The 43,311-nt window shown below is 54.9% G+C and carries 26 protein-coding genes; 12 read left to right on the top strand and 14 right to left on the bottom strand.

The annotated features are described in order from the left end of the window. Window positions 1-284: helix-turn-helix domain-containing protein (locus VFO10_RS28595; RefSeq protein WP_325145441.1), on the bottom strand; the 284-nt coding region annotated here is incomplete at its 3' end. Between the two features lie 605 nt (window positions 285-889). On the opposite strand from VFO10_RS28595, the gene VFO10_RS28590 reads away from it, so the two are divergent. The 5 genes from VFO10_RS28590 (at window position 890) to VFO10_RS28570 (ending at window position 13,303) form a co-directional block, all read left to right on the top strand. Beyond that, a complete protein-coding gene (locus VFO10_RS28590) occupies window positions 890-2,152 on the top strand; it encodes an adenylosuccinate synthase (protein WP_325145440.1) in 1,263 nt (420 codons plus the stop codon). A gap of 123 nt (window positions 2,153-2,275) precedes the next feature. Continuing rightward, entirely contained in the window at window positions 2,276-3,061 is a 786-nt protein-coding gene (locus VFO10_RS28585) for a dienelactone hydrolase family protein (protein WP_325145439.1), read from the top strand. 21 nt (window positions 3,062-3,082) lie between these two features. Beyond that, a complete protein-coding gene (locus tag VFO10_RS28580) occupies window positions 3,083-7,588 on the top strand; it encodes a DEAD/DEAH box helicase (RefSeq protein ID WP_325145438.1) in 4,506 nt (1,501 codons plus the stop codon). A gap of 305 nt (window positions 7,589-7,893) precedes the next feature. Beyond that, entirely contained in the window at window positions 7,894-10,380 is a 2,487-nt protein-coding gene (locus VFO10_RS28575) for a zinc-dependent metalloprotease (protein ID WP_325145437.1), read from the top strand. A 106-nt stretch (window positions 10,381-10,486) separates the two neighbouring features. Next, window positions 10,487-13,303: a 7TM diverse intracellular signaling domain-containing protein gene (locus VFO10_RS28570; protein WP_325145436.1), complete on the top strand. Its 2,817-nt coding sequence runs from the start codon at window positions 10,487-10,489 to the stop codon at window positions 13,301-13,303. A gap of 67 nt (window positions 13,304-13,370) precedes the next feature. Here the strand turns inward: VFO10_RS28570 and VFO10_RS28565 are convergent, their stop codons facing one another. Continuing rightward, window positions 13,371-16,037, bottom strand: coding sequence for a TonB-dependent receptor plug domain-containing protein (locus VFO10_RS28565; protein WP_325145435.1), 2,667 nt, complete (start codon window positions 16,035-16,037; stop codon window positions 13,371-13,373). Window positions 16,038-16,510: 473 nt separating this feature from the next. Here VFO10_RS28565 and VFO10_RS28560 point away from each other — a divergent pair, with 473 nt between their 5' ends. Continuing rightward, on the top strand, window positions 16,511-17,842 hold the full coding sequence (locus VFO10_RS28560; RefSeq protein WP_325145434.1) for a peptide MFS transporter: 1,332 nt from the start codon (window positions 16,511-16,513) through the stop codon (window positions 17,840-17,842). 139 nt (window positions 17,843-17,981) lie between these two features. Next, window positions 17,982-19,997 (top strand): hypothetical protein, encoded by a 2,016-nt coding sequence (locus tag VFO10_RS28555; RefSeq protein ID WP_325145433.1) that lies wholly within the window; start codon window positions 17,982-17,984, stop codon window positions 19,995-19,997. On the opposite strand, the gene VFO10_RS28550 is transcribed toward VFO10_RS28555, so the two are convergent. From VFO10_RS28550 to VFO10_RS28525, 6 genes are read right to left on the bottom strand one after another with little or no spacing between them, the layout of a single operon-like run. Further along, on the bottom strand, window positions 19,998-20,192 hold the full coding sequence (locus VFO10_RS28550; RefSeq protein WP_325145432.1) for a hypothetical protein: 195 nt from the start codon (window positions 20,190-20,192) through the stop codon (window positions 19,998-20,000). After that, the gene (locus tag VFO10_RS28545) at window positions 20,186-21,658 is read right to left on the bottom strand and encodes an O-antigen ligase family protein (protein ID WP_325145431.1); all 1,473 of its coding nucleotides are present in this window, start codon (window positions 21,656-21,658) and stop codon (window positions 20,186-20,188) included. The genes VFO10_RS28550 and VFO10_RS28545 overlap by 7 nt, the downstream gene beginning before the upstream one ends. 9 nt (window positions 21,659-21,667) lie before the next feature. Further along, window positions 21,668-23,122: a hypothetical protein gene (locus VFO10_RS28540; RefSeq protein ID WP_325145430.1), complete on the bottom strand. Its 1,455-nt coding sequence runs from the start codon at window positions 23,120-23,122 to the stop codon at window positions 21,668-21,670. Then, window positions 23,103-23,708: a polysaccharide biosynthesis/export family protein gene (locus VFO10_RS28535; protein ID WP_325145429.1), complete on the bottom strand. Its 606-nt coding sequence runs from the start codon at window positions 23,706-23,708 to the stop codon at window positions 23,103-23,105. The genes VFO10_RS28540 and VFO10_RS28535 overlap by 20 nt, the downstream gene beginning before the upstream one ends. After that, on the bottom strand, window positions 23,705-25,264 hold the full coding sequence (locus VFO10_RS28530; RefSeq protein ID WP_325145428.1) for a hypothetical protein: 1,560 nt from the start codon (window positions 25,262-25,264) through the stop codon (window positions 23,705-23,707). The genes VFO10_RS28535 and VFO10_RS28530 overlap by 4 nt, the downstream gene beginning before the upstream one ends. Before the next feature lie 10 nt (window positions 25,265-25,274). Beyond that, complete coding sequence (locus VFO10_RS28525; RefSeq protein WP_325145427.1) at window positions 25,275-26,075, bottom strand: polysaccharide deacetylase family protein; 801 nt, start codon at window positions 26,073-26,075, stop codon at window positions 25,275-25,277. 196 nt (window positions 26,076-26,271) lie between these two features. Here VFO10_RS28525 and VFO10_RS28520 point away from each other — a divergent pair, with 196 nt between their 5' ends. Further along, complete coding sequence (locus VFO10_RS28520; RefSeq protein WP_325145426.1) at window positions 26,272-27,162, top strand: hypothetical protein; 891 nt, start codon at window positions 26,272-26,274, stop codon at window positions 27,160-27,162. 9 nt (window positions 27,163-27,171) lie between these two features. Here VFO10_RS28520 and VFO10_RS28515 read toward each other — a convergent pair whose 3' ends face one another. Beyond that, a complete protein-coding gene (locus VFO10_RS28515) occupies window positions 27,172-30,363 on the bottom strand; it encodes a putative LPS assembly protein LptD (protein ID WP_325145425.1) in 3,192 nt (1,063 codons plus the stop codon). After that, window positions 30,335-31,696: a bifunctional folylpolyglutamate synthase/dihydrofolate synthase gene (locus tag VFO10_RS28510; RefSeq protein WP_325145424.1), complete on the bottom strand. Its 1,362-nt coding sequence runs from the start codon at window positions 31,694-31,696 to the stop codon at window positions 30,335-30,337. Before VFO10_RS28510 ends, VFO10_RS28515 begins: the two co-directional genes overlap by 29 nt. A gap of 275 nt (window positions 31,697-31,971) precedes the next feature. On the opposite strand from VFO10_RS28510, the gene VFO10_RS28505 reads away from it, so the two are divergent. Then, a complete protein-coding gene (locus VFO10_RS28505) occupies window positions 31,972-32,340 on the top strand; it encodes a hypothetical protein (protein ID WP_325145423.1) in 369 nt (122 codons plus the stop codon). An 88-nt stretch (window positions 32,341-32,428) separates the two neighbouring features. Here VFO10_RS28505 and secD read toward each other — a convergent pair whose 3' ends face one another. After that, on the bottom strand, window positions 32,429-35,176 hold the full coding sequence (secD, locus tag VFO10_RS28500) for a protein translocase subunit SecD (RefSeq protein ID WP_325145422.1): 2,748 nt from the start codon (window positions 35,174-35,176) through the stop codon (window positions 32,429-32,431). A gap of 339 nt (window positions 35,177-35,515) precedes the next feature. Between secD and VFO10_RS28495 the strand changes: the two genes are divergently transcribed. Together VFO10_RS28495 and VFO10_RS28490 are read left to right on the top strand one after the other, a co-directional pair. After that, entirely contained in the window at window positions 35,516-36,550 is a 1,035-nt protein-coding gene (locus VFO10_RS28495) for a hypothetical protein (protein ID WP_325145421.1), read from the top strand. Between the two features lie 174 nt (window positions 36,551-36,724). Further along, entirely contained in the window at window positions 36,725-37,495 is a 771-nt protein-coding gene (locus VFO10_RS28490) for a ferredoxin--NADP reductase (protein ID WP_325145419.1), read from the top strand. A 100-nt stretch (window positions 37,496-37,595) separates the two neighbouring features. Here the strand turns inward: VFO10_RS28490 and VFO10_RS28485 are convergent, their stop codons facing one another. The 3 genes from VFO10_RS28485 to VFO10_RS28475 form a co-directional block, all read right to left on the bottom strand. Further along, on the bottom strand, window positions 37,596-39,347 hold the full coding sequence (locus VFO10_RS28485; RefSeq protein ID WP_325145418.1) for a mechanosensitive ion channel family protein: 1,752 nt from the start codon (window positions 39,345-39,347) through the stop codon (window positions 37,596-37,598). Between the two features lie 18 nt (window positions 39,348-39,365). Further along, complete coding sequence (locus VFO10_RS28480; protein WP_325145417.1) at window positions 39,366-41,189, bottom strand: ABC transporter ATP-binding protein; 1,824 nt, start codon at window positions 41,187-41,189, stop codon at window positions 39,366-39,368. Window positions 41,190-41,332: 143 nt separating this feature from the next. Beyond that, window positions 41,333-42,367: an MBL fold metallo-hydrolase gene (locus VFO10_RS28475; RefSeq protein WP_325145416.1), complete on the bottom strand. Its 1,035-nt coding sequence runs from the start codon at window positions 42,365-42,367 to the stop codon at window positions 41,333-41,335. 147 nt (window positions 42,368-42,514) lie between these two features. Between VFO10_RS28475 and VFO10_RS28470 the strand changes: the two genes are divergently transcribed. After that, window positions 42,515-43,311: 7TMR-DISM family protein (locus VFO10_RS28470; RefSeq protein WP_325145415.1), on the top strand; the 797-nt coding region annotated here is incomplete at its 3' end.

The following is a 43,311-nucleotide window of genomic DNA, read 5'->3' as shown; positions in this document are numbered from 1 at the left end:
ATAAACCGTACTGCCTTGACTATCACGTACCCCTTCTTCTCCAGAGAGCGAAGCTTTTTCCTGACAGTTGATTCGCTGATCTTTGTCGACCGTGAAATCGTGGCGATTGATGGGAAAGCAGGATGATCGAGAAAGCCTTTGTCAAAAGGAAGAAGCGATCCGATGTAGGTCAGGATACTGTGTTCATAGTGACCGATGTCATGGAGATGATCGAACGCCCTCAGATAACGTCCGCCAGAAAATACGGGATGATCCGAAGGAAAAAGCTGCTGCAAATTTGACATGAATTCCCTCAATCCTTGAGGGAGACCGGCAGGTGTTGAAAAGCAGGCAAAGCCGTACTAAGCTCCGAAGTGGAGCAACGGGGTCTGCTTTGTCGATATTGCCAGGCTCCGGTGTTCTCGGAGGCTGAAGGGCTCAATCTTCAGTCTCCACCAAAAAGCCAACTGCCTGCTACGATATTTCCTTCGCAAAAAATTTCAAACTTGAATCTGATCATCAAAAGAAAAAGTTTTCAGAGGAAACACGAATACGTTGATAGCAAAAGCTTTCACGCATTCAAAAATCTGCGATCAAAAAAATTGTGGAATGCGACCAACTGCGACCAGAGAAGGAAAATAATGGTGGATAACGAGAGACGTCGGAGCATGAAGCAAAGGGATGGCAAGGATTTAAAATGATTAGGATTTATAAAGATTCCAGCGCATTAAGCTCTTACTTGTCGACTCAGGCTCCTTTTCGACTGAAGGTGCGAGGACTGATTCCATAGCGTATTGAACCCCCATGCTATACCACGGTCCGCACCCCAGTTCCAGTGGACAGCCAGGCATTCATCAGCTAAAAAGCCGATGCAAAGCAGAAGAACGCCAACAGCAGGAAGGGCTATCCCATGGGTAACGTGACCATCCTCGTCGGAGCGCAGTGGGGCGACGAAGGCAAGGGCAAGTGGATCGACATCATGGCCGACAGCGCGGATATCGTTACGCGCTATCAAGGCGGCAACAACGCGGGACATACCCTTTACGTAAACGGCCAGAAAGTAGTTCTCCATCAGATTCCAAGCGGCATCTTTCACCCCGGCAAAATCAGCGCACTGAGCACCGGAGTGGTGGTGAACCCGCATCAACTCGTGGAAGAGATGCGGAAAGTCAGTCCTTTTGTGAAGCTGACTCCCGAGCGGCTGTGGCTTTCGGCCCGTGCCCATGTCATTTCTCCTTGGCACATTCATCTCGATGGCAAGAAGGAATCGGAGTCGTCCCAGCCGATCGGCACCACCAAGCGCGGCATTGGCCCGACCTATGCGGAAAAAGCCAATCGGACTGGTCTCCGTCTCGGTGATTACGCGAATCCCACCCGTCGTGAGCGCTGGTATCAGAGCATGCGGCAGAGCGTGCAGGGTTTTGGCACCCATCAGGAAGTGTACCGCGAAGAGTGGGCTCTTTTTGATCAGGCCGCCGAGGTTCTGGCTCCCTTCATCGGGGATGCGGAAGTCCGCGTGCGCGCGGCGATTGAGGCCGGTCGCAAGGTGCTGCTGGAAGGTGCGCAGGGCGTTCTGCTCGACATCAATCATGGAACCTACCCTTATGTCACCAGCAGCGAAACCGCAGCCGGTGGAGCCTTCGCAAGTCTTGGCTTCTCGCCGAAACGCATCGATAAAATCTATGGCGTGGCCAAAGCTTACGTGACGCGCGTGGGTGAAGGCGCATTCCCAACCGAACTCAAATGTGAAACCGGAAACTTGATCGCGACACGCGGCAAGGAATTCGGTGCCACGACGGGTCGTCCGCGTCGCTGCGGTTGGCTGGATGCTGTGGCCTTGCGTTACAGCGCCCAGATCAGTGGTTACGATGGAATCATTTTGAATAAGATGGACATCCTCACCGATCTGCCTGAAGTGAAAGTCTGTGTGGCTTATGAGCATCCGCAACTCGGCCGCATCGAAGATTTCCCCTGGGATCATGAAGTGCTGGCCGCCTGTACACCTGTTTATAAAACTTTTGCCGGTTGGAAAGAGGCGATGCCAACGACCGGACGCATGGCCGATCTGCCTGCCAATGCAAAAAAATATGTGGAAGGTGTTGAGGAAATCCTCGGCTATCCCATCAGCATGGTCGGCACCGGCGTGAATCGTCAGGACGCCCTTTTCCGCTAAGATCACAAAGCTTCTTCCGGGACAGCGTTCGCTGTCCCACATTGCCTCTTGCCTGCCCGCAAAAATTCTGCGAACGTCTTCCCATACAATTTTCCAGGTTCCTATGGGAAAGGATAAAACATTATGAAACGGATCTCGCAATTGTTTGTATCAGCTGTGTTCCTCGCCAGCAGCACTTTGGGTTTGGCTGCCGTGAAAACCAAGACGGTGGAATACAAAAAAGGCAAAGACACCTTCGAAGGCTTGCTCGTGTATCCCGACAACGTCAAAGGCAAAGTGCCCGGCATCCTTATGATTCACAACTGGATGGGCGTGACCGACGAGACCAGGAAACAAGCCACGCGCATGGCGGAGCTTGGTTATGCGGTCTTTGCTGCTGATATCTATGGCAAGGGCGTGCGTCCGACCACTGCCGAAGAAGCTGGAAAACTCGCTACGATGTACCGCGGCGGCGATCGCAAACTTTTCCGTGAACGCCTGCAGCTCGGTCTGGAAACACTGCGCGGACAAAAGGAAGTGGATACCAATAAAGTTCTCGCTGTTGGGTATTGCTTTGGCGGGACCGGTGTCATCGAACTCGCCCGTGCCGGCGCCGACGTCAAAGGCGTGGTCAGTTTTCACGGTGGACTCGATAGCCCCACGCCTGCGGATGGGAAAAATATCAAAGCCAAGGTCCTCGCTCTTCACGGTGCCGATGATCCTTACGTGAAAGCCGAAGATCTGGCCGCTTTTGAAAATGAAATGCGCGAGAACAAGATCGACTGGGAACTCGTGAAGTACGGCAATGCCGTTCACAGCTTCACCGAAGTGGGTGCGGGCAATGATAACAGCAAAGGCGCCGCTTACAATGCTGCCGCCGATGCCCGCTCGTTTGAAGCATTCAAAGATTTCGCGAAGGCTTCGCTGTAATTTTTTTGGGACGGGTGGACTATGGATCGTCGATTGCCTTTGACTGTGGATATTCCCCTCGTTCCTGACCTGGCTCCCGCCCTGCTCGGTTTTCATCCGATCCTGCAGCGCTGGTTTCAGCGCAAGTTCAAAGAACCCACCCCCGCCCAGCAGCAAGGCTGGCCGCTGCTTCATGAACACCGCAATACTCTGATTGCCGCGCCCACTGGCGGTGGTAAAACCATGGCCGCGTTTTTTGTGGCGATTGATGATCTCTTTCGACAGGCGGTGGATGGTCGCTTGGAGAAAGGCATTCAGGTTCTTTATCTGTCTCCGCTTCGGGCGCTTTCCAATGATGTGAAGAAAAATCTGGAGCAGCCGCTGCAGGAGATTATGGACGAGGCTCGGGCCGCGGGATTACATCCGGATCCGATTCGAATTGGTTTGCGCACCGGGGATACCACGGCGACGGAAAGAGCGCGGATTCTGCGGGATCCGCCGCATATTCTGGTGACCACTCCCGAGTCGCTTTTTCTGATGCTCACCTCGGCCAAGGCGCGGCCTATTCTGCGCTCGATTAAATCCGTGATCATTGATGAAATTCATGCGCTGGCCCGGGACAAAAGGGGTTCACATCTGAGCCTCAGTCTGGAGCAGCTGGGGGCGCTCTGCAAAAAGCCGCCGGTTCGCATCGGACTTTCGGCGACCCAGAAACCTTTGGAGACCATTGCCCAGTTTTTGGTGGGCGGGAATGAAAAGCCGCGCCCCTGTGAAATTATCGACGTTTCGAAGCAGCGTGATGCGGATTTGGATATTGTCGTTCCCGATCTTCCCTTAAGCGCTGTCTGCAGTCATGAGATGTGGGAGGAGCTTTACGGAAAGCTGGCCGCCATGATTGGGGAGCACCGCAGCACGCTGATCTTTGTGAATACGCGGCGCATGGCTGAGCGCATTACCTTTCAATTGAGCGAGATGCTCGGCGAAGACGCGGTGGCGGCGCATCATGGGAGCTTATCCAAGGACAAGCGCCTGATGGCCGAGGATCGGCTGAAAAATGGGGAAATCAAGGCGATTGTTGCGACCGCTTCTTTGGAACTCGGGATTGATGTCGGAACCATTGACCTTGTTTGTCAGATTGGTTCGCCGCGGAGTATTGCCGCTTTCGTGCAGAGGGTTGGACGTTCCGGTCATGCCCTCGGTTTGAAACCGAAGGCGCGTTTGATTGCGTTGACGCGTGATGAGCTGATTGAATGTATGGCGCTCGTGAGGGCTTACCGGGAAGGGACGATGGATAGCATCGAAATTCCTGAGGTGCCTTTCGATATCCTTGCGCAGCATATTGTGAGTCTTGTGTCCTCGGAAAATCGTGTGCCGGATGATGTCTTTCATCTGTGTCGCGAGGCTTATCCCTTCCGCCAGCTGACGCGCGGTGATTTTGATAAGACGCTTGATTGGCTTTCCGAAGGCCTCGGCACGGCCACGCGTCGCGGGGCTTATCTGCATTGGGATAAGGTGAATCATGAGCTGCGTCCGCGGCGCAGTGCGCGCCTGGCGGTGGTGATGTCGGGCGGTGCGATTCCCGAGCAGAATGCCTACCGTGTGATCAATGGTGAAGACCAGGCTTTTGTGGGGACCGTCGATGAAGAGTTCGCTGTGGAAAGTCAGAAGGGGGATGTCTTTCTTCTTGGCAATCATTCCTGGCAAATTCAAGGCCTGAAGGGTGACACTCTTCTGGTCAAGGATCTGCATGGGGCTCCGCCGACCATTCCTTTTTGGAAGGGGGAAGCCGGTGGGCGGACTTTTGAACTTTCACAGGAACTGAGTCGGGTTCGGAAGGAAGCGGATGCGATTTTAAGCGCTCAAGAGATGCCCGATTGGCAAGAGCCGGATCCCACCAAGGATAAAAAGATGTGGGCGGTTTATCGACAGCCGCTTGCGGACTATCTGCAGAAAACATTTTTGATTGATGCTGCTCTTGCGACCCAGGCTGCGGATTTTCTTGCGGCGCAGAAGATTGCGCTGGGGATTCTGCCGACGCAGGACCTTGTGGTTTATGAGCGTTTCTTTGATGATACGGGCGGTATGCAGCTGATCGTGCACGCGCCCTTCGGCAGTCGGATCAATCGGGCCTGGGGTTTGGCCTTCCGGAAGAGGTTCTGCCGCGGATTTGATTTTGAGCTGCAGGCCAGCGCGACAGATAATGGGATCCTTTTATCCGTGGGCCCGAATCAGAGTTTTCCGCTGGAAGCCATGTTCAAGATGCTGAATCCGCACAATGGGCGTTCGATTTTGATTCAGGCCCTGCTTGATGTGCCGATGTTTGAGATTCGCTGGCGTTGGAATGCGACGCGGGCGCTGGCCGTCTTGCGGATGAAGAGTGGGAAACGTGTACCGCCGCATCTGCAGCGCTATCAGTCGAATGATCTTCTGACGGCTGTTTTTCCGCAGCAAACGCAGTGTTTTGAGCATAGGACGGGGGATTTGGAAATCCCGGATCATCCTCTGGTTCGGCAGACGGTGCAGGACTGTTTGCAGGAGGCCATGGACTGCGATCGTTTTGAAAAGGTTCTGCAGAATATTGCGGCGGGGGACATTGAACTGCTGGCGCGAGATACGCGGGAACCCTCACCTTTTTGTTATGAATTGATTCATGCGAACCCTTACGCGTTTTTGGATGATGCGCCGCTGGAAGAAAGGCGGATTCGGGCTTTGGCGACACGGCATCGACTGGAGCCGCAGGTCTTTAATGATCTGACGGCTTTGGATGCTGGGGCAGTTTCGCAGGTTGTCAGTGATGCCTGGCCTTTGATTCGGGATCCGGATGAGCTTTATGATGCTTTGAAGCAGCTGGTGCTTTTCCCGCTGGATGAGATTCAGTTTTATCAGACCATGCTGCAGGAATTGCAGAAGAAGAATCGGGCGAAGATTTTGACGCTCGAGTCGAAGAGTTTTGCCTACGCTTATGAATTGGATGCGGATCTTCAGCTTCTTTATCCCCAGCATTTTAAGCTTGGGGACGTGGATATGGAAGCGCAGCAGAAGGCGATGCTGCGGCTTCTGCGGGGGCAGCTTGAATGCCTGGGACCTTTGACGGCTGAGGGCTTGAGCCAGCGGCTGCTGTTGCCGGAGCACGAAATTCTTGCGGCTTTGCTTCAGCTGGAGAGTCTTGGGATTATTCTTTCAGGGACCTTCAGTGAGTCGTCTGCGCGTTCACAGAAGAAAGAATGGTGCGAGCGCCGTCTTTTGCATCGGATGCATCGACTGACGATTGAGGGGCTGCGTGAACAGATCAAGCCTGTGTCGCGGGCAGTCTTTCTTCGGTTTTTGGCGCGGCATCAAAGGGCGTTGCCGGAGCAGCGCTGGTCGCCGCATGATAACCTGATGCCGCTCGTTGAGATGATGCAGGGGCTCGAACTCCCGGCGAGTGTTTGGGAGAATGAAGTCTTTATGAGTCGCGTCCAGGGTTATCGTGGGCGTGAATTGGATGCTCTTTGTCAGAGTGGGCAGGTCGTGTGGGGGCGGATTGCTGTGGCGCCGCCGAAGGGTGAGAAGACGAATAAGAATCGTCTTTTGAGTCGGACCACGCCGCTGAGTTTTCTGACTCGGGCGGGTTTGGGTTGGGTGGTGCCGGAGACCCGGGAACTGCTCGTGGATCGTTTGAGTGATAGCGCGAAGAAGATCTGGGAGTTGATGGAGCAGCGCGGGGCTTTATTTTTCGATGAAATCAGTGCGCTGAGTAAACTTCTGCCGACACAGATTGAAGATGGGCTCAGTGAGCTGATGAGCATGGGTTTTGTTTCCACCGATAGCTTTGCTGCTGTGCGGCCTCTCCTAAATCCTGATCGCAAGGCGCGGCAGCCGGCGTCCGTTCGAGATGCGCGGCAGATTCGTTATGAAACCGATTTTCGGAGTGGTGGGCGCTATGCTCCCTTTGCGATGTATCGGGTGCCCTTGAGTCAGGAGGAGCGCCTGGAGCAGTGGGCATGGCAGCTCTTAAAGCGTTATGGTGTGATTTTCCGGGATCTTCTGCGTAAGGAATCGCTCGCCCCGACCTGGGGTGAGCTTGTGGTTGTCTATAGAACCTTGGAGGCCCGTGGTTTGATTCGCGGGGGACGTTTTGTCGAGAAAGTGGGCGGGGAACAATTTGCGCTCAAAGAATCCATTGATGCTTTGCGGAGCTGCCGTGATGCGCCGCCGGATCCGGATTTCATTATTCTGACGGCCGCTGATCCCCTAAATTGGATGGGTATCCTGAGTGATGATATCAAGGTCGCGTCTCAAGCCCGGCATCGCGTGGCGTTCTGGTCCGGGAGATATGTAGCCTATCGTGAGGCCGGGGAATGCCATATCCTCGATGAAAGCCTGACGGGAGAGCAACGGATGCGGGTGGAACGGGCGTTGCGGTTGAATGGTTTTTATCGGCAGCAGGATCCATTCCTGAAGGAACCAACTGCTCCTGCAAAGCCGAGCGAGAATTTAGTGAGAGAAGAGCGAGGGTCGAAGGCCTTGGTGCGAAATTGGAAAAAGTTTTTGACGGGAGGGGAATAAATAAATCGTATAGAGCCTTCTATTCCATAGGAAGCACGAACAAAGCCCAACGCGATACAGGGCGACACGAAACCACCAAACCTTTACCCCATCATACTTTCAAGCGCCACATGGCGTAAATCCCTCACACAGTCCACAACAGCGGGCGAGTATTTAGCCCATTTCTTTCCGATTCGACAAGTTCCAATTCTTCAAGATGATGAATTCCAAAAAACCTTTTCCGCTGACGCAGAGGTCGGTTAGTACTTCACTCAATCGATGCTTTGAATTTATGAAAGTTACTCCTCTCGGAAAGGAAACACACCGTGAAGTTACACCTGTCATGCGGGTTAATCAGCATAGTGCTGCTGGCGAGCGCCTGTTCCAAAGAACAGCGCAGGACCAAAGCGGATCCTACAATCCAGAACTCTTTTACCGTGGTGGATCCCAAAGGATCCGCAGCCGCGAATCTGGGGCTGACCGATCGCAAACTCATCAGTATTAAAAAATCCGCACTCGACAAGGAATTCCTGCTGCAGGCGTCGATGATGCGTCAGATCCCGATGCCGACGGCCAACGGCCTGAAGAGCCGGATCGTGGCCTTCAAACAGTCGGGTGACGCGCTTTTTATGATGGAAGCGACCCAGGGACACGTCATCACCAAAGACCTGCCCGCGCAGCTCATTCTTGCGAAGCTGCCCATTCTGAGTGAAACCGACACGGATGTCATCGTCGATTTCAGTGAAGGCATGGCGAACACTTTTGTCGCCGGGGATTGGTATGGTTCGGATGATAGTGCGAGCTACATCAAAACCTTTCGTAGCCTCGACGTCAAAAACAGCTTCATTGATAACGCCTCCTTCCACGACAACGCTCTGAGCATTCGCCAGATCGCGCAGGTCCTGGGAACTCAGCTCGATACCATCGAGGTGAAGTATTATCTGGAGCCTTACAATCCCAATCCGGACTTTGCGAAAACACCGGGGCAGCCGCTCGATGTCTTTGGTTTCTTCCAGGTTGCACCCCTGTATCAATCCGATAAGGGCAACGGCGTAGTCGACACTTACGCCAGTAAATGGGATACGAGCAAACCCATCGTTTACGCGATTTCAGCCAACACGCCGCCGGAATACGTGGAGGCCGTGCGCGATGGCATCCTTTATTGGAACCGCGCTCTTCCCAATGCGCCGCTGCAGGCGATTGTGGCTCCAGCTGGTGTCAGCGCCCCGGATTATGATTACAACATGGTGCAGTGGGTACCCTGGGATACTGCAGGGTACGCTTATGCCGATGCTCAGATGGATCCACGCACGGGCGAGATTCGTCATGCTCAGATTTTCATGACGAGCACCTTCGCGGTGTCGGGCGCTTCGCGGGCCAAAGCGCTTTTGAAAGCTTATCCAGGGAAAAAGAAGGCTTTGGAAACAGCTTTCGCGATGGCGGGCATGGTGCAAAGACCGCTTTGCAACCTGGAGCTTCAGGATAATTACCTGAACACTTTGGAAACTCTGCTCACCAGGAACGCCCCGGACACGGAATTCCTGCGTCTGTCCCAGGACTATATCCGTGAAGTGGTCGCGCATGAAGTCGGTCACACCATGGGTCTCCGTCATAACTTTGCCGGCTCCCTGGGCGCCAGCTACAGCCTCGATCAACGTCCCGCCTTGATCGCCGATTACGTGTCGCAGGGTAAAATCCCGAATGATCTGCAGCCCGCCTCATCGGTGATGGAATACCAGGTCTTTGAAGAAGCGGCGATGACCGGACATATCATCGCGAAGACCAATCGCATGCTCGATTATGATCGCAAGGTGATCGAAGCCCTATATAGCGGCGCGGAGTTTGATCCCTCGGATGTGCCTCTTTTCTGCTCGGATTCCCAGACGGATCATCTTGATTGCCAGACCTTCGATCTGGGGCGCAACCCGGTCGAAGCCATTGCCTTCACGGTCGGTCAGCAGAAGGATACGCTGGTTCAGAACCTCTTCAATACCATCGTCCGGGCCAAGCGCGCCGGCAAGGATCCTTCCCTTTTCGTGGAAAGCTGGGCCTCACGCGTTCTGAGCAGCCGCTTCAATCTTCTGATGCTGACGGCCAGTGAAACGCCTCTGATTCAGATTCGCCACAAGTATAAAAATCCGGATGACTATGTGAGCGAGAAAATCCTGGCTGAAGAGCAGGCACTGATGCAGGAAGCTCTCATGAAGCAAGGCGGCTGGGAGAAAATGCTGGCTCTTCCCAGCGAAAAAGAGTTAAAGGAAGTGCCCTTCGCACTGCGGAAGATGATGCGCGATTATCAGGAAGTGGAAGGCGAGCAAAGCATCACCTTCAGTCTTGATGAGCAGCAGCGCTATGAGACCCTCATGCGGGATTTCGTAACACGACTGCAAAAGGAACTGCCGCGGGCTCAGTGGGAACGGCTCGCATCGGTGACCACTCCACTGGCTCACAATCCCTTCACAGATGGCCTTTTGAACTGGGTGGGGACCGAGGCTCATGCCCTCCTTTTGAACACAGAGGGTGTGGTCGCCGGCCAACGTTTCAACCCCGATGGAACGGTCACAGCCCTTCAGCTTCCTGCCTTTGTCGCTGATTCCGCCCTGCGTCAGCAGGTGGCCATTACAGTCGCCAGGTTTCCGGCCGAGGCCAACTGGAAAGTCGCTGCGCTGAAGGAAGGACTGCGGGATGAACTGCGCGAAGTCCTGGATACTTACCTGCCGGAAAGCAGCGCTATCAAGTATAAAGACCTCGATACGGCGGCTCAGGAATGGCGAGCCACCGAGCAGAGTCTGATTCGGACGCTGTCCTTCTAAGCAGGCGTCAGCCCTGGCCCATGCCAGGGCTTCCTTACGGCTAGCAGCCCTCAATTTCTCGGAAAAAACTCCGAAAAACAGAGCATGTTAACCTGAGTGCAGGACGATGCTTTTGATCGTGTGGGTGTTTGATAAAATCTCATCGCTTTCGCGCATGATACCAGGCATCTGGCTACTCCTCTTTTGGATCCTGCCGACGCCTTGCCTCCATGCAGCTGAGCCTTACTCCATCGCACCCGCGATGAAGGGAGCCCCCCTCGGTCGTCACTTCGAAATACTTGCCGATCCAACAGGGCAGCTCGGACTCCAGGATATCCTGGAAAAGGATGCGGCCCAGGCCTTTCGACCTTCGCAGGAAACCGTGCCGAATTTTGGACTCCGGCGAGGTCCCCAATGGGTTAAATTCACCATTCACAATCCTCTGCAGCAAGAACTCACCATACTTCTGGAAAATAAATTCACCCTCGCCGACAGTCTGGAACTTTACTATCAGAATCCCGCAGGCGACTGGTTGAAAAAGGCAGCAGGTGATCAAAGGCCCTTCATCGAGCGGGATATTCACACAAGGCAGGCTGTCTTTCGTTTGACCCTCGCTCCTGGCTCGCATCGCTTCTACGCGCGCACCTTTGCGGACGGCGCGCATCAGCTGCCGCTGCATATCTGGACCCAGGATGAATTCTTTGCTCACAATGCGCGCGAGTATGGTTGGATTGGAATCCTGGTAGGATTCCATCTCGTCATCTGTCTTTATAACCTTTTCCTGTACTTTTCCTTGCGTGACAGGACCTATCTTTACTATGTGCTGTATGTGACCTGCAATCTCTTCTATCAGTCGGCCTCACTTGGCCTGTTCCAGCAGTCCCTCAGCATGTTGGGGTGGGCGGAATCCTTTTCCAATCGCTTCACAAGCATGAACGTCGACATGGTGTCCATCACAGCCCTTCTTTTCAGCTATCATTTTCTGAATATCAAAGAAAAGCTGCCCATCTTCAGACGCATCTATCTCGCCATTGGGGCTTTGGATGCCACGAACCTCGTCGTCACGGGCTTTATTTCCGTATATTTCGGCACCGCGATCTGTCTTGTTACAGCGTCCATGACCACTTCGACTTTGCTGGCATCGGGTTTTCTTATCTCCCGTCAGCGATATATTCCTGCGATGTTCTACATCACGGGCTGGGGCTGCTACCTCCTGGGCGTGACGGGCACGATTCTGAATCTTATCGGCCTGCTTCCCACCAGTAATTTTTCCCGCTGGGGCCAGTTCACCGGCGGCGCGATTGAAATTGCCATCCTTTCTCTCGCGCTGGGAGCCCGCATCAATGCCAAGCGTCGTGAGCATGTGCAGATGATTACGCGCCTCAACCAGGACCTTGAGGGCAAGGTCGAGGAACGTACGGCCGAGATTCAATCGCTGCTCCTGCATATTCCGCAGGGCATACTCTCCATCGGTCGGGATGGTTTGATCACGCCGAATTACTCGGCGCAGCTGCCGTCCATTCTGAATCACGATGCTATTGCCGGCCAGAGTTTCCGTTCGATCATTCTGGATCGCTCGACGCTGTCGGCGGATGAGAAGGATCAAGCCTGGCAAAGCATTCAGGCTGCAGTGGGCGAGCATAGCCTCAGCTTCGATCTGAATATTGATAAGCTGCCCGCGCAGCTGGATTACATCATGAATGATCAGATGAAAGTCCTCCGCCTGACCTGGAACCGCGAGCTGAATGCTCAGGATGAAGTGAAGCATATCCTCGTCACCCTTTTGGATGTCAGTTCCGAAGTCGCCGCCCAGCAGGAAATCGAGCGCCAGAATCGGGAATTTGAGATCATCAAGCAGCTGGTCGATCTGGGCAGCCGGAAGTCGGTGCAGTTCTTCAGTGCCGGCGATCAGTTGATCAACGAGAATGAACGCCTCCTCCGGGCCACCAACCTGGATACGGATACCATTAAAATCCTCTTCGTGAATACGCATACCCTGAAGGGAGCGGCCCGTTCGCTGCAGCTGAAAGAGCTGGCCAATAAATTACATGTGGTGGAAAGCTACTACGCACAGGTTTTAAAATTCCATCAGCCGCTTGATCGAGCGCGTTTGCAGCAGGACTTCACAGAAGCCAAGGCCATCTATCAGCGCTATCACAGAGCCAACCGCGAAACTTTGGGGCGGCTGGATGATTTGAAGAAGGTCACGGTCGACCGTGATTTCATGCAGGATAACGTCAAGCTTCTGAATCAGCTTCTCGACATGGATGCTCTGCCACGGAATATGAAGGCCGTGATTCAGGCCCACCGGGATGAGATTACGGGCATGATCTATACAAAGCTGCCCAGCTTTATCGAGGAACTGAGGCACCACGCGGACAAAATCGCCAAGGATCTTGGTCTTGAGCCGCCCCTTTTCCAGATCGAAGTGGCCAATATCCTCATCAATACCAGCCAGGAACTTTCGCTGAAAAATGCCTTTATCCATCTGCTCCGCAATGCCCTGGATCACGGCATCGAACCGGGAGGCATGCGCAAGCAGAAAGGCAAACCGACCCGCGGCACGCTCCTGATTCGCGCGGAAGAACGGAATGGTCAAATTCAGATAGAATTCCAGGATGATGGTCAGGGACTCGATATCGGGCGTATCCGCGAGATCTGTCGCAAGAATGGAAAGACAGAGGCTGGGCTTAGCGCTGCGGGTGTCGCATCCATGATTCTGGAAAACGGTTTTTCCACCAATGAAAGCGTTTCCATGACCTCGGGACGCGGCGTGGGCCTCGCAGCAGTAAGGCAATTCATGGAAGCCGAAGGCGGCCGCGTGGAAATCGTCCTGGGTCCCCGGATTCCAGGCACGGGTGAGTTCCATGAGTTTTCGATTCGCCTGCATCTGCCGGCGACTGTCGCTGCGAGTTGGCAGCGGATGGTGGTTCAGGCCAGCTGATGAGCAGGGACTAAAAAAAAGGCACAACCCGGGAAGGGTTACGCCTCATTCTTTTTATGAGATCAGCTTAGAGCTGAACGCCCCAACGAGCGTAGTAGTAGCGACCGATCAGGTTATGCGTACGGGCATCGATGTTATCGTTGAACGCAGCATCCGAGACAGGCGGCTCTTTGTCTGTGAGGTTATTGATACCGACAGTGAGCTTGCCGTAACCCAGGAAATCATAACCAGCGCGGACATCATAGGTGCTCCATGCGGCCAGAGTTGGGTAATCGAAGTCAGCGCCTGCATCAAGCTTGGTCACGTGGTTGGCTGTTGCACCGACGTCGAAACCGAAGTTCGACCATGCGACATCCAGGAGACCTTTCCACTTGGGAATCGAACCACGGCCGCCCGAAGCGGTGTCGCTGTATTTGCCGACCACGTTTTCAAACGGAGCGCTCTTGTCAGCCTGGTTCATATACTTGATGTAGTGGCTGCCGAGAAGGCTGAAGGTATACGAGCCGCTGGGAGTTCCACGCAGCGCATAATCAAACGCAAAGTCCACGCCTTCCACTTTACGGGAAGCCAGGTTCAGTGCGACCGCTTCGATCCGGGTGATGTTGTTGTTGGCATCAACCTGGACTTTGTCGGCGAAAAGATCGTTGTTACGGAACTGGTCCACAACGAATTGTGGGTTCGTATCAATGGCGTTTTTGGTTTCGATGTTGAAATAGTCAGCCTTGGCATTGAAGTTCTGGTAGGAGTAAGCGATGCCGTAGGTGAACGATTTCGACTTCTCAGGATCCAGCTCGGGGTTACCACCCTGCAGAGCCAGGAACTGGTTGATGTCCTCATCCGATTGAACGTCGCAGTTGCCTGGGGTTTGGCAAGGGTCGCTCAAAGTCGCGAAGTTTTCCTGCTGACCTTGGAAGAGTTCAACCAGGGACGGAGCACGGAAACCAGTCGAGTAGCTACCACGCAGGGTCAAGCCATCGACAGGACGGATTTTCACACCGACTTTAGGGTTGGTTGTGGTTCCGAAATCGCTGTAATCCGAGTGACGAGCCGCGAGGTTGATCTCGGCCAGCTCAGTCAGAGGAAGGGTCAACTCGATGTAAGCTTCTTTCACATCGCGATCGCCTTCTGTTGACTTCGCGTTAGTGCTACCGATGGTGTTGTACTGCTCGGAGTTTGGATCCGAACGGCTGACGTATTCTTCCGTACGGCCTTCCACACCAAATGCCAGACCGATGGTACCGAGGCTGGTTTCCAGAAGATCACCGGCAAAGTTCACAGTCACAGAATCGAGTTCGGTGGTGGTGAAGTCGGTGGCGTTGATACGGAGCCAGCGGATCATCTCATCGGTAAAGCTGCCGTCAGGACCCAGAATGTTGACAGGCACGCAACCCAGTTTCGACAAGGCCGCGCAGTTGGCCGGATCACCGATACCAAGCTGCAGGTTGGTCTTGTTCACGAGGTTCTTGGTCGTCGAACGGGTATTCGATTCACCATGGTTATAGGCGACGTCCCAGTTCCACTTTTCCGTGATGTTACCCTGAACACCGACGACACTGCGGAAGGTGTTGGAATCCGCATCCGATTTACGAGGACCGAACTGGAGGAAACGCTTTCTTACGTCCGTCAGCTCAACGCCAAACGGGTTGTAAGGGTTATTCGCGGCAACAGTCAGATCACCCGTCTCGTTCGAAAGGAAGAGCGGAGTCGGCGCCGAGTTATAACGGCTCTCAGTGTTGGTGAAATGAGTTTCGATGAAACCCTTCAGACCCTTGGTCAACTCGTAATCACCACCCAGGAAAATGCTCTTGCGGTCCTGAGCCATGATCGCATCGGTGATCGACGAGAAGTTATAGCGGTCGTCTGGAGTGTAGGGACGGAAGTCACCTGTGGTAGGCGTGCTGGGATTCGCCCAGGTGTCATTCGAAATCAGGTTGTCTTCGCCGACGATCACGTGTCCGTTCGGAGTTGCCGAACTTGGACCCAGGGCCTGCTTCGAGACATCGCGATCGCGCGAAGCGACACTGCCTTGACTATAGACGTTCGCTCCGAGGAGGAGGCCACCGCGGTCGTTCGTCGCGCCGTAGGTGATGTCGATGGATTTGGTTTGCAGATCACCACGCGAGGCCTGGCCGACGTAAACGCTGAAATCCAGACCATCCCAGTCTTTACGGGTGATGATGTTGATCACACCGGCGATCGCGTCCGAACCGTAGATAGCGGATGCGCCATCCTGAAGAATTTCAATGCGGTCAATGGCGGCCACGGGGATCGAGTTCAAATCGGGGCTCGAACCGAAGGCGTCAAGCGGCAGACGACGACCGTTCAAAAGTACGAGGGTCGACGACGAGTCCAAACCGCGAAGGGCGATGTTACCGCTACCGTTTCCGCCGCCGTTGGTGGTGGTCGTGGTCACGGAGTTACCGACCGCAGCAGGCAGGGCCTTCACGATATCAGTCACGGTTTGCTTGCCCGTCGCCTGGATTTCTTCTTTGCCCAGGATGGTCAGGGGAGCGGCGACATTCATGTCAACACGCTTGATGCGCGTACCTGTGACGGCAATCACTTCCGTTTTCTTACTGTCGGCTTTCTCGGTCTTTGGCTTGTCAGTGGTCGTACCTGTCGCTTCAGTCGGCTTTGTTTCGGTCCCTTGGGTTTCCGTCTGCGCCTGAGCATGCGCTGTGACCAGCGATGACAAGAGCACAAAGCTGATCGCGCTAGCGATGGATGTCTTCATCGTAACTCCCTACATTGAGAAAAATCCAGATAACTGTCGCCGGCTATGGAATATACGATTACCTTCTATAGGTGAAGATCGTGCAAATTGCATCAAGCACATGGGGGCCGCGCATGCCCCGCCAGACCCTGGCCCCACTCTCAAGCCGCTACAATCACCCCCTTAAAACCCGCATAGATCCATGCAGCCAAGGGGTTTAAGGTTTTGCATGCCTCAAGAATCAAGTAAAAATAAGCTTGTCTATTGAAAAAAAATACACTGATGCATTCCACTCGGGAGCGTTGCCCCGGTCGATGTGCATTGGGTGAAAAGCGGGTGTCAAATCCAGGCGTGAACACCTGCGATTTTTTGGGTCTTCGGTGCATTCCGGCCTTACATTTCCGTATAAAAATATTATGATGCCCCGCACAATTCCCCCGTCGGCAGCCTTCTTCAGGCGACCGGCTGTCAAAATTCAGGAGGATCCTTCGTCCATGAGCCGCGCAGAAACCTTGGGACAGAACATGTCCGGAGAAAGGCAGCCCCCTGCCCTCTATCTTCTATTCTTTGTCGAGATGTGGGAACGCATGAGTTTCTATGGGATGCGGGCGCTGCTCGTGCTCTATATGACGGCTGCCACGACTGCCGGAGGTTTCGGCTGGTCACGGGCTGATGCTCTCAGTATTTATGGCTGGTACACAGGACTCGTGTATCTGACTCCGATTCTCGGCGGCTATATGGCTGACCGTTACCTCGGTTTGCGCAAAGCCATCACCATCGGCGCGACGACCATGATGATTGGTCATATTTCAATGGCTTTTACCGGCGAATTCGCGTTCTTTCTAGGACTCGCCTGCTTGATCGTGGGCAACGGTTTTTTCAAACCCTCCATGGCCACTCTCGTCGGTTCCCTTTATCAGGAAGGCGATCGACGCCGTGATGCTGCGTACACCATCTTCTACGTGGGCGTGAACACAGGCGCCTTCATCGCACCCTTTATTTCCGGGACTTTGGGCGAACGAGTCGGTTTCCACTGGGGCTTCGGCGCCGCGGCCGTGGGCATGTTCCTGGGTCAGGTTCTCTTCATCCTCGTCGGTCCGCGTCTACTCGGAGACATCGGCAAATATCCACGCCGCGCGGCGGCTTCTGCGGCCAATGCTGTCAAGGAAACCCTGAGCGCTGTGGAAAAAGATCGCCTGAAAGTTATTTTCAGTCTGATGATTTTCGTCGTCATTTTCTGGGCCTCTTTCGAACAGGCCGGCGGCCTCATGACTCTTTACACGGATACGAAAGTCGATCGCGTCGTTTTCGGTTTGGAAATTCCCACGACCTGGTTCCAATCCATCAACCCCGTCTTCATCATGACCTTCGGACCGCTGTTCGCAGCGATGTGGAGTTGGCTGGCCCTGCGGGGTCGTGAGCCTTCGGCTCCGGTGAAGTTCGGTATTTCCCTTATGCTGATGAGCGCCGGGTTTCTTTGCATGGTGTTTGCCGCGCAGCAGAGTGAAACGATGGGCAAGGCGAGCGTTCTTTGGATCGTGGCCTCCTACCTTCTGCAGACCTGGGCGGAACTCTGTCTTTCTCCCGTTGGCCTTTCGATGGTGAACCGCCTTGCGCCGGCTCGCTTTGCGACGCTTATCATGGGGATCTGGTATCTTTCGAATGCAGTCGCGAATAAACTCGCGGGCTTCATTGGTGGATTTGCGGAAACTTTGGGAGAAGTCCAGCTCTTCGGAGCGATTTCAGCCACAACCCTCACCGCATCGCTGGTCCTTCTCTTCGTACTCGCCAAACCTCTCCGCCGCTGGATGCACGGCGTCGGCTGATGACCTGCAAACTGAAGCCCATCCGGGCTTCAGCTTCATCCCGAGCACCGGGCAGAAACTGCCGTCTGCACTCCTCCCAGGATGTCCTATACTGGTATGAGATGGATAGTATCTGCAACTTCTGGTGGCAGGGTCTTGCATGCGTCGTTCCCCTGATCAAAATCCGGAAACCACAGCCACGGACGCCATTCGATGGCCGTCAGTCAGCTTTCTGCTCGGAGCGCTCAAAAGGCAGTTTCTGTTCGCGAGCATTCTGACCATTCCGGTCTTCTTTCTCGTGATCCTTGGTTTGAGCCGCTTTCCTCTGGAATATACCTCCAATATCGCAGTGATCTTCGATACTGCGGAAAGCATGAATCCTGGTGAAAACATCGCCGTGGTGGTCAATCGCATCTCCAGCGCCTATGAATCCCGCTTCAGCGACCCCGAATTTTTCAAACGCATCCTGAGGCGTCTGCCGCAGGACACGATCAAGCTGATGCCCAGTGGCGAATCGAAAATTAAAAGCTTCCTTCAGACCTTCCTTCCCGCCAACCTGCAGCCCGCTTCCTGGAGCCTGACTCCGGAAGAGCAGACGGATCTGGCTCGTGTCGAGGAACTCAAGAGCAGTCTGAAACCCAGCGTCGTTGTCGGGCAATTCACCCTGAATCTTGCGGCCACGGCCCAGGACACCAAGGATGCCCAGACTCTGGCTGCGGAAGGCATGGCTCAGTTCATAGTGGACGAACTCACGCAAAGACAGGCTCAGGCACGGGCGAAGATCCAGGAACTTTCGACGTTGGAAGCCGCAGTTTTGAAGGAAAAAGAAGCTCAGAGCGACCTGAGCCAGACGAGCGAGGGCGAGTCCAAAATCTTCACAAGTTCCGAGGAAAAGCGGACCATCAAGGCCAAGGAACAGGTTTTGGTGCGGGAAATACTGCTTAAAATCGCCGACTATCAGCGCGCCCAGTCCACCCAGGAAAGCAAGCTCCTGCTTCTTAATGATGATCTGAATAATCTTCTCTCACGCAAAGGCGTCACCCACCCTGATGTCATTCAAAAGCAGCGGGAAATCGACAAGCTGAAAGCCGAGCCCGTGGATACTCCTATCCAGTCCGAACTCAATCGGCTGAAGTCCCAGCTCTTTGCCATGCAGCGCGACATGAAAGCACGCGGCCTGCCGATCGACAGAAGCGTTCAGATCGCCAGTTTCCCCGATGAAGCGCGCCGGACTCTTGCCGATATCACGACCCGGATCCGGACTTTGGAAAACCTTGTGGAAGATCTTCGCGGCGATATCAAAAAGCCTTTGAGCAGTCGCCGCTTCACCGTGGTTCGCGAACCCGAAGTGCCCTCCAGCCCATCCAATAAAAAACAACTGGGCCTCGCCGCCGGCATTGGTTTTGTCCTCTGTCTTTTGACCTTCCTCATGACGATCCTTATTCGCGAGATGAATCAGCCTTACCTCGTCGCCTCGGAGCAGATGGATCGCCTGTATGGTGTCCACCCGACCGCCGAAGTGAAGCCGGCCTGGCTCCGCCGCCATCCGGCCTTCGATGCCGAGCAGGTCCGCGAACTCAGGCCGCAGCTGGGACAGCTCGTCAGCAAAAGACGTCCCGAACTCGTCCTGCTCGATTCCTATCGGCATATTGGTCAACTCGTCGATCAGATGCAGGAGCATCAGGTGACTGTCGTCTTCGATACGGGAGCCGAGAATCATCCTGATAATCTGGCTTCCAACCTGATCAAGGTCCTGACTGTGGACAGCGGCCGTCGCGCGCTTTTCCTCAGCTTCCGGGGTCGCGACAGTCAAAGCGAAGAAAATACCGCGGACCTTATGGAATTTCTGGCTGGCAATGCGGAATGGAAGGATGTGCGCCTGAAAGGTTCGGCTGATGGCAGTCATGATACGGCCTTCGCCCGTGACCCTTTGGAATCGCTCGGAGCCTTTAAAGAGGATCTCGTCCAAAGGCTTTTCAAAAGTCTGCGGGAAAAATATCAGGTGATTGTGATCGAGGCCTTCCCTCCCGCTTTCAATTCCGAAAACGGCATCCTGCATCAGCTGGCCGACGCCGTGGTGCTTCAGATCCGTCTGGGTGAAACGCGGCATGAGGACCTTCAGCGCCTGCTCCAATTCATGGATCGACGCAAGATTGCAGCTGCCCTGATGAGCTGATCAACGCGGAATAGCATCCGGGATGATCGCATCCGGCAGCATCGCGAAGACCACCCCCCAGCTGATATAGAAAAAGACCAGATAGGCGAAGACCCATCCGAGGCGCGACATGCGAACGAAATCCATGCGTCGCCCGAAGATCACGCCCAGGACCATGACATGCACAACGAACATGAGTGCCAGACGCGTTAGCATGCGCCCACCTCCCTTTTGCGCATTTGATAGAGGCGATAGCAGCCCCCCAGAAAGAGCCCGCCGAGCAGCTGGTTCTTGTTCACGGTCAGCCCGATATCACCGAAAACATAGCTGAAGAACTGCATGAAATAAAAGAGGCAGAAGATCCCGATATAGCGATAGCCCACCATGTGCTCATCGTGGATCAACCGTCCCGACAAGCCGAACATGAAAAGAAAGATCAGGCTCACCCCGGCGATGGTCAGAGGCCCTCCATAGCACCAGGCGGACAGCAGCGCATTATGAGGGATCATCTTGTAACGCGGATATTTGCTGGCGACCGACGGCATGGGATAGAATTCCTCGAATTCCCTTCCGTAACCAATCCCGGTGAGGGGCGCGCGTGAGACCTCACGCAGCATGTTCGCGTTCTCCAGATCGCGATAGCTCGGTCCCTGTTCGCCCGTCTCGGAACCAAAGGACCTGTAGAGCGCACCGACCGAAAAGGGCAGACTCCAGGTCGCCGCCGTGAATGTCCCACCCAAAAGCGCTGTTGTGATGATCAAGCGTCCAAAGCGCTTCATGAAGGACTGAGGCAGGAAGAAGAGCATTACGAAAAGAGCGAAAGGGATCGCCACATAGGATGTCCTGCGATCGTTCAGGATATAGGCGAAGAAGGTCGCCGCGAGCGCGATAAGGCTCGCGACCTTCAGTATTCCTTCCGGGCGACGCCAGGCGTACTGCAGGAGATGGAGCATCGCAACGACCTGATAGGCGGAGAAATAATGTTCATAAATATATTCCATTTCCGCCAAAGAACCGCGATTGGTGATCCAAATCAGAATAGCCTGAAAGGATTTGAACACGATGAGGATGGTGAGCCAGAAGAAAATCTTTCGGAAGAATTGCACATCCCGCATGACCACAAAGCCAATGAAGGTCCAAAGGGGCAAAAGATAGAACACCCGTATCTGAATCAGAGCCGTCTGCAGGATTCCGCCAGTCATGACTCCGTACAGCGTACCGATGAGACCCGTGGTCAAGACCAGAGATGAGATCAAAAGCAGCGGCAGAAGCCCCAGGTTCACCCACGCTTTTTTCTCTTCGCGCTTTGTGATCACAAAGCAAAGGAAACTAAAGCCTATCGTAAAGGCTTCAAAACCCGTGATTCCAAACGAGCGAAAAAGAAGCGTTCCAAGATCCTTGGTGATCGAATCCAAATCGTTCCATGGCCCCTGGGCAATGTCGTCGATAAAAAAGCAGAGGATAAAAAAGGCCAGAAGGATGATCTGATCTGATCGTGAACCCAGTCGGGGCAGAATAACCCAGGCCGCCACCGCCAGAATTGGAAGGGGACTCAAAGGCAGAAGGCTTTCCTGCAGGAACATGAAAATGCTGAGAGACAAGGCTGCAACTAAGACCAGCATCTCCACCCAGAGTGCGTGAGCTTTGGCCTTGGTATTTAAAGTAAATTTGCCGGGATTCATGCGCGCCCCTTAGAAATTCCCGAGTTGCCCCAGGCTGACGAGAAAGGTCAGACGTTCGGCGGTCACATCCGTGATTTCTTCATCCAGATTTTCATAACTGGTATCCAGACGATAAAAGAGGCGACCTCCCAGTGGGCGGAGACCTCCTGTCAGAATTTCCTGCCAGCCGATCCGCAGATCCGCAAAGTTCCGTTTGATGGAGACCGGCGGCGTATCCGTTTCAAAGAGATTCCTGCGCCCACCCAAAACTATCGACAGCTGAGCGCGACGCGTGACGTCAAATGTCTGAGTCAGATTCATTTCAGTGAAGTCCGCCTCGCTCTGCTCGAACTGCTGGCGACTTTGCGTCAGATTGAGGATCAAACTATAGCGTCCTCTCTGATGCGACCACTGCGCTGTGCCGGTCACGGTATCCTGCTGCTGATCGGTGGTCACAAAATTCTGGACAGTGAAAACGCGATAGGATGTGGTCAAATCAATCTGCTTGCTCAGGCTCAGAAGGAAGGAATTCCGCGCATCCCCTCGAAACGCCAGGTCCGCTTCCCCAAACACCTGGCCTTCACTGTTTTCGTTCCCCTTCTCCCGAAGTGCTCGGGCAAAGATCGATGCCCGCCACGACGAAAGCGGAGTATAGGCAAGGCCCAATTCCGGTCCACTCAGCTGGCGATCGTCAGCATTGCTGCCCTGCGAACGCAGATCCTGCCAACCCACGCTTCCATTCAAGCGGCCGACCAGGGGAAAAAGCAGTCGCGCCTGGCTATCCAGAACGCTCTGCTTCGTTCTCAGCTCCAGAACGTTCCCGTTATCCCCAAGATCCAACTCTGTTTTGCGCACGCTGCCCTGAAACTGCGCAATCACCCAGCGTTTCTCCAGGCGCGCGCCCCAGCTATCAATTGTGCTTTCCGTTGGATCCGTATCAGGAAGCCGCAGGCGCGACTCCTGCCGACTCGCATCCAGCGTGAGATCCACAGTCTTGCTCAAAGAAATGGTATCGGCGATGTTGACTCCAGCACCCCAGCGATCGGTGGTGCCGCCACCTCTGCCTGTGTCGAGCCCGTTACTCAGGATGAATTGATCTTCAAGATTCGCAAAGCGGGTGGAGCCATAGAAAACGCTGCCGCCCACAGTCAGCCCCAGGCTGAAACGATGAAGGCCCACCGTGCGTTCCCAAATCGTCTGGCCATCCACGATCACAAAACGATCCAAGCGCTCACCCAAACCCAAAGTCCAGCCGAGGCGCGTCAGCTGATTGCGGGCGGGCACGCTGCGATTCAGCGTCACCGCTCCATTATCCACCAGATAGAAGCCGTGATCCGCCTCTGCGGAACCGGAGCGTTGCCAGCCGAGCCACACGCCATTGGCATGCTGCCAACTGCCTTCAGCGCGGCCTGGTTCCTGGGCTTCAAGGGCCCAAGGGACGAGCGCCAGCGCGAAGATCAACGCTTTATTCCACGTAGATAACATCGCCACTTTCCAATGTGATGTTATCAATGTATTTTTCTCCGGTCAGAATATCTTCGTAACGCAGGGAAAAGCGCCGAACCTTGTTATTGCCGACCTGTCGAATCAGAACGATGCGTCCGGTGGCAAAGGCCGTGGGACCGCCAGCCAGGGTCATGGCCTGAAGGAAGGTCGTTTCACTGGTGAGCGGCACGACACCGATGCGGTTAATTTCGCCGGCAAAATAAACGGAAAAGCTGCGCACGCCCAGGAGTGAGGCCGTCACGCGCGGATTCTTCACCATTCCATCCAGCGCGCTTTCCAAACGCTTCGTGAGTTGCGCCACGGTCATGCCGACGACATTGATGGGCGGGATCAAAGGAAAGGTCAGGATGCCGGCCGGCGAGACGGTGAAGCGTCGGCTCAGTCTTTCCTCGCCATAGACAACGATATCGATCTCGTCACCCGGTCCAATCGTGAAGCCGCCCTGGCGGGTGAAGGTCTTGCCGGCCTGCAGCTGCGAGATGTCCTCGGCCGGGATATGAAAGGTACACGCTGATGTGATGACCATGGCCCACAGCAGAATGAAAGTACGAACCGCCGTTTTCATCGACCCATCTCCTTGCCTTCGGATCCATGACCAGATCCTGTCAGAGCCACACCTATCACCACCAGACTTCCCTCTTCATCCGCTTCATCGAAGGGATTTTTCTCGACGAATTCACGCTCCGCTTCCGCGAAGATATACCATGACCTTTGCACGAAGTACTTCGCGTCCACGCGGATCGCTGCGCCGAGCAGTTTCGTATAGCTTTCCGGATCCTGATAGTAACTGCGGCTGACGGTTAAAAGCCTCATGTCACCCGAAAGATGCCAGTACTGGCCATCGCCATAGGCGGCCCGCAGCCCCAAACCAACCTTGATTTCCCGGGGATACGTAACGATGTCGGCAGCCGGTTTCGGATGATCCACGAATTCCAGGGGTATGAAAAAACCAATCCCCTGATGCGTGTCCTCGGTCACGAGCTGGCCTATGCGCAGCTCGGCCTCATAGGTGGCGAAGGGCGCTTCATGCCCATCGCGTGCCAGTGCCGCTGTGAAGACGGCCCGTTTCCAAAGACTGAGTCCGGCCTTGACCGTGTCCCGCATCAGGCCCTGCTCTTCAATCACCAAGGGTTTTTCCACGAGCGAGACCGCTTCACGGCGCACACCAAAACCGAGGGAGCTTTCCCCGAGGCGAATGAAGTTATCCAGGCGGCCCATGAGATTCTGTTCACCGGCTGAAAAAAAACCGACTTCAGTCAGAAGACTCCAGTTGGTCGTCGGGCGGAAGGTGTAACCAAGATTGACGGAAGCCTCTTTCTGCCGCTCAGGTTCCAGAGGATGACTCAGTTCATGCGCGCCGACGTTCACATGCAGTGGACCGTGATAATCGACTTCCAAAGATCGTCGCCGATAGCCGCGCAGATCCACATAATCCTTGCCTGCCGTGGTGAGCCAGGCATCATGCGCTGGATCGTCGGGACTGCCGGGTTTTCTGTGGCCCATGGATTCCAGAAGAGTCTCGGCGCGCTCCACGGCCTGGCGCATATAAGGGGAAAGATCATAACGCTTCATGGCCGCCACGCGTAAAAGCGCCGCCTCATCATCGCGGCTCCAGATCAAAGCATAGAGTCTTTCGATTTCAGACGACTCGTTATTGTCCTGTAAACTGATCAGCTGCTGATAGACACTGAGGCCGTCCTTATACTGCTCAAAGCGAATCAGGTTACGAGCCAGAACCAGCATGGCGTAAGGGTCATCGGCATAATCGCGCTGACCGATGCGCACGCGATTGGCAAGGCCGCTGTAATCCCCCTGCCAGGCGCGATAGAGCACCTGCACCTTTTCCGAGCCCGATCCCGAAGGAGGAATCGCCCGCCCCAGATCCTTGATCGCCGCTGCATTCTGCTTCATCGCGTAAACGAAGCTGAGCCAATAGATGGAAGCATGCCGGTAATCATCACGCGGACAGGCGAGCATCTGCTTGCCGAGGGTTTCCGCCTGCGGACCGAGGCTCTGGGCTTCCGCCAGAAATTGACCGAAGGCTCCGCCATCACAGGCCGCATGAACCCGCGTGGCGACAAGTCCCAAACATAACATGAGAAGACGGATGCGACTTCGCAAGGCTCACTCCTTATTCGTAATCATCGCAGGAGGATTCACCAGCCACCTGATCCACGGAGCTTCCGGCTTCCGCCAGAGCCGCCCGCAGTTCCGGAACCTGATCCAGACGCGCAAAGGAAAAGCCAAAGGCCGAGAGATCCGGCAAAAGAGTGGCCAGTAGTTCCAGGGTGCGCGCGTCTTCATCATGGAAGGGAATGATGCCTTTCTGAAGACGGACGATTTCGGTGAAGTACTGCTGGGCGCAGGCCGTAACGCTGACATCATTTTCCCAGCAGCTTTTATCATCCATGAAGGTCTCGCTCAGCACCGTATCGGGCTGAATCGGGCCCACGTACTTGCCAAGGCCGTTCTGATTCAAAAGATCCGCCAGCTCTTCATTGAATTCGCCTTCCGGGGCATGCAGAAGAAAGATGTCCCCCGTCACGTCCTCGGTGATGAGAGCATCCGTCTTTCGGATTTCAACGATCGGTTCTTTGGAATGGGTCAGAGGTGTAAACGTATAGCCACCATTGCCGACGAGGTGCCCCTGTTCCCAAAGATGATGAAGATCGGCACTGTGCTCGTGAACAGCGGCTCCCCGCACGAAAAAACTCGCGAAGATGCCACGCTGCTCCAGAAGTTCACCGATATCCTTGGTGTGCTCCGAAGGGCCACGGAGAAAGGTGAGTGAAAGTGTATTGGCAGGCAGGCCGGATCCAGTCCATGGCTCTGCGCGCAGATTTTTCGCCTTCAAATCACAGCTGCTGCCCTTTTTCACGACTCCGCATCCAGCCAAAGCCAGACCGAGAGTGGCAACGGCGAGTCCTTTCATGCGACTGCTCCCTTGGGACTGTCAAATTTTTTGTCAATTGGTCTTGGCTATCAGTGTAGCAGAAGCCTTCCAAGCCATACAAATCATTTGTAAATTGCGGCATTTAGGTCCCAAACGCGGGTCTGGTCAGGACTTTGCATTTTCGAAAGGGCCACGCGTCTGTGGATCCGGCTGTTTTTCTGGGAATGGAGTGGTTATGACGAAGCGGTGGTTTCTTTTCAGCCTTCTGTGTATCACGGCCTGTCTGCCTCAACCGAAGAGCGACGTGCAGAAAGCCAAAGCTGAGCTTTTGATTGAAGGTCGCGTTCTTCATAGCAGCGAGCTTTTGAGCGGCAGTACCGCGATCTTTATTGAGCAGGAGCCTGTGGCGGAAGCCATCAGCGCGGACGATGGCAGTTTTGCCCTGACCTTGGATGAAGATCGGCTCGAAGCTTTGCGCCTGCAGTATGGTCTGCAGGATGCCCTGCTTCACCTCTATTTTATAAGTGAAAACGGCAATCCCGAATCCGCGGTCCTGAATGTTCTGAATATAAAAAACCGCGGGGCCATGAACCTGGGCGATATCCAGCTGCAGACCGAGGTTCCTGTCGAAGGCCGCATCGTGGCGCAAGGCACGCCGGCTGCTGACGCGCGCGTGCGCCTGGGTCGCAAGGAAATTCAGACCGCTGCCGACGGGACCTTCAGCCTGACTCTGCCGGCGCAATCGGCGACGCCGCTTCTGGTCGAGAAACGCGGCTTTGTCCAAACCCGAGGCACCTGGCTGCCGGGCAATCAGCTGCGGGACGTTGAACTCTATAGTGATCTGAACCCGATGGGCAGCATCGAAGCCCAGCCGATTCCGCGAAACACTTCCAACCAACCGATTTCATTGAGCTATTCAGCCAACGGCGCGGCGCGGTGGATTCGTTTTGCCAATAATCCTGATATATTAAACCAGGGTTATATCGCCGATGCTCCCTGGCAGGACCTGCGGCAGCCTTTGCAGATCATGCCTGCGGCTGCGACCATCTATTTTCAATTTGCGGATCGCGATCAGAAAATTCTGGGGCCGGTGTTGAGTTATACGCCAACCCTTCTGATGGAGTGATCGAAGTCTCTAAAGATTCTCGTCATCGACACCGAATTGCCGCTTCAGGCCCGGTGAGATATCCGCGTTCCGTCGATTGCCCAGGAAAATAACCGCCAGCTGCACGATGTAGTTGGCGTTTTCTTCATTCTGATTCAAATCCTTTTCCCGCACAAATCGCAGACCCCAGCAGCCGGACACGCTATCATAGGCGATCTGATAGGATGTTCCATACTGATACTTCTCCGCTTCCACCTGGCGCCGGATCAGGTTCGCACCCAGGCTTATATAAGGGATGATGCCGGAACTCAGACCGACGTTGGTGGTCTTGATCCTCTTGAAAAAGATTTGATTCAGGGCGGTATCGAGTTCCGCATTTTTCTCGACCACATAATTCATGGCCAGGGATGTGGACAAGAAGGTCGGCAGGCCCAGACCAAAACTGAGCGAGGTATTGGCGTTCTTATAGATGTTATAGGTCGAGGTCGTCGACAGGCTCACGCCGCGCCAGTTGATGGCAAGAGATGAGTAAGGGCCGAGCCAGGATTCGGGCAGCTGGAAATAATTCACGACCTGACTGCGGGCCTGGGCTGCGTCTGCTGGATCGCTCGCCTGCAGGGCCTGTTCTTCCAGATCCTTATTGCGCTTGATCTGCTCCTGCCGCAGTTTTTCCTGCTGATAGTCAAAGCTCATGCTGATGTTGAAGCTCACAGGCTCGGACGTATTCACATCCGAAATCCGATAGCGGTTGATGAACCAATCCACTCCACCATCCGGACGGTCACGGAACATCGTGCTCGTGCTGGTGACCGGCTGATCCTTCACACTCATCAGCTCGCGCAGGGCCTGTCTTTGCAAATCGCGAAGCTGCTCGGCATTCTCGTTCGTCTCCGGTGGCAGCTGACCAGGCAGCGTTTCCTGCACCCGATCGAAGACCTGCCAGCGATGGCTGGTGCTCAGGGTCACGCGCTGATGCGGGACCATGCGATCCTCATCGCGCACATCACGCGGCTGCTGTTCATCAGGATGAATGGTGCGACGATCGCTTGTGAAGTAAACCAGGTCCGTTTTGCTGGCGTTCTGCAGTTCTCCGTACTGCCCCTCGCGCACCACGCTCGGCCGCATGGAAAGGCTGAGACCCCAGTTCATGATATGCTTCACATAACTCTGGCCCTCGACGCCCTCCGGCTTTCGTATCCAGCTCGGCAAAGGCCCTATGCCATCGATCGGCAGATTCAAGGCGAAGCCCGTCCGCCAGCTGCGAATGCTGCTGTTTTTCTCGGGCAATCCTTCATGGGAAATAACCCGGACCTCACCTTCGGTAAACTGATCCACGCGGACGATGCTGTCGCTGGTCAAAGGCGTCGTGAGAAGGACGGCCATGCGATTCCATTGGCCATCACCCAAAGTCAGATCCGGCGTGGCCGGCGCAATGTTGTTCGTGATATTGCGCGTGGAATCAAATTCATCGATCACGATGGTCTTGGCCTGGACTTCCGCGTAAATCGGCAGCTTCACCCAGCTGGATGGCAGAAGACGGAAGAGCCGGGTCTGAAGGTTCAGATAAGCTGGAATCTGCTGCCCGGAATAACGTTCGGTGGACCAGGCGTTGTCACCGAGCGAGCCGCCAAGTCCCAGATAAAAATCACGACCATCAAAATCCACCCGTGCCTTGGCGGTGGAAAAAGCATTGGCATTGGCCTGATTGGCAAACGCGGTCACGATATCTTCTGGCAGATAAAGGTCTTCGATATAACGGTGATCGGACGTGACCTTGCCTGCCGACACTATCGAAAGGCGCGGCGCAAGGAAATAACGCCCTTGCCACTCCTCCTTGCCCCTCCAGGTATTGCCGGGCGGAGTCAGGTTATCGACGATCTGCTTTTCACAGGCGAGGCGCTCTTCCGGAGTCGCTGCAGTCGCGCAGAAGGGCTGCTCTTCCAGATGATACTTCAGAAGTCCATTGCGCTCGCTCTGCAGCTGCAGCCACGAGGTGTCGCGAATCATCTCGGTCTGAAAGCGAAAACCCGAGTGCTTGCGCGCTTCATAGCGGCCTTCAAGCCCTACACGCGTCCCCCGTTTCTGGAAGAGGTCCGTGGTAATCGTCGCATCGGCATTCTGCCCAAGATCCAAAAACACCGGCTGGGTATAGACAAAACCGTTTTTCTGCTGCCCGCTTTGAAAGCTTGGCATCAGGAAACCCGATTGGCGCTTGGCTTTCAAAGGCAGCTTCAGATAAGGCAGATAAAGGATGGGAATGCCTTTGATCGTCAGCACCGGATGGTGAAGGTCGACATAACCTTCCTGCTGCGCTTCAATCTCATCCGCCTGGAAGCCCCAGGCCGGCGTCTCATCATCTTCGCAGCGGCAGGGCGTGAAGGATCCGCGATCGACTCGGTAAAGATTGCCATCGCGTCTTTGCAGTTTGTCACCTTCCAGACGGAAATAGAAATTTTGAGGCAGAGGCGCAGAGGTCGCTTCGGCCCGCGACTTCTTCCAGTAGGTGCGGCGGCGCTCCAGGCGGCGGCGGCGCTCGGGGTCGCGATCGGCGAGCATCGGCGGCGAGGATTCGCGGGTGAAACGTTCGCGCTCCAAAAGTCTTGTGTAAGCAGTCACCTGGCCGGGGCTTGGTTCCTTGGCCTCTGACGCTCCAAAGGCTTTTTTCATATCCTCTTTGCTCTTTTCGATCTCCTTCAGCTGCTCCTCGCGCGCGGCGTCGTAGGCCAGCTCACGCGCCGACTGCCCCAGGATGCGGCGGCTCACTTCTTCAACTTTACGTACGTCGTTGGCCGTGAGCACCGCATTGATGATGGTGAAATCACCTGTCTTCCACTGCATCTCGATCCGTGTACCCGTAAACACTTCGTTCTGATGCAAAAGGACGACGTGACCTTCAGCCACCAATGTGGTCGTCGTGTAGTCGACCTGGATCTTATCCGCTGTGATGACATTCCCGCCGCCGATCAGGACCACGTCCCCTTCGAAGAGGTAGCGTTTGCCATCCTTATCCAAGCCGATGGTGCGGGTGTCGTAAAGAAAGGAATAGTCAGGATCGACATCCAAAGGATCCAGGGAAGGCGTCGGCTCGTCCGAGGCTCCGAGTTCAGGCACCGGACGCGTCTGAGCCGAGGCCTGGCTGGGAACAAGGCTGCTGCACACTATTGCTAGAAGCAAGGAACCGAGAGTGAGCCCCTTACCAATCACCAGAGAGACATCGTTCAAGGCTGATTCCATTCTTAGGCGCGCTATCAAAATGCTGAAGGATGCGTCCCACAGCCAGCACAGATCCACAAATGGCCCAAGGAGCGTCGGCCGGGTTCCACCGGACCAAGGCTTCCTGAAAGGCCTCCTGAAAACTCGTATAAAAAGGCAGATCGCGATGCCGGACGTCCAGAAGCTCGGGCTGCCAGGCGCGTTCGTGCTCAATTCCAAACAGGATGACAGGATGCAGGCGCGAACGCAAGACATCCAGGATGCGATTCATTTCCTTATCTTTCAAGATGCAGACCAGAGCCGGCATAGGCGTCTCAAGGCCCCTGCTGGCGAGTCCGGTCAGAAATGCCTGGGCTCCATCGGGATTATGCGACACGTCCAGGATAAGCCGCACAGGACCTCGCGTCGACGGAACCAGCAGCCTTTGACTCCGCCCATAAAGCGTCACAGGCGCCGGAGCCTGACCTTCACAGAGAAGGGGCCAAATCTCATTCAGGGGCTTCCATTTCTCATCACCGAGGGTTTGCTGCAGATAATGATACATCGCAGCGGCCAGGGCCAGATTTCGCCTTAAAAAGAGCGGAGTTTTTTTCAGGAGCTTTTGAAGAGGCAAGGAGCAAAGCGGAAGATTCGGAAGATTCACGGCGATGGTTTCGCTCGGCGCATCATATCCAAAGTCACGGTCCGCTTCGTAAAGCGGGACATTATGTTTTGCGGTTTGCTGCAGAAGATGTTCACGATAACCGGGCACTTCGCAGACTTCACCGCCGCGCCCCCAGAACAGAGGACGTCCGGGACGCATGATCCCGAGTTTTTCATTCATGATGCCGATCAGATCGGAGCCGAGATATTCCTGATGATCTTTGGAAACGCTGACCAAAGCCGAGACAAGGGGATCGCTCACGTTGGTCGCATCCCACCGTCCACCGAGGCCCACTTCGAGCACTTGGAAATCCGCGGCTTTCTTTTGAAAAAGTTGAAAGGCCAGCAGCGTCGCGATTTCAAAAAAAGATAGCTCATCATAGTGATCAGGCGGCAGTTCCTGCTGAAGCTGACGCCAGACATCAGCCAGCTCCCTGTCGTCGCACGGCGTTAAACTCAGCTGGCAGCGTTCGGAGAAGGCCGCGAGATGGGGCGAGCTGTAGAGCCCGATATTGCGTTGGTTGAGTGCGAAGAGGTACCAGAGGAAACCGCTGGTGCTTCCTTTTCCATTGGTGCCACCGATCAAAGCCGCGGGGATTCGCGCCGCAGGCCTTTTTAAAAATTCGTAACTGCGCTCAATCCGTTGCAGCCCTGGTTTTATATGGGTTGATCGCCTGGCAAAGAGTGTATCGAAATCCACGATTTTATCCTCGGTCACGCTGGCCTAAGAATCCGATTATTTTAACAAAGAACGGCTTTTTCGGGCAGGCCTAAAAGCATTTTTCCCAGAAATTACAAACATTTTCCCGTTGCAGAGCCAGAAAGCATGCCCTAAGATGTCCCTAACCCCATGAAAAAATAATGGTTGATGGCGGAGACAACTGGCCTCAGGGGGAGCTTTGTGTTCGAAAGCTCCACGAATCTGAGCACGGGAGCCTTGCGCGTCGACTGCCCTTCTCAGGAAAGGTGGCTTTAATGCTTTGCAAGCGTTGTCCTCACTTGGTTCGTCATGGTCAGTATAATGCTGAGAACGCTCAGATCGAATTCAAGAATCTCTGTGGCCTCGTCATGAAAAAACACATGGCTCCTGAACCCGTTATCGAGGACCCCAAAGCCAAAGGCCCTAAAAAGGTCGGCGCACGCAAAGTTCCCAAGAAAGGCGAAGAGCCCAACATGGATTGCGTGAATCATCCATTCCCGAACGTCTTCGACTACATCGACTGCAGCGTGTATCAGGAAACATTCAAGTCGACGACTCGCAAGAACGATGTGATCCCCACCAAGGATTTCCAGTATTCGGACGTGCTGTCGGGCAACTCGATCACCGACATGGAACTGCTGTAACGAGCCGCCTTATCATTCATGGTGGAAAAAACAAGGGGGCCTGAGGCCCCCTTTTTGTTGTCTTGATCAGTGGATAGGGAAACTCGGCTTAACTCCGAGCCGCCTCGCCACCACTCACCTTGATCACCTTCTTCTTCTGCCAGTTCTCGAACAGCAGAAGGCCAGTCGTCGCCACAAAGGTCGAACTGATGGTCGCGGCGATGATACCGATGAACATCGCAATCGCGAAGTTCAGGATCTGATCCGTGCCGAAGACCAGGATACCAACCAAAGAGAACATGGTTGCGAACGAAGTGTTGATCGAACGCGAGAGGGTTTCGTTCAAGGAGATGTTCACGTTCTCCAGCAGCGTGCGGCGCGCGTGAGCCTGAATGTTTTCCCTGATCCTATCGTAGATAACGATAACGTCGTTGACCGAATAACCCACGATCGTCAGAACACCGGCGACCGCCGTCAGGTCAAAAGGCCTTTGGAAGAAGAGATAGAAAGCCAGAACCATCGACACGTCGAAGATCATTTTCATGATCGCGCCGGGAACGAAGCGGCTGTCAAAGCGCAGGGCCACGTAAAGCACGATACCCAAAACCGCCCAGAAGACCGAGTACACACCCTGCTTCCGCAGCTCTTTACCGATCGCAGGACCGACGTATTCCACACGCTGAACATCCGGCTGATAATCCGCCAACTTCGTGGTCAGAGTCTGCCGTATGGTTGTCGCTTTCTCCGTATTGGCTGCAGCCGCCGCAGCATCAGCGCCTTCGGTGGCTGTGATGTTACTGCCTTCAAAACGAGCCGACCACTGCCTGCCGTCCGAACCAACTTCCTGCAGCTGGGCATCCTGCACACCTGATGCTTCAAGTGCCGCGCGCACCTCTTCAGCCTTGACGGGCTTACCGAAGAGCACATCGATCTGCGTACCACCAGCGAAGTCAACTGCCCAGTTGAAACCCATGGTCTGACTCGCCACCAGAACAGCCAAAACCACAGCCACACCGAAGCCGGTCACGGCCTTGCCGTATTTCATGAAGTCGAAGAGACGACGCGGAGCCTGCGCCTGCTTCTGCGCGCGGGCCCAACCCAGCCAGTCCTTGATCTGCTGCTCGCTCTTGCCGCGGGACAGGAGGAGTTTGAAGAAGGTATGAGTCACTGTCAAAGCGGTGAAGAGCGACACGATCAGACCAAGGATCAGAGAGATCGCAAAGCCTTTCACAGGGCCCGAAGAACTGGTTTCCAGCATCACGAAAGCAGCGACCAGAGTGGTGACGTTGGCATCGATAATGGTCCAGAATACTTTCGAGAAACCGTTTTCCAGGGCTTTTTGCGGCGGACGTCCATCACGCAATTCGTCGATGATACGTTCGTTGATCAAAACGTTGGCATCCACGGCCATACCGAGGGTCAGGATGAAACCTGCGAAGCCCGGCAGCGTCAGTGAGAAGCCAAAGGCCGCCATCAGCATCAGAAGAAGGATACCGTTCAAAACCAGAGCCGCGCAGGACAGAACGCCTGGGATCCGGTAGTACCACACGATGAAGATCAAAACGAAAACAAGGCCCACGATGACCGAGAACACACCCTGGTTCGCCAGTTCAGGCCCGAGGGTTGCTCCGACCTGACGTTCTTCGAGGATCGTGATGGGAGCCGGCAGTGCACCGGAGCGAAGGATAAGCGCCAACTGGTTGGCTTGCTCCTGCTTCACATTGAAGGCTTCGCCCGAACCCAGCGTGATCTGCGCGCTGCCGCCCGAGATTTTGCCCTGGATCACAGGATCCGATACGATCACATCATCAAGGACGATCGCCATGCGGCGGCCGATGTTGGCGCCTGTGATATCACCGAAGCGCTTGCCGCCGGTCGGCGTGAATTTCATCGACACAACGGGGTCGTTGGTCATCGAGTTGGGATCGTAGCTGACGCTGGCGTCCAGAACGTCTTCACCGGAAAGTTCGGTGGCGGCTTTCAGGACCTGGCCTGTGTAACGAACTTTTTTACCGCCGGCCAGTGGGGTTTCTTCGAACAGAAGTTCACGACCTTCAGGAATCAAAGGCTGAGCCAGGGCGACGATAGCTGCTTTGTCCTCACCGACGATCGCCACCGCACCGCTGTTGCCGCGACGCTCCAGTGTGGTTCCAGGAGGCAGCTTGCCTTCCAGAGCACCGAATCCGCGGAATTCTTCATCCACCAGTTTGAATTTGAGCTGCGCGGTTTTACCAAGCAGTTCTTTCGCTTTATCGGGATCTTTGAAACCGGGCAGCTGCACCATGATCGACTTGTCAGCGCGACGGTTAATGGAAGGCTCCGAAACGCCCCACTTGTCGATACGCGAACGAACGACTTTTTCCGCCTGCTCCAGCGATCCATCGCGAATACGCTTCAGCTCGGTGTCGTTGTATTTCAGATCTATGGTCTGACCTTCACCTGCGACGCGTTCCAGTCCTGTGTACTGAGCGCGGAGGTTCGAGCGGAATTCATCGACGTCGATGCCGTCTTCCAAGGTAATGCGAAGGGTCTGCTTGCCTTTGATCGCATAGGCTTCCTTGACGGTTTTCTTGTCCTGGTTCGCCCAACGCTCCATCTCGGTTCCGATGCGGCCGAGGCGGTTATCGATAGCGGCTTCGGTATCCACACCCAGGACAAGCTGCACGCCGCCTTGAAGGTCAAGACCCAGCTTGATGTGCTTCTTCGGCAGCCAGGATGGAATGGCTTTGTCGAGTTCCGCGGGATCATTCCGCTTGTCCTTGGGTAAGGAGAAGTAAATGAAAGTCGGCGAAATGTAGTAGAGCGCTCCTAGCGTGATCAGCAGGATGGCTATGGCGCGGAATCGCAGGGACTTCATGGGGGCTCCATTCCTTCTATTAAAGCAGACTACACCGCATCATGGGTGATCGTTACAGATACCTTGACTCGTCGCAAGTGTCAGCCGTTTTTTTGGTAGCGATTCAGCGTGGATGCACGCCCCCAACAAACGCAAATACGACGCAGTTACATTCCTGTTTCTGCAGCTGTCACCGGATGCTCACAACTGTGCTGCCTTCAAGTCTGTCAAAATGATATTTTGCTGTCCACGAAAATCCTCGCTCGCTTGCGCGCCAAGGCCTTGAAAGCTTTTCATTCTGTGGCACGGGATTCGCTCCAGTGACTGGGCTTCACATCCATGATTCGGAGGACTCACTTCATGCTACTTGTCCGCAAGCTTTTAGCGACCCTGAGCTTTCTCGTCCTGCTTCCCGGCTGCGCTGTTGTTCTGGATGACACGCCCGAAGACGAACAAAAAGTTGAGTATGAGTATGGCACCTGGGAAACCAATCCTGATTCCGGAACCTATGAGTACGTCAAATGCAGTGCATCCGGTGACACATCACGTCTCTGTGGCTATCGACCTGGCACGCAGGGCGCCCCGGATCGGCCGGATTACAGCTGGCAGAGCAACTGCCGGGGCCGTGACTGCCAGATTCTGAACGTTTTTGCTCACTATTCACTGCAGGAAAATTTGGGGGTCAATCGCACGCTCGTCATCGAAGCCTTTGAAAATGCGCAGTTCAGCGGCTCACCCGCCGCCAACATCCGCATTGCCGGATTTGACGCGAGTCGCCCAAACTCCAGCGATCGCGAGGAAATGTACCTGGCGCCGGGCGAATATTATTTCCGCGCCTATTTCACGACCGACGATACGCAGCCGACGCCTTATCCGATGGATGGAATGATCCTGGTCGGCGATGCGCCTGTGGGTGTGTATGGGGCTCTGTCGGGGGCCAAAAGGGTTGTGGTGAAACCCAATCAGCTGCCTGAAGTGATCAATATCTATATTGACCAGCTCTTCAAAAAACCCGGCAGCGAACCAACGACCAATGCCCGGATTCGTCTGCGCCTGAATGTGTCGCCTGACGATTTCGTCCCGGCCAACCGTGATGTGCGTATTTTCCTGCTCAAAACGCCGGATATCGAATCAAAACCTCTTTATGACCTGAGCTTCAGCAGCAATCTGCTTTTGATTCATGGTCAGGAGTATAGCGCGGAATATGTGACCCCGAGCCTCGCAGTGGCTTCCTACTATGTCTTTGCTTTCCTGGACGAGAACAGCAACGGTTACTATGACTCCACGGAACTAGGGGCTTTTTACCTCGAGAATCAGGAGGTTTCGAGCTTCCCGGTCGAGCGTGATCGCACCCGCAGTCTGCAGCTCACCCTGCAGCCGTACCCGGACCGTTGAAGTTTTGCGAGCTTCCGGCCCTGGAACCTTCGGGTTCCGGGGCTCTTTTTTTTCGTCCCCTACCAAAGCGGAAAGCCATTCCAGGGCCCGTGCGCAGCGCCCTTGCCCCACCCGGCAAAATTGTTTATAGTCCGCTGTCTCAGTCATATATGCCTAGAAAAAGGACACAATCCCATGCAAGAGACTGCTGCCCCCCGTCGCAAGAAAGGCTGGATGAATTTGAAAGTCACCCAGGTCATTGATGAAACCTGGGATACGAAAACCTTTCTGATGGAAGACGCTGACGAGGGCTCCTGTCCCTTCGATTATATTGCCGGTCAGTACTTGACCTTCCGTTTCGATGATATCAGCGAACGACCTGTTGCGCGTTCGTACACGATGAGCAGCTCGCCGAATCAGCAAGGCTTTGCGGCCGTCACGATCAAGCGCGTGGTCGGTGGACTTGTGAGCAATCATTTCTGCGACAAGGTCATCGCGGGTTCTGTGCTCAAGGCCCGCGGCCCTATCGGCCGTTTCACCTGGGATCCTGCACGCTGCAGACAGCAGCTCGTCATGGTCGGAGCCGGCAGCGGCGTCACGCCTTTCGTCAGTATTCTGCGCGCCTATGCGGAAACTCTGGGCCAGGAGGGTTCGCCCGAGAAGATGACTCTTCTCGTCGCCTATCGTTCGAAGGAAGACCTGATCTGCTGGAAAGACCTTGAGGCTTTGCAGAAAGTTCCCGGCATCCGCGTGTTCACAACATTGACCCGCGAAGATGCGCGCGGCGAAGGTTTCCTGCACGGCCGTCCTGATGAAGCGATGATGGAAGGCGTCTGCGAAGGCACCTATGAAGATGCCACCTATATGACCTGCGGACCCGATGCGATGATGAAAATGGTCGTCAGCTTTCTGCAGAAGAAGGGCGTTCCGGATCCGCATATTATGCTGGAGTCGTTTGGCGAGTGATTGTCTCGCTCGAGGCCAACCTCCACTCCTTACGTCACCCCGCGCAGCGGGGTCACCGGCCGCCTCTTGCCGCCTCTTACGTTAACCCCGCGCGGCGGGGTCACCCGCTCGCCAAATCCGTGTCCTTCTTTACGGCCCCAAACTCCAAAAGGTCCGTGCGCGGTTCAATCCATTCCTGCGGATAAAGGGGCAGCGGAAATCCTCCGAGCGCTTCCATCTGCTTGATCTTCTCATCGACCACGGCCCTACGCTCACGCAGCGTCGCCTCATCCGGCATCAGCATCATCGGCGCCCCCTGGAAGCCGAAACCGGCCCCGGCCTCCTCAATCAAAAATATGATCCTTATATTCAAATCCTCAATCACAGCCAGGTACTCATTCCAATCCGTGCTGCGAATATAGGCGAAAAACTCAATCTCGAACCCATAAGGCACGAAGCGCGTGAACCGCACCCGCGCGGGATCGTTCATCACCATGGGATGCCCGATCAGCATCTCCTTCAGCTTGATCAATATAAACCGCAGCTGATTCGCCGACGTATCAAAACGCAGGATCATCGTCGTCGTCCATCGCAGCTTATCCCGCTTCTCGAAGTTCTCCAGCTTCATATGCGAGAACTCAGCATTCGGTATCGACACGATCGTCCGATCCAAAGTCCGGACCCTTGTCGACCTTAAGCCAATATCCTCGACCGTTCCCACGATATCCCCGAAGCGACCGAAATCCCCCACCCGCACCGGCTGATCCAAAGTCACGGACACGCCACCAAAAAGGTTCTCAATCGTCTTCTGACCCGCCAAGGCAATGGCCAAACCACCGACCCCAAGACCTGCGACTATCGCCGTCACATTGAAACCAAGATCACGCAGCAGGAAAATAATCCCGATGACCACGATAATGGTCTTCAGGCCCTTCTGCGTGGGCGGCAGCATCGCCGCTGATCCAGGCCGTCCCTGTCTTTCAAATGACAGACGCATCATCGCGATGCCCACTTCCGTCAAACGCAGAGCCAGAAAGATAAGAGCCAGCGTGAAAATCACCGTCAGACCATACTGGACCGTCTGCCGGATCGCGAGGTTCAGATCCAAAGAATCCATGGCCAGATGAAAAACGCCGAGCCCAGTCAGCATCCGAAGCGGCGGCACGAATCCCCGCATCATCTCCGCTGTCAGATCAATCGTAAATCTCCGGCTGATCAGATTGAACGATTTGATCAGGACCAGCGTCAGAATCCGCGCGATCAAAGCCGCGACGACGATGCCCAGAAACAGTCCCAGCCATTGCCAGACTTTGATCCCCCGAAACTGGTGCTTCACCAGAATCGGCGGAATATTCGCTTCGATATCCGACTGCTGAATCTTCTCGGCCATGCCCTGGATCTGATCGATAAACTCCGGCGCAAAACGCCAGTATTTCTGCTCGCCTTCCACCACCCGCACCAGGGTGATCGGCGTCGCATCACCATTCACAATCACCTGGCCGATGATCTCGATGTCGGGCGGCTGGTTGTCATTCACAAAACCGTCGGCTTCAATCGACAGTTCGGCAAGGTTCACGCGCCCCCTTTTATTCAGGACGTCAATCAGCTGCTCCGCCGTGCGCTGCCGCCGATCGCTTCCCCAGCGTTTGGGGAACTCGATGAAATTGACCGCAGCAGGCACATCCTCGCGTTTCATGATATTCAAAAACTGCCGGAACATATAACGCGGGGATTCGATATTCTCCGTCGTCTCCGGCTTCGGTGCCACATCCTGCGCATAGACCCGCCCCATCTGGGCGTCCGCATGCGGCATGATCAGAGAGTGAAGAAGGAACATGAGCGCCAAAGGGTAAAATCGAGAGAGCTTCAGCATGATGAACGCATCCTTACTTCAAACATAACCACTGGCTTGCAAAGCGAAGAGCTTCGCATAAAGGCCATCAGCCGCGATCAGTTGATCGTGGCTGCCCTGTTCCAAAATTCGGCCGCCTTCGATAACGAGTATGGTATCAGCCATGCGTACTGTGGGGAAGCGGTGAGAAATCAGAATCGAGGTGCGATCGCGCGTCAAAGCCCGAAAGCTGTTAAAAACCGCAAATTCCGCTTCGGCATCCAAAGCCGCTGTCGGCTCATCCAGGACCAGGATATCCGCCTCTTCCCGCATGAAGGCTCGCGCCAGTGCAATCTTCTGCCATTGTCCGCCGGATAATTCCACCCCTTCATGAAACCAGCGTCCCAAAGGTGTATCGAGTCCCTGCGGCAGGCTCTGCAGAACCGCACTGGCCCCACCGTGTTCGATGGCACGCAGCATACGCGTCTTTTCGCTGCCGTGCTCCAAACTGCCCATGGCGACATTTTCCGCAAAGCTCATTTGATAACGATTAAAATCCTGGAACACGACGGCCATGCGTTTCAATAAAACGTCCTCATCCCAGTCCTGAAGGTCGCGACCATCCAAAAGTATGCGCCCGCGCGTCGGCTGATAGAGTCGCGTCAGAAGCTTGATGAATGTGGTTTTTCCCGCACCGTTGTGCCCGACCAGCGCCAGACTTTGCCCCTTGGGTATGAAAAGATTGATATCACGCAGGGCTGCTTCGCTCTGTCCCGGATACTGAAATGAAACATTCTCAAAGCGCAGGCCTTCCTCATGACCTTCAGGCAAGGCCTGGGGTGGTTGGCGCGGCGGGGCGGGTATGGCCAGAAACGCAAAGAGGTTCGACATATAAAGATTATTCTCGTACATGCCGCCGAGCGTGCTCAGGATCGACTGAAACGACTGCTGCCCCTGGCGAAAGGCCGCGACATAGAGCGTGAGATCACCAAGCGTCATTTTTCGCAGGGCCGCGGCCAGAGCGATCCAGGCATAGCACAGATAAAAGGCGACCGTTCCAATTAGGGAAAGTCCAAAGCCCCAGCCCGTACGCTTCAGGCTGATTTGCTGATCCTCGCGATTCATGCTCTCGGCAATCTGCCGGTAACGTTCCAGCAGCGTCGGCCCGAGTTTGAAAAGCTTCACTTCCTTCACATGCGAATCATTGGCCAGCACATATTCCAGGTAATTCAGCTTGCGCAATTCCGCCGAACGTCGATTGCGGGCCCAGAATGTGGTCGTCGAAAAATAGAGTTCCGATAAAGCCGCCGGCATGGCCGCCAGAAAAAGTCCGCCGACAGCCCAGACATTCAGATGCATCAGAAGCACGAGGTAGCCGCTCAAAGTCAGACTGTGCTGGATCAGCACAAAACTGTCGCTCACCACGGCCAAAGGTCGTGACGACGCTTCCCGGCGTGCCCGTACGAGCTGATCATAGAACTCGGGATTTTCAAAATCCTTGAGTTCCAGCGACAGAGCCTTGTTCAAAATCCGCAGATTGATATCAATGCCGAGTCGTCCACCGATCAATTGACGGCATAGACTCAGGCCGCGTTGACTGAAGGCCTGCACCGCAATCAGTCCGAGTTCCACCGCCACCCATTGCAGCGTCAGCTTTTGATCCCCCGCAACCACCGCGTCAATGATCAGTTTGCCGAGCCAGGCAATCAGCAGCGGCAGAAAAGCATTCATCAGCGTAAGGCCACCGAGCGACGCAAATAAGCGCGGCGCCGACTCCCAGGCCAGACGAAAGGTGGCCGGTGTAAAGGTGAAGCTCTGCCGGATACGGATCCAGCTCAAAGGGTTTTGGGAAGGCTTGGGTTTCTCCGGAAGATAAGGCCGCATCGTATTCCTCCTGGCGGGAATACGATGACAGAAAGGGGAGCCTTGGGGCAAGGGACAAGCGTGTCGCTCTCCCTTACGAGGCATCACGCCCCCTCGCGAGGCATCACGCCCCCTCACGAGGCATCACGCCCCTTCACGAAGCATCAGGGACTGATGATGAACTCATCCAAAACCTTGCGCATCGGGGTGGGCCCGATATTTTTCAGCTCAGCGTCCAAAAGGGTGAGGGCCTCCTTCTTCAGCTGAAGGACATGCTCATCCGGCTGAAAGGTCGAACCAGCGGGATAATCCTGACCGGGCGTCTTGGAAATTTCCACATGGGCCCCCAGAACATGCGTGATGGTCTTGCCATTCGCAAAGGCCTGCAAGCGAGCGACGCTGGCTCGATAGACTTCCCAATCCTGAATGTAAAGGCGTCCGGGATAAAGCGTGTCGCCGGTAAAAAGTATCCCGGTCTGCGCATCATAAAACGCGAGGCTGCTCGGCTCATGCCCGGGAATAGGAATCGCCTGGATCATGCGACCGCCCAAATCATAATTGGCGACCGAATTGGGCCAATTGGTAATACCGAAGAAACTCATCACCGCCGCCTGGCTCGTCCCGACCACGGTGGTGTTCGCGCGCCCTGTGAATTGCGCATCCGCTGCGCGATGATCACCATGCGCGTGACTGTGCGCTACGATCAGCATGATCTGAGCTCTCTGCGCAGCTCCGTAATGCTCCACCAGAAGATTCTCCACCGTTGCAGCCAAAGGAAAGGTGGTGGCCGATGCCGTCGCCCCGGTATCAATCAAAAGCGCTTTCTGGGCGCCAAAGATCAGATAAATAAATGGCGCTTCAAAGTTCACGCATTTGTTCTGCCGCAGAATGGTCAGATTTTTATTGTACGCATGGACCTGCAGCGCTCCATTGTTATCCTGATTGCAGTTGGCCGCTCCAGCGACCCACTGCACGTTCAAATTTCCGGCTTCCGGGCCTTGCGTGACCGCTGGTTTTGTAGGTTCGCTTATGGGCGGCGCGGGGGGATCCCCATGAGGCGGTATGACCACGACCTGGTCTGTTCCCTTGGCGTCCTCAGTGATAGGGGCTACGGCTACCCGCTCCTGACCCTTGGGATTGGTTTTTTCGGGGGTGCACGCTGCGCCAACATAAGCCATCAATATCAGGATCTTACGCATATTCATCATGTCCTTTACGGAAGGGGCCCTCCCCTTATCGGCAAAATTTCTAAAAAAGTAAGAATTTCCCGACCGCGCAGCCATAAGAGCCAGGGGCATGAGGTATACTATTGTGACAATCCCTTAGGAAAAAGAAGGTGGCTTGCCATGCGAATGTTTCGAAGTTGGTCCCTCATTCTGCTTCTGTTCCTGACCGTCCCTGTCTTCGCAGGCGTGCCTGAAATCGAGAGCGGTGACGTCCGCGAACTTTTGCTGGGCCGCCATGTCCTGATTCTTGAAGATCAGACGAAGCAGCTGACCCTCGAAGATATCCGTTCAGGTCGCCACGATGCGGAATTCAAAGCCGCGACCCGGGATTTTCCGGGGCTGAATAACCCCAACGCCAACTTCTGGATCAAACTGTCCATTGATAATAAAGGGGCCGACGCCAAAGACCTCATCCTTGAAAATCGCTATCCGATGCTCGATACCATGACGCTTTACCAAACGGCGGCGGACGGATCCCTGAAAGAGGAAACGCTGGGGGATGAAATCCCTTATGAGAATCGCACGGAAGCTTTCCGCTATCCCGCCTACCCCATTCATCTGAAGCCCGGCGTGAATGATTATGTGCTGAAGCTCCAGAATAAAAGCACCTTCGTCGTCAGCCTTTTCCTTTGGGACAGTCGGCATTTTGAAAACTACACGCGCCGCGATAATCTTGTCCTTGGTCTTCTCTATGGCTGCATCGTCGTCCTGATCCTCTACAACTTCTTTCTGGCACTCTCATTCCGCAGCACGACGTATATGATCTATGTCGTCTATCTTATCACCTACGTCGCCTATCAGTTTGGGATCCAGGCAACGGGAATTGATTGGATTCCAGGTGAAACAGGCCGCTGGGTGATGAATCGCGGCTGGCTCATCATGGTTTCCGTCAGTCATGGATTAAGCTGCCTCTTCGC

Source organism: Oligoflexus sp. (genome assembly GCF_035712445.1).
In the GTDB taxonomy this organism is placed as follows: Bacteria; Bdellovibrionota_B; Oligoflexia; order Oligoflexales; family Oligoflexaceae; genus Oligoflexus.
The sequence above is the reverse complement of the archived record's forward strand: the minus strand, read 5'-3'. Positions and strand labels throughout refer to the sequence as shown.

What these genes read in the sequence shown, in the direction of transcription:
- VFO10_RS28585 (WP_325145439.1), top strand. Translation starts at nt 2,276, where the DNA reads ATGAAACGGATCTCGCAATTGTTTGTATCAGCTGTGTTCCTCGCCAGC.
- VFO10_RS28545 (WP_325145431.1), bottom strand. Translation starts at nt 21,658, where the DNA reads ATGAATCCCGGCAAATTTACTTTAAATACCAAGGCCAAAGCTCACGCA.
- VFO10_RS28490 (WP_325145419.1), top strand. Translation starts at nt 36,725, where the DNA reads ATGCAAGAGACTGCTGCCCCCCGTCGCAAGAAAGGCTGGATGAATTTG.
- VFO10_RS28475 (WP_325145416.1), bottom strand. Translation starts at nt 42,367, where the DNA reads ATGCGTAAGATCCTGATATTGATGGCTTATGTTGGCGCAGCGTGCACC.
- VFO10_RS28570 (WP_325145436.1), top strand. Translation starts at nt 10,487, where the DNA reads ATGCTTTTGATCGTGTGGGTGTTTGATAAAATCTCATCGCTTTCGCGC.
- VFO10_RS28495 (WP_325145421.1), top strand. Translation starts at nt 35,516, where the DNA reads ATGCTACTTGTCCGCAAGCTTTTAGCGACCCTGAGCTTTCTCGTCCTG.
- VFO10_RS28525 (WP_325145427.1), bottom strand. Translation starts at nt 26,075, where the DNA reads ATGAAAGGACTCGCCGTTGCCACTCTCGGTCTGGCTTTGGCTGGATGC.
- VFO10_RS28505 (WP_325145423.1), top strand. Translation starts at nt 31,972, where the DNA reads ATGCTTTGCAAGCGTTGTCCTCACTTGGTTCGTCATGGTCAGTATAAT.
- VFO10_RS28550 (WP_325145432.1), bottom strand. Translation starts at nt 20,192, where the DNA reads ATGCTAACGCGTCTGGCACTCATGTTCGTTGTGCATGTCATGGTCCTG.
- VFO10_RS28565 (WP_325145435.1), bottom strand. Translation starts at nt 16,037, where the DNA reads ATGAAGACATCCATCGCTAGCGCGATCAGCTTTGTGCTCTTGTCATCG.
- VFO10_RS28480 (WP_325145417.1), bottom strand. Translation starts at nt 41,189, where the DNA reads ATGCGGCCTTATCTTCCGGAGAAACCCAAGCCTTCCCAAAACCCTTTG.
- VFO10_RS28520 (WP_325145426.1), top strand. Translation starts at nt 26,272, where the DNA reads ATGACGAAGCGGTGGTTTCTTTTCAGCCTTCTGTGTATCACGGCCTGT.
- VFO10_RS28555 (WP_325145433.1), top strand. Translation starts at nt 17,982, where the DNA reads ATGCGTCGTTCCCCTGATCAAAATCCGGAAACCACAGCCACGGACGCC.
- VFO10_RS28560 (WP_325145434.1), top strand. Translation starts at nt 16,511, where the DNA reads ATGAGCCGCGCAGAAACCTTGGGACAGAACATGTCCGGAGAAAGGCAG.
- VFO10_RS28540 (WP_325145430.1), bottom strand. Translation starts at nt 23,122, where the DNA reads ATGTTATCTACGTGGAATAAAGCGTTGATCTTCGCGCTGGCGCTCGTC.
- secD (WP_325145422.1), bottom strand. Translation starts at nt 35,176, where the DNA reads ATGAAGTCCCTGCGATTCCGCGCCATAGCCATCCTGCTGATCACGCTA.
- VFO10_RS28485 (WP_325145418.1), bottom strand. Translation starts at nt 39,347, where the DNA reads ATGCTGAAGCTCTCTCGATTTTACCCTTTGGCGCTCATGTTCCTTCTT.
- VFO10_RS28535 (WP_325145429.1), bottom strand. Translation starts at nt 23,708, where the DNA reads ATGAAAACGGCGGTTCGTACTTTCATTCTGCTGTGGGCCATGGTCATC.
- VFO10_RS28590 (WP_325145440.1), top strand. Translation starts at nt 890, where the DNA reads ATGGGTAACGTGACCATCCTCGTCGGAGCGCAGTGGGGCGACGAAGGC.
- VFO10_RS28580 (WP_325145438.1), top strand. Translation starts at nt 3,083, where the DNA reads ATGGATCGTCGATTGCCTTTGACTGTGGATATTCCCCTCGTTCCTGAC.